This window comes from Bacillus sp. M13(2017) (genome assembly GCF_002218325.1).
Taxonomy (GTDB): Bacteria; Bacillota; Bacilli; order Bacillales; family Bacillaceae_G; genus Bacillus_A; species Bacillus_A thuringiensis_K.
Map to the genome: position 1 here is coordinate 57,672 of NZ_KZ268516.1, position 57,671 is coordinate 115,342.

The following is a 57,671-nucleotide window of genomic DNA, read 5'->3' on the forward strand; positions in this document are numbered from 1 at the left end:
TGTTTAAAAGTTATTAAATTGGAGCAAGTTGAATCACTTGGAACAGCTTTAACAGGTATTATTGGATTCTTATTCGTCCCATCAGGTATTTCAGTTATTAATTCTCTTGGTGTAATGGGGCAGTACTTTGTACAAATTTTAACTGTAATTGTTGTCGCAACAGTTATTTTACTCGCTGTAACAGGATTATTTGCACAATTCATTTTAGGAAAAGATGAGAAAGAAACAGAAGATACAAAAGAATTGAAAGTAGTAAATAAAGGACACAAGCACGGAAAGGTTGCGTAACCACTACATTTATATATTGTTAGGAGGTAATAAACATGGCAAGCACAATGACTCCATATTTCGGAATCGTCGTTTCATTAATCGCATACGGGATCGGAACATTATTATTCAAGCATTCAAAAGGATTCTTTTTATTTACACCATTATTCGTAGCGATGGTATTAGGGATTGTCTTTCTAAAGGTAGGTAACTTTACTTTTGAAGAATATAATACTGGCGGAAAAATGATTAGTTTCTTCTTAGAACCAGCAACAATTGCATTCGCTATCCCACTATATAAACAAGTAGATAAGTTAAAAAAATATTGGTGGCAAATCTTATCGGCTATCGTGGTTGGATCTATTTGCTCAGTAATTGTCGTGTTCATTGTTGCAAAAGCAATCGGTTTAGATACAGCAGTAATGAATTCAATGTTACCACAAGCAGCAACAACAGCAATTGCGTTACCAATTTCAGAAAGTATTGGTGGTATTCCAGCAATTACATCTTTTGCAGTTATTTTTAACGCAGTTATCGTATACGCATTAGGGGCATTATTCTTAAAAACATTTAGAGTGAAACATCCGATTGCAAAAGGTTTAGCACTTGGAACAGCGGGCCATGCATTAGGAGTTGCAGTAGGAATTGAAATGGGTGAGGTAGAGGCAGCGATGGCAAGTATTGCTGTAACGGTAGTTGGGGTTGTAACAGTAGTTGTCATCCCAATGTTTATGCCATTCATTGGATAGTAAAACTGACTTAAAAAATAAGAAAAGCAAGCTATTTGTAGGACAGATTTCTACTGATAGCTTGCTTTTTATGTTACAGTAGTGGTAAGACCTATTTAAAAAAATGGAAGTTTCCTTAAATCTTCATTAATACTATGTAGAATACGTTTTGAATTAGGGCATTGTATTGTAAAATAAGAAGTAAGCTACTTATATACCTGTTAAGGTAGGCATATAATGAGTTTATAAAAATCTTAATATGAATGAATAATTAAAAGTAGAAAAGAGAGAGAAATCTACTTATTAACGTTTTAGTTTATAGGACAGGAGAGAGTATTCGTCGATTATGCAAATAAAAAACCTGTTTCAAAGCAAAGGATTTCAGAGGTTACTCGTATTAGTAATACTTGCTCTCGTGTTATACGGGCTGCAAAGTATGTTGAATTTAATATTAATTACGTTTATTCTCACGTATTTAATGGATCGATTCCAAAAGTTTATTTCCCGCAAATTAGATCATTTCATGCCTATTAATCGAAAAATTATTATAGCATTTCTATATGTAATGTTAATTGGTGGAATTGCTATTACATTATTTAAATATTTACCAGTATTGACGATACAAATTTCACAACTGATTTACCAATTCAATGTATTTTTAAGAAACCCACCAGATAGTGAACTAATTAAGTATGCAGTTAATGCTGTCAATCATATGGAGCTTTCTAAATATGTAGGACAAGGCGTAGACATTTTGTATAAATCGATTACAAATGTTGGTAAATTCGGCCTTCAAGTTTTACTTTCTTTAATTTTGAGTTTGTTTTTCTTACTAGAAAAATCTCGTATTTTTGGTTTTACTGCAAAGTTTAAAGAAAGCAGGCTTGCAATTTTCTATACTGAAATTGAGTACTTCGGAAAGAAATTTGCACGTTCATTTGGAAAGGTAATCGAAGCACAATTTTTAATTGCTGTTGTTAACTGTGTTCTTTCAGTTATCGCATTATGGATATTAGGATTCCCGCAATTATTGGGTTTAGCGTTAATGATTTTCTTGCTTGGCTTAATTCCAGTAGCGGGGGTTATCATTTCGTTATTCCCACTTTGTATGATTGCTTACAATATTGGCGGTATTATGTACGTTGTTTATATTTTAGTTATCGTAACAGTGATTCATGCGCTTGAAAGTTACGTATTAAATCCGAAGTTTATGTCGCAAAAAACAAATTTACCGATTTTCTATACTTTTATGGTATTAATTTTCTCAGAGCACTTTTTAGGTGTATGGGGATTAATTATCGGTATTCCAATCTTCATTTTCTTACTAGATGTTTTAGACGTAACAAGTGATGAAATTGAGAAGGATGTTGGAACAAAATAAAGTGAAGTGAAGAAAAAGCATCGATGTTCGATGCTTTTTCTTTTATAACATTATGTTTCTTATGCCATACTGTAAGGAGAATATAGAATAGGGGTGAAGTAATGGCTTTAAATGAAAAGGTAGAATTAGCTACATTTGCTGGAGGGTGTTTCTGGTGTATGGTTTCTCCGTTTGAAGAGATGGAGGGAATTATACAGGTTGTTTCAGGGTATACAGGCGGTCATAAAGAGGACCCAACGTATAAAGAAGTGTGCTCGGAAACAACAGGACATTATGAAGCGGTACAAATTACATTTGATGCAAATAAAATGCCGTATGAGGAGTTATTAAATATATATTGGAGACAAATTGATCCGACTGATGTAGGTGGGCAATTCCACGACCGCGGACAGTCTTACGAAACAGTGATTTTTTATCATAATGAAGAACAACATAAAAAAGCAGAGGCCTCAAAAGAAGAGCTTGAGCAGAGTAGGCGCTTTTCAAAACCAATTGCGACAAAAATACTACCAGCAGCTACATTTTATCCAGCTGAAGAATATCACCAAGGATATCATAAGAAAAACACATTCCGCTATGAGTTATATCGTAAAGGCTCAGGACGAGATGCTTTTATTAAGCAACATTGGCCAAAGGATAATGCTCATTTAAAAGAAAAACTCAATGAGATGCAGTTTTATGTAACACAGGAAAATGGTACAGAACCACCATTTCGAAATGAGTATTGGAACCATAAAGAGGAAGGGCTTTATGTAGACATCGTTTCCGGTGAGCCGTTGTTTACTTCTCTAGATAAATTTGATAGTGGATGTGGATGGCCTAGTTTTACAAAACCAGTTATGTCAGCAAGTGTGAAAGAAAAGATGGATGTGAGTCATAATATGACACGTACAGAAGTGAGAAGTAAAGAGGGAGATTCACATCTTGGGCACGTATTTCCAGACGGTCCAGGACCAAATGGCCTTCGTTACTGTATTAATTCCGCAGCTCTTCGATTTATTCCAAAAGAGGAATTAGAGAAAGAAGGCTATGGCGATTTCCTAATCTTGTTTGGAAATAAAAAATAACCTCGCAGTTAGCGAGGTTATTTTTTTGTTATTTTGTTTTTTTCTTTTTAAATTTGCTTAATACTTCATAGACGATTGGAACAATAAGAAGTGTTAATAAAGTTGAACTTGTTAATCCACCAATTACCGTTACACCAAGTCCTTTAGAAATTAAGCCACTACCTTCAAATCCTAATGCAAGCGGGATAAGAGCACCGATTGTTGCAATTGCAGTCATTAAGATTGGTCGAAGGCGTGTTGCACCAGCTTCTAATAAAGCTTCACGTGTTGATAGACCTTCATTTTCTTTATGAATAACGCGGTCGATAAGCACGATTGCATTTGTTACAACGATACCGATTAACATAAGCGCACCAATCATTGCAGAGACACTTAATGTTTCACCAGAGATTAATAAGGCAACAAGAGCCCCGATGATTGTGAATGGTAGTGAGAATAAAATTGCGAATGGTGCAAGGGCACCGCCAAATGTAACGACAAGAACGAAGTATACAATGGCAATCGCAGCTAACATCGCTAGGCCAAGTTGCTTGAATGATTCTTCAATATCTTTAGTAACACCGCCCATGGAAACATCTACACCAGAAGGAAGATCCATTTTATCTACTTCTTTTTGTACTGCAGTAGATGCTTTTGAAACGTCATCAGATGTTAATTTGGCACTAACCTCTGCATAAACACGTCCATCTCGGTGTGTTACTGTATTCGATGTTTCACCTTCTTTTACAGTCATAACATCTTTCACAGCTACTTCATTACCAAGTGGTGTTGTAATTTTGCGATTTGTTAAGTCATCGATTGTTTCATAATTTTGTTTTTCAGCTTCTACATATACATTGATATCTTTACCGTCTTTTTTAATTGTTGTCAGAACAGGGCGATCATGTTGATTAGAAAGTCCCATTCCAATTTGAGCAGCCGTTAAGCCCATTTTACTTAGCTTTTCTTGATCTGCGACTAAAGTGTACTCTGCATATGTTTTTGCAATACTAGAATCTATATCTTTTAAGTCTTTATTTTTCTTCATGATATTTTGAATATCTTTTACGACAGGCTTAATGTCTTCTGAGCTATCTCCGTAAACGTATAGTTTAATTTCATTACTACCGCCACTTGCTCCGAAGTCTTGGTTTTTCCATTCGCCTTTGCCAGACATCTTCTGTAAATCTTTAACGACTTGTTCTTTCTCTTTTTCAAAGTTTTTCGTGTCGTTATCATATTGCACGAAGAACATTGCTTGGTTTGATTGACCAGGACTCATTGGATTCTCTCCACCTAATGAGAACTGAATTGTTTTGACGTCTTTATTATCTTGGAAGTGCTTCTCAGCTTTTGTTGCAATTTTTTCAACGTCTTCTAACGTTTGACCTGGTTCAGGGTTGTATGTTGCAATGATCATTTTTTCTTCTTCAGAAGGTAAGAAACTTACACCGATAACTGGTACAAGTGCAAGACTACCAACTAATAGAAGGACAGCGATACTTGATGTAATAATTTTGTGATTTAAAGCCCATGCAAGTATGCGTTTATAACCATTTGCTAATTTACTTGGTTTTTCTTCATGATGTACTTCTTTTTCCCTCATGCTCTCTTTCTTAAATAAGGAATGGGCTAGCATCGGTACGATTGTAACTGCTACTAGTAACGACGCTAATAAAGCGAAGACGATAGTTAAGGCGAATGGTAAGAACATTTCACCAATCATACCTTTTACAAGCCCTAGCGGTAAGAATACAGCGATTGTTACAATGGTAGAAGACATAATCGGGATAAACATTTCTTTCGTAGCTTCACGAATTAAATCTTTTCCGCGCAATTTCTCTTCTGATAACGACATACGTCGATAAATATTTTCAATAACAACAATTGAGTCATCGACAACGCGGCCTATAGCAACTGTCATTGCTCCAAGTGTCATAATGTTAAGCGTAATATCCATTTGCTTTATGACTAAAACAGCAATTAATAAAGAAAGTGGTATTGAAACGACAGAGATTAACGTTGTTCGAATATTTCGTAGGAACAGCATAATAATAACAATCGCAAAGATAGCACCGAAAATTGCTTTGCTCAGCATTGTTTCTACTGATTTTTCAATAGGTGCACCTTGGTCGAATGTTGAAATAATCTCTAAGTCTTTATACTTTTTCTCAAGTTCTTTTACTTTATCTTTTACTGCATTTACAACATCAACTGTATTTGCATCAGAGGCCTTCACAATTTGAATTCCAATTGCTTCTTTTCCATTTGTTCGAGAAATGGATTCTGCTTTCCCAACTTCTTTAATGTCAGCAATTTCGTCTAATGTAACTGTTGGAATCCCGTTCATAGCAGCTGGATTCATTTGCGGCGTTTGTGCACCAGCGCCAGCATTTTGACTACCTTGACCGTTAGGTGAGGAAGGTATAGCTGGGATTTTGAGTTCTTTTAATGTTTTAATCGTTGTAATATTGCCATCTACAACAACTGATTTTTCCGTGTCTTTAAATGTGTATAAGCCAAGTGGTAAAGATACATCCGATCCCTTAATTACATTTTTTACAGTATCTTCACTTAGTCCTAGTTCTTTCATTTTATCTTTCTTGAAGACGAGCTGTACTTCGTCTACTTGTTGACCAGCAATTTGAACAGATGCAACACCATCAAGTCCTTTTAATCCTGGTACAACATTTTTTTCTACATTTTCAGTTAAGGTAGCTAAAGATTCATTCTTGCTTGCTACGCTTAACGAAATAACAGGAAAAGCATTGAAGTTTACTCGTGAAACTTTAGGGTCTTTAACACCGTCTGGGAGCTTCACATTCGTAAGAGCTTCTTTAATTTCTGTTTCTGCTTTTTCCATATTTTTATCAAAATCGTATTCTACTTGAATAGAAGATGCGTTTTGAAAAGATGATGAGCTTACAACGTTAACACCGCTTAAATTTTGTAGTTGTTCTTCCATCGGCTTTGAAACTTTATCAGCTACTTCTTCTGGTGTAGCACCAGGATAGACCGTAGTCACTGTTACAATCGGTGTTGTAATATCAGGAATTGTTTCCAGCTTCATATTGAGTCCAGAGTAGATCCCGGCAATAGTAACAATAATGGTTAGTAGCCAAACTGCGAACTTATTTTTTAACGAGAAATTGATGATTTTGTTCATGTTTGCGCTCCCTTTTTATTATATTGACCAACTGGTCAGTCTAATACATAATATAACTGACCGCTCGGTCAATCGTCAATAAAAAGAGATGGTATAATACATTTATAATAAGATGCGAGATTAAATTTAGGAGAGAAGATATGAAAGAAAAAGAGCGTTTAATTATAGAATCGGCTATGAAGTTATTTGCTACTAAGGGTGTAAATGCGACATCAGTGCAGGAAATTGTGACAGCTAGTGGTATATCTAAGGGAGCTTTTTACTTATATTTTAAATCGAAAGATGAGCTTTTATTAGCGACACTTCGATATTATTATGACAAAATCCAAAAGAAAATGCTGGATATTGAACAAGAGTCTTTATTACCACGTGAAAAATTTGCAAAACAATTACATTGTCAGTTTAATGATATACAAAAGCATAAAGAATTTATTATTATGCATGCGAGAGAAAATGCAATTCCGTTTAATAAAGAAGTGGAAGAATTTATGATGCGGATGAAGTTAGAGTCTCATGCATTTTATCGGAATAGTTTATTGTCCATTTATGGTGAAAAGGTTATGCCATATTTATTGGATTTAGTAATTATGGTAGAAGGCATATGCCGTGGGTATTTAGAATTAATTATTTTACAAGCACCAGAAATCGATTTATCGTATGTCGCTGCTTTTATTTTAAAAAGAGTAGATCATTTAGTAGATGGCTTAGTAGAATCTTCGGAAGAACCTATTTTACATGAAGAAAAGCTTGGAGAATTTCTTTGTAAATCCGAGCTCATTAAGGAACAAGTTAAAGAGCATTTTTTAAAAGAAATTATTGTATTTAAGCGTAATTTAGCTGATCAATTAGAGGATGATGAGTTGTTAGTAACGTTAGATGTTTTAGAGGCTGAAATACGATTGCTTAATCCAAGAATTCCGGTAATTAGAGGTATGTTAGCAAACTTAGAGGCGTATCCGGAATTAAAAGAATTTCAATTACGCCTTATAGGATACTACAATATAAAAAATTCTTAATAAAAATAAGTAAAAAACTCCTTGTCTACACAAGGAGTTTTTTCTTAAAGACTACTTACTGTTTTGAGACCATTCTTCAACATCCCAAACTTTTGTGATCCAATCTTCATAGAAGTCCGGTTCGTGACATACAAGGAGAATTGTTCCTTTATATGCTTTCATAGCCTTCTTAAGTTCCGCTTTTGCTGTAACATCAAGATGGTTTGTCGGCTCATCAAATAATAGCCAGTTACTTTCCTCACCCATTAGCTTACATAAACGAACTTTTGCTTGTTCTCCACCACTTAATTGACTTAATGGGCGAGAAATATGTTCATTTTTTAATCCGCATTTTGCTAACATTGCACGAATTTGATGCTGGTCTAAACCAGGGAATGTATTCCATACATCATCAATTGGTGTTATATTATCAGCTTTAACTTCCTGTTCAAAGTATGCAGGCTCTAAGAAGTCACCAAGGCTTGTTTTACCGCTTAAAGGTTTAATTTTACCTAAGATTGTTTTTAGTAACGTTGATTTACCAACACCGTTACATCCAACAATAGCAATTTTTTCACCACGTTCAATCGTCATTGATAGCTTTGGTAGTAGAGGATGCGTATATCCGATTTCTACATTTTCACCTTCAAAGACGAAGCGGCTACTTGCGCGACTTTCTTTAAATGAGAATTCAGGTTTAATCGCTGTTTCTGGGCGATCAATAAGTTCCATGCGATCAAGTTGTTTTTGACGACTCTTTGCACGACCTGTCGTTGAATAACGAGCCTTGTTCTTTGCAATGAAGTCTTCTTGTTTTTTGATAAACTCACGCTGCTTTTCATAAGCGTTTATATGTTGATTTTTATTGATTTCTGCTAGTTCTAGGAATTTTTCATATGTCGCTGTATAGCGTGTCATTTTTGTGAATTCTAGATGGAAAATAACATCAACACATTTGTTCATAAATTCCGTATCATGAGAAATCAATAAGAATGCATGTGGGTATTCTTTTAAATAATTTGTTAACCAATGAATATGTTCAACGTCTAAATAGTTAGTAGGTTCATCAAGCAATAACACTTCTGGCTGTTCAAGTAATAGCTTTGCAAGCAATACCTTTGTACGTTGTCCACCACTTAGTGCTGAAACATCACGATCTAAACCAATTGCATCAATTCCAAGACCACGTGCAGCCTCTTCAATTTTCATATCTAGTAAGTAGAAACCACCTGCTTCAAGTGCATCTTGTATTTCTGCCATTTGCTCAAGAAGTTCTTCTAGTTCTTCTGGTGTAGCAGTTCCCATTTTTTCTGTAACTTCATTTAAAGCTTTTTCCTTTTCGAATAACGGTAAAAATGCATCCGCTAGTACGTCACGGATTGTACGCCCAGGTGTTAAAACAGTATGCTGATCTAAGTAGCCGTAATGTGTGCCCGGTGTCCATTCTACACGACCTTGGTCATGAATAAGCTGACCAGTAATGATATTCATGAATGTTGATTTACCAACACCGTTTGCACCAACTAATCCAACGTGCTCACCTGCTAATAATCGCATAGATACATCTTTAAATAATGTACGATCGCCAAATGTATGTCCTAATTTTTCAACTGTTAATAAGCTCATAGTATCCTCCGTCCAACTTGAAATAGTACCTTGAATCATGATACTAAATTCTTTCATATAATGCCATCATTTCAAAATGTATATTTTTTCAAAAGAAGTGTTTGTAAATGTTAGTATATAAAAAAGTTACTTCTACCTACAGAAGTAACTTTTTGGTTATGCCTTTTGTTTAACTTCACTAACTTTCTTTTCAGCTACAATAAAATGCGGTCTACGTTTTGTTTCATAATAAATACGACCGATATATTCACCAATAACACCGAGGAATATGAGTTGAATACCACCAATAAATAGTATAGCGGAAATGAGAGTAAAATAACCAGGAACTTCCACACCACCAAGGATGATTTGAACGAACGTAGTGATTACGTATAAAAGTCCTAAAATGGTTGTTAGTAATCCAAGATATATAGATAGACGTAACGGTTTATTATTGAATGAAATTACACCATCAATTCCGTAATTTAATAATTTTGAGAAGGTCCATTTACTTTCTCCTTCAGAACGTAATACATTTTCATATTCAATGATTAATTCGTTATAACCGATCCAAGAGAATAAACCCTTTGAAAATCTGTTGTATTCACTTAAAGACACTAAAGAATCCACTGCTCTTCGACTTAAAAGTCTAAAGTCACCAATACCATCTACTAATTCAATATCTACAAACTTATTCATTACCTTATAGTAAAGACGAGAGATGAAAGAGCGAACGGGTGAATCACCAGTTCTTGTCCTTTTTGCAATGACTTGGTCGTAGCCTTCGTTATATCCTTCTAACAGTTCTTTTATTAACGTAGGAGGGTGTTGTAAGTCAGCATCCATAATAACAATTGCATCGCCTGTAGCATATTTTAAACCTGCTAACATTGCTGCTTCTTTTCCGAAGTTTCGACTAAATGATATATAATGTACCGATGAATCTGAACTAGCTAAATCACGTAAAATATTTAATGTATCATCTTTACTACCATCATTAACAAAAACAAATTCATAATCGGTAGTTAATTTATGAATTTCAAGAGAAGTCTCTGAATAAAAGGCTCGAAGCACCTTTTCTTCATTGTAGCATGGTACAACGATTGAAAGAGTCATTTTTGACACTCCTTGTTTGTAGTGGGTTAAAACAATGTTATGCGTTTTTATATGAAGCTATCCAATTTGATAGCTTCATGATTCATTGATTGCTCATTATTGCTTTTTAAAAGAAAATTTCCGTCGTGTTTTTGGATTTGTGAAAATTAGTAAAGCTACACAAATAATTAGTGAGATGATTGATATAATCATACCTAATTTGAAGTAAGGTGTAACGTAAGTCATTTCGATTACATGTGAGCCTTTTGTAATGGGAACACCGATAAAGGCAGAATTTGCTTTCGTAAATTCTTTTTCTTTTCCATCAACTTTTATAGTCCAACCTTTACTATATGGAACAGATAAATATAGGAGCCCGTCTTTATTTGAGTTGATATCCCCTTTTAAATAATTGTTCTTATAATAAATATTTAAAAGCCTATTTTCAGTTAATTTTTTTGTTTCTTTTTGTACACTTTCATAGTTTACGATATTTGCTTGTAAGTCACCTAATTCATACTCACCTGCCATATCAATAGAGATAGTTAGGTTTTCTGGACGATCATTGCCTAAATTGTAAACAAATCTTTCTAACGGATACGAGTATGCACCAGCATCGTCACCTTTTCCTATTGTTTTTCCATTAACAGTTGCATTGAATGTACCTGTATTTTTCAATTTTAATTCTATCAGTAGATCACCAGGCGTATTAGGATAATTGATAGGTACAATCATATTTCCAAAGCCATGAACAATTAGTTTTTTTCCTTCTTTTTCCATGTTTTCGAATTTTGCTTTTTCCGTTTTAATAGATACTGCCTTTGATTTAAGGTCTTGTTTATTAAAATGATTTAATGAAAATTCTTTTGTATTATTAACGACAACAGCATGTAATAATAATTGATCACGCTGAGCGAAGTTTAATTTAGAAAACTCTTCTTCACTTATAGCCGAATCATATACATATCCTAACGGTAAGGAATAGTCATTTTTGTAAATATTATATGGTCCTACTTGCTGTAATAGTTTATATCCATAAGGTACATTCTTTGGATCTGTATCAGCACTTAATACGCGATATTTTATACCAAGCATATTTTCAAGTAGTAGTCGACTGTCAGTTTGATAAAACATTGAAGGTGTATCGTACATTTGGAATACGCCATATTTATTTTTCATAAAGTCATGGACATAATAATTAACCAAGCTTTGATACGTACTTACGCCATGATATCCTTGTAGCATTGGTGTGTTATATTCGCTATATGGATTAAGAATACGATAAAAGTCTTTATCATTTTCTTGTATGTAGCGAATTGCAGCAATTTCTTCGCTATTATCATAGCCTGGTTCGTGTAACTTTTCAGTTGAAATTTGACTCTGTCCGTAAACGGTGCTAAGTATATTATTCGCATACATATAATTCATAGAAATTGTGCTAACGAGTACGTTCAATACAACTAAAAATTGTATGAAGGGTTTAGAAATATAACGCCATAGACATACTGTAATAACAGAAAGAACGACAGTTCCGAGTAAAATGTTATCAACGTCTTGTAAAGGTTTATCAGTTACATTTATATTTATTTTTCTATAAAATGCATAAATGAATAATCCAATAGACACTAATAAACTTATTAAATAAGGTAATTTGTAGTCTTTCTTATGAATAATCATCCAATCTAGAATGTATGCAATTGTTTGGGAAATTACAAATACAAATAAATAAAACCATCTAGATTGCATTGCTGAAAAACCATTAAACACAGAATATGTATATGGAAGCATAAACAGAATAAACATGAATAACGTAAAGAATACTTTATTTTTAATGAGTTTATCACGTATAAACATTCCAAATACGATTAAGAATAAAATTAAAGCTGGTAAAGCTAATTGATGATTTTCAGCATTATACATGAAGAAAATATTTTCCATTAAATCTTTATAAAATTTATCTTCAAATAATAATGGTATCTCAAACTTTTTTGATAATCGATCAGCGCTAAATACGGCATTAACTGATGGGAGGAAGCAAACGGCGGCTAAACCGAGTGATAATGCATACAATAAACCGATTCTAATATAATAAGTTAGAAAAGAGACAATCGTTTTATTTTGTTGTGTCGCAAAGTATTGGAATAATGCATAAATGAATATGAAAATACTTGTGATAAAAGCAAAATAAAAGTTTGATGCTAACATTAAAGTAGCAGCAATTAGGAAAAGTCCGCGCTTCTTTTCGATAATATATTTATCAAGCCCCCATATTACTAATGGTAAAAATACAATAGCATCAGCCATGAAATCCCATAGTAAAGAGTGGCGGATGAAAGTAATACAGCCACCATATATAATAGCAGCAACAAAAGATGAGAATGCTGTTTTATTATGGTAACGTAAAGAACCATACATGAATACCATAGCTAAAAAGTTTTTTAAAATACTCATGTATAATTTCACGTCATATACTTGCTCAAGACTTAGTTTAGGTAGTAACAGTGTAATCCAGAAAAATGGTGATGTGCTGTAATAATAACTAAACTCTCCAAATAAATCTCCACCTAACCCATAATCAAAGGACCAAAAAAGGTTGCCATCTTTAAAGGCATGTTGTAGAAGAAACGTAAAGAAGCCAAATTGACGTAACGCATCCCCTGTACCAGAAAAGGCTTGATTAGATGTTAAAAAGAAATAATGAAAAGCAAAAGCGCACAATAATAATATTGGCATAATTATCATTGTTTTCTTGGAAAAGAATTTATTATTCGGCTTTATGCTCATAAAAATTGATAATCCTCCTTTGAAAGTCGTTACATGTAACAACTAGTTTTTAGGTAGCATATAAAAACACACCAATTTTTAAAGGTGTGTTCTTTAGTTTTAACATGAGAAAATATATATTTTTGTTGAAGCATATATATTTTTACAAGCGTTGGAGTTCATAGTTTACATGTAATTTAGTATAAGGCATTCTCAGAAAGTAAGTCAATTTGAGCTGGAATATATAGCATTTTTTTACTGAAGAAAAATGATAGTATATAAAAAAAGCAAAAAGCTTTTCCTATTTAAAAATGGAAAAGCTTTTTGCTTTTAAGTGTGTTTGCGAATGAACTTTTGTTTTATAAACCCTAAAACAAATCCACGTATTTGAGGGTCAATTACAATTCCGATCATACCGTATAGTATACCAGTAAGAGTTAAAGCAACTAATGGTGGTAAGTCGATTAATGCAATTCGGTATATACCGTAACTAATAATAAAGGCTAAGGAATTAAATATAATTCCTTTAACTAATAATTGCATGCCTTTACGAATAAAGAGGGTAAATCCGATTAATAGTGTAATTTCGGTAAGGATAGCTGCGGCAGCTGCCCCCATCATTCCATATTTACTACCTAATACAATATAACCTATGATGGCAACAACTAATCCAATAGTCATTGTTGTTGCACGTTTCCATTGCTGGCCAATCGTTGTTAAATTATCGGCTAGTGGATAGTTAATTGATTGTAAAATAACCATAAACGCTAGAATAGCAAGAGCGTTACCAGCGGGAGCGTATTCTTCTCCTAATAAACTAACAATCCAGAAACTTGGATCAGCAATAAAGGGGATAGAAATTCCCATTCCTAAAAAAGACATAAGTTTTAATTCAAAACTTGATAATTTTCTATGTTCTTCAATATTTTTCTCATTACCAAAAGCAAAAAGCCTTGGATAAAAGGCAGCTGCAATTACTCCAGGTATTTGATATAGTACAGCAGGTATTTTAGATGCAGCACCAAAGAATCCAACTTGATTATATGTTGAAACCTTTTCTAATATAATAGGGCCCAATTGTGGTAAGAGCATAATGATGATTCCGTTGATTGTGAAAATAAGTAATTGATCTAAAATGCCTTTATCCCAACCCTTATGAACTTGTGTATAACGTATTGTCATTATAAAGGCGATAACACCTGTTACAAGACTAGATACCCCGTACATAGCAGCAACCATCATAAGTGACCATTGGAAAGACATCCCTAGTAATAGGGCAGCAGCAGCTGTTACACCTTGTAGCACAGAAATAATAGCTGTAAATTGCATGCGTTCTGTTACTTGGAAGTAAGCCATTCCAACACCTTGTAAGGTTGCTCCGAACATTGTTGGTAGAACAACCCAATATACCATCGCACGTAAGTAAGCATCGGGATAGAAGAACTGGGCAAAAATAGCGAAAAGTACAGAAATTACGATAGCTAATATTAAACGAATACGTAAATAACTACTTATTAGCACGCTAATATTGGCATCGCTTCTCGTTCCTTCACGCATAAAGGTATGTGTCAAACCTGCATCTGTAAAGTAACAAATAACAGCTGAAACTGCTAACGCAGTTGTAAACATACCGTAATCACTTGGAGAAACATATCTTGCAAAGAAAATTGTTGCAATAGCCAGTACAAAACGTACAGTAATGTTTCCCACAAACAGGTAGGATGCGTTTTTTAGAATTTTATTTGTTTTCATGAGAAAAGACCTTTCTATTCTTTAGGACCCGGTTAGCTTGTCCTATTTGTAAATTTGATTTGTTCACAGAAAGAGAGAGTATCGTTATATTTTCAGTTTAAGAAAACAGAAATTTAATTCGTACAAACCAAAGCATTGCATATAGTTTTTTACTACGCTTTCCATTCTTTGAATAGATTTTACGGCAATATTTCCTTATATCTTTTTTGATTAATTGAACTTGTGATTTATCTAATCGAGAGTTTTCTTTAATATATATACAAGCGTTATTGATGACTGTATAAGGGAATAAATAAGTCTCAAGAATCTCAATCAGTGACTGAGGGTCTTTTGTAATGAAATCTTGAGATTTATTATGTACCCAATCTTTCATACGATTGAATACTTCCAACTCTTTTGTCGTTTTTAATTCATAATCTTTATACTTAGAAGAAAGATTTCCTTCTGATAAAATTCTATAATAAGTTAAGTATTCATCGATATAACATACATTTGTCACACTCATAAGTTTAAATAAAAACTCTAAATCTTCGCCCCAACTACATCCTGGTGTAAAACGAATGTTATGATCCATTACGATGGATCGTTTGAAAATCCAAGTACTTGTTTGAGCAACAACTTGATGTGTTAGGAATGCTTTTGCCATATCACCTTTAATAAAGTTTGTTGTATGTTCAACCTTCTCGCCTGTTTCTTCGTAGAAATTCATATAACCACAATAGCACGCGTCCATTTCGTTTTTATGCATACTTTTGACTTGCTTCTCAATTTTAGTTGGATGCCATAAGTCATCACTATCAAGGAAAGCGATATATTTTCCGCTAGCATTTTCGATACCTGTATTACGGGCTACCGAAACACCTTGGTTTTTTTGATGAACGTATTTTACTTGCCCTGGGTATTTTTCAGCAAGGTTTTTTACGATAGAAGGTGACTGATCTTTACTTCCATCATCTACAATTACAATTTCGATGTTTTTATATGTTTGATCTAGTATTGACTGTATCGTTTCTTCAATATATTTTTCCGTGTTATACAGGGGTATGACAACAGAAACAAGTTGCTTTTGTTCCATCATAGAATTTTTATCTCCTCAAGTTTTTTATGTCTTGCATCATATATACAAGCCTTTGGAAAGGAAGAAGATTACAAGAACATCTGTATAAGTTTAACGCATATAAACTTTGTAAATCAACTTTCTATTGTTGTACTTTGTATAAAAAGTATTTATTATAGAACGTATTGTGTTGTAAAAATATAGAAAAAAATTTTGAAGGTTATGTATCTGAAGGGAGAAGATGAGATGTTAGGGCGATTTACTCGCAAATCTAATATAGTCCTTTTAGGGATTATTATGATTGTCGGGTTTGCACTTCGTTTTGCAACTTTACAAACACATGGTGCAGATCTATCTATAGCTAGCGATGATATAGGTTATCAAAAAACGGCAAATATTTTATTGGAAACAGGGATGTTAACATACCATGAACCAGATAAACCAACGATTCATATTATGCCGGGTTTTCCAGCCTTATTAGCTGCTGTATTTTACTTTTTTGGAAATGGCAGTGAAGGTATTTTTATAGCCAAATTAATCATTATTCTATTAGGAGTACTTAGTATTTTGCTAACTTATAAGATTGGTACTTATTTATTGAATCCTGCTGCAGGATTAATAGGTGCTTTCTTATTAGCTGTGTATCCTCCAGAGATTGTTATGGAAAATTTAACTTTAACAGAAGGGCCGTTTCTACTCCTTTCATTAGGATTAGTATATTGGAGTTTAAAATTAGCTGATACTCATAAAACGAAACATCTTCTGATTGTATTAATTTTCTATTTTTTAGCACTGTACCTCCGCGTACAAATTGCCTTATATCCAATCTTATTATTTGGGTATCTTTTAATGAAACGCTATCCATTCCGGGTTATGATGAAGCAGGCGATTATAAGCATAGGAATAGGACTTATCGTACTTGGACCATGGTGGGCCCGCAATTACATTCAATTTGATAAATTTATCCCACTAACTGCAGGGGCAGGGAATCCGTTATTACTTGGAACGTATCAAGGGGAAGGTTACCCAGAAGGTAAGGATATGGGGGAACTTGAAATAGAATTACATGCAAAGTACCCTAATCTTGAAGCGCATGAATTTATGGAGTTAGAAGAAAAAATAGCCATTGATAAAATGAAAGAATGGTGGAAAACGAATAAGGGCTCTATGATAGAGAGTTATTTAGTCTTGAAACCAGAAATTCTTTGGAAAAAACCGTATTATTCTATAGAGCATAATATTGAAGTATTCAATGTTTCTGCAAAGGATATGAATGAAATATATAATTTTATTAAGACGACGTTTTTAATATGTACAGTACTTTCATTTATTTTCCTTTTAAAAAGGTGGAGAGAGACTACATTTTTATGGTTAATCCTTTTACTGCAAACAGCTTTAACGTGTTTTTATGTTGCATATGAACGATATGCATTACCGTTAATACCATTCTTATTTATTATAATTGGAGTAGGGACCGTGGCAACGATTATGAAAATTAATAAATTATTGATTAGAAAAAAATAATTTGCAATAAAAAACATCTTAATTTTTTTAAAAAATTAAGATGTTTTTTTGTATATATTAATATTTAAATAGAAAACTATTCGTTATCGGTTTCAGTTTGCGTTACTTTTAATTTTTGCTTTAATAACGCATAATCTTGCGTTAATGTTACAAGTTGATGATGTAATTTAGAAATTTTTCTTGTTAAGTCAAAAATTAAGATGAAACAGAATAATAGTCCAAATAAAAATAAAACAGATGGAGGATATTCTACGTGTAATAGTTGTCCAATCCAATTTATAATTTTTTCAGTAGAACTTAAAATTGCCATTGAAACACAAACAAAAATCCATAAAATGGCATATTTAGTTTCTAAAGCTCCACGACGAATGGAATTAATAATTAATAAAAATAATAATAGAATGAAGATAAATGAAAAGGTAATTATAGGCATTTATTATCAACCTTTCACAATTTTTTGCATCAATATAGCAAGGCTTACTTTAATCATGTAATATGCAGATTTAAGAGGTGTAATAGAAGATTGTCCCCCTTGGCGCTCTTGCATATTTACAGATATTTCATTAATGCGTAATTTTTTCTTTTTTAAATGAATAAGGACTTCTGGTTCTGGATAATCTTTTGGATAATTATGTGCAAAAATCTTAATTACTTCTCGATTGATAGCACGATACCCAGAAGTTGGATCCATAAAGGTTTGTTTTGTTAGTACTTTCAGTAGAGCAGTAAAATAAAAAATACCAACTCTTCTGGAAATACTACCTTTATAAGCTGTTTTCTCTGTAAAACGTGAACCTAGCACCATATCGCATTGGTCTTCAGCAATAGGTTTTATAATTTTGTACAAGTCATCAGGATTATGTTGCCCATCAGCATCGAACTGAATTGCAATATCATATCCATTTTCATAAGCGTATTTATAACCAGTTTGTACAGCTGAGCCAATACCTAGGTTATATGGTAAGTTCACAAGGTGAACAGGAAAATCATTTACGATTTGAGCTGTTTTATCATGTGATCCATCATTAATAACGCAAATGCTTAATTCTGTAAAATGCTGTTTTAGTTTTAATAGTCTTGTTAATGTATCTGCAATTGCTTCTTCCTCGTTATACGCAGGAATAATAATTAACGTTTTTGGTATTGAAATTGGTACCTCAATAGACATTATCGCACCATCCCTTATATACTTAATTATATTATAGTTATTTTTAAACGAACCTTATCTAATATACCATTAATAGTATAGCAAAATAAAGGAAAAACTGGTGGGTTATTTTAGGAGACAAACAGTAAATAAAAGATAAGAGCTGGAATTTTTTTATAATAAAAAATACATGCAAGGATGAAATAAACCTGTGCATGTATGAAGTGAGAGTAGCGTATTATATATTCCATGGCTTACTTAAAGTTAAAACTTCAGCCATCTCTTTACTTTTTAAACGTCCCTTTTTTCGGTTTTCCGCGCGTTCTAAACCGGTTGTGTGTAACCAATGTTCTTCCTGAGTTTCAGGGAGTACTTGTGGTACGGACGAAGGTTTTCCATCTTTTATTGCCACAAATGTAATAAAGCAAGTAGCGGCAATTCTACGCTCGCCTGCTAATAAATTTTCTGCGATTACTTTTACGAAAACTTCCATTGAAGATTTCCCTGTATAACATACAAATGCTTCATAACAAACAGAATCAGCTTGGTGAATTGGAGTTAAAAAATCAACTGAATCAATAGATGCTGTTACGCAATGTTTACGACTATGTCTTGCAGCCGCAATCGAAGCAATACTATCAATTTCTGCTAATAATTTCCCTCCAAAAAGTGTTTGGTGATTATTTAAATCGTTAGGAAAAACACGTGTTGTCTTAATTGCTTTAGATTCTCGCATGAATTTCTTTTCCATATATTCAGCCCCTATAGTCTGTTTTCAATCAGAATAATATGTGTAAGTGGATTACTCATATTAGATATTTAATGAAGTAAAGTGTATTCCAAAAGAGGATTATTTAAACTTCTGTATTTGTATTCATGTAACTGAAAGAAAATTTATTTTATCTAAAATGTAGTGTAAAAGAGGATTCGCTTACATTGCAAGTAAAAAGTAATGACTATGTATTTGTCATAGAAATTCTCTATCAGCCGTGTACCCATTCATGGTAGAATCGTTTTGTTATGAATGGAAATAGAGGTGCAATGGACATATGAATCATATACAAACAAATTTTTCATCTTTCTTCAATAAAATTATGATCGGTGCGATGCTCGCATTTTTTGTTTATAGTTGTTGGGCAGCATTTGAGACAAGTAAGCAATTTTTTGGAGGAAGTACAACAAGTGTAACAATCATATTGGCAATTTTCGTCATACTCATTTTGCTAGTGACATCAATTCTACAATATCGTTTTACAGATAAACAATTTCTTACTTTTCTTATAAGTATAACTATAGTTGTAAGGCTTAGTATGCTGTTATTTGTAGATGCTCCAATAATTGGTGATATGAAAGTGATGTATGAGTCTGCAAAGCAGATTGCAATTGGTAATAATATAGGGACTGTAACTCATTTACCTTTTATTATATATGAGTCAATAATTATTCGTATATTTGGTGATACATTATTCGCTTTACAACTATTTAATGTGTTATTTTGCGCAGGAACCTCATTTTTTATTTATCGTATTGCGGCAATGGTTTTTGGAGAAGAATGCGGTCGTATTGCTTCCGTATTTTATGCTCTGTATATTCCAAATATATTCATGAGTTCCGTATTAACTCCTGAGTCACTTGCAATATTTTTATTTTATTTTGCTTGTTACATACTTTTATATAAAGGATTAGATCATCCTTATATGTGGGTGTTTTCGGCAATTTTATTTGCATTTAGTAATATGATTTTCCCAATGGGATTATTTCTTCCTATTTTTATCACGGTATATGTATTATTAATCGAAGTATTTCAATCAGCAACGAAACAAAAGGTGTTACTAAAGATGATAGGGATACTTATTCTATTTTATAGTGCCCATTTTGGTGTGAATTATGGAATTAAAACAATGGGGATGTCACAATATACGATTGCAAATGAGACGTATGTTCAATCTGTTTTAATTGGAAAAACCCAACATGAGGAAAAAATATCAAAAAATCAAAGTGTAACAGAGCATATTGATCAAAAGTTAAAAGAGATTGAGGGAGAAAGATTTAAACTTTTAGAACCGATAATAAATCAGTTTTCAGATGAGGGGATAAATTCTATTCTTTTCAAATGTGAAAAACTGATATATATAGCAGTAATATTGTTTATGACTATAGCTCTATTACACTTCCTTATTAAGAAACAACAAAATGAGGGATATATGTTGTTCTTATTTTTCATTAGTGGCTACGTATTGTTAAAGCTCTTCCAAGTAGATATGGCATATTACAATGTAATTATGCCAGCATTGTTTATTTTGCAGAGCTTTGGTATTTATATGAGTTATGTGTATTGTCAAAAAATATTTTTCAGAAAATAAAAAGAATCCATTCTGGATTCTTTTTTGATGGGAGATGAAATTTAGTAGTCAGTGTAGATGAAAAGTATGCCTGACCTGAATTTTATCCCGCTATTTTCTAGGCAGTAAGACCCCCATCTCAAAATTCAGCGAAAGCAAAGAAATTAGGTGGGAACCCTGCTGCTCGTAAAAGCCTGATTGGTGAGGGCTAATAATCAGTGGGGAATGAACAAAACTCCCACTGATTAAAGTTTTACTTTATCTTATCGATTTAGTTCTAGTTGCAAATTATCGGCTGTTAGAGCCATTTGTGAGGAGTCATCTTGAATTCCTTTCATTACTTGTGAAATAGCTTGTAGTTCGTGTTCAATTTTCTTATTCTGTTCTTTTGAGTTAGACATATCTTGTACGATTTCTTGGAAGTATCGATCTGTTGCCGACATACTATCCGTTCCTTCCGATACGAGAGAGCTAATTTGTTTCACGGAAGACGAGACACGGGTAATTTGTTCATTTGTTTTTTCGACGAGCTTTGTAACGTTAAATATAGATTCTTTCGTTTGCTCTGATAATTTTCGGATTTCACCAGCAACAACAGAAAACCCCTTCCCAAATTCTCCAGCACGTGCAGACTCGATAGCAGCGTTTAGTGCGAGTAAATTTGTTTGCTCCGCAATTGATTTAACAATATCTATGATTTCATTAATTTTGTTAGAAATATTAAGAAGTTCATGAGTATCTGTAATAATCGTTTCCATATTCATTTGAATAGATCCCATTCGTTTATTCTGCTGGTTTAATTGTTCTTTCCCTTTATTCGCTTTTTCTTCAGATGTTGTAGCTAATGATGTACCTGTTTTAGCGATCTCTACAATAGTTTCAGATTTGGCGGTTAGTTTTTGAATAGAAGAGCTTGTTTTTTCAGATACAGCAGCTAGTTCTGTTGCGATATGCGTAATTGTCATAGCAGTTAGTTCTTTTTCTTTTTCATGCTCTTTTTGCATTCTTTCATATTCAGATTCATAAGCTGCAAGAACAAGTTCTTGTTCAAGAGTGAATAATTTATTTATGACATTTATAGAATAGGAAAAATCATCGATTGTCGTTATTTTTGTTTGCAAAATCTTCATGATAGAGCGGAATAATTCTTGATAAGCAGCAGTATACCATTTTCGATGTAAACCAATTTGTACATGTCTTTTGGCGATCCTAACACGTTGTTCAATAAAATCTTCATGCATATTGCCGCTGAATAATTCTTTAATATGTGTTTTTAAAGTTTGTTTTAGTTTTGGAATAGAGCTGTAACGTTCAATAATAGTAATTAAATTAGGTTGTTTTGTAATGTTGGCATAGAATTTTTCAGTAATCCAATCAATTTCTGCATAAATAAAAGGCTGTAGTACTTTTACAACTTGTAAATCTTCTTTTGAAATATGTAGCATATCCATTTGAATTTTCAATTCAGAATTAGTAGGGACATTAAAAGTTATTTGTTGGTCCTTACTTAATTCGATTATACTGGCATTTGTTTTATTAATACTTTTTTTGAAAACCCCAAGCATCATTCTTCCTCCCCTGTATATAAAGCGTTTTCAATTTTAAAACTAATATAGAGTAATTATATATGCTTATATACAATTACTCTATATTAGTTCGTTGAATAGTATATAAATTAAGAGAATTCTAGATAGAATTCTCTTAATGGCCTTTATTAATTTTAGCATGTGTTTTAAAGAAAACAGGGAAATGCACATTATATATTACAGTGACGACACGAATAACAAATGTTACTAATAAACAAACATAAAAAGCTAATACGTGCGCCCCCATAGCGTGTGTGATTAGGAAGCTAATTGCTCCTAAGATAGAAGCGATTGCGTAAATCTCTTTTCGGAATACGTAAGGGATATCTTGAGCGCAAATGTCACGCAAAATACCGCCTCCAATACCTGTAATGACTCCCATTGAAACAACTAGAAATGAGGCGTCAACATGATGTGACATTGCCGCATTTGCACCAATAGCTGTAAAAACGCCTAAGCCAACAGCATCAGAAAGCATAATAACGACTTGAAGTTTATTGATACGCTCAAAAAACATACAAGTAAATAATGCTGATAATACACTTACGAAAAAGTAAATGGGTTTTACAAATGCGACAGGGGGCAGGTTACCAATCATGATATCACGAATAATACCGCCGCCGAGCGCAGTAGCTACAGCTAAACAAAGGACACCAAATAAATCTAAATCTTTTTTTAAACCAACTAATGTACCAGAAATGGCAGCGGCGATAATGCCAAGAAACGTAAATATATCGATTAATAACATGGCCTTAATCCCTTCCTCTTAAAGATGTTCCAGAGAAAAAATATACACTAAAGTATTGGAAATAACAATTACTTTTCGCTACATGTAGAAAAACGGATAAAATACATAAAGAAAGCGTTTGAAAATGTTTGGAAAATAGACATAAAGTATTTTGAAAAAGGTATGAAAAGATTAACTTTACATTTTTTGATGTTACCTATTTGGTGAAATATTACAGTGATAGGCACTTTATTTATGCTTGTATAAATTGATAAATAAATATGTATATACTGACAAAAATAAGGGGATGGTTGTTAGATAGCTTTTGTAAAAATAGGGGATTATAGCTAAAGGACAGTAATTTCTATTATTGATTAATACTTGTCCTGGCTAGTTTTAGCTGGAAAAATAGTTCTCGATTTGAATATGAGTTATGTTATAATTGCTAGGTGTGTTTTAACGATAATAAATTATGATTAAAAGATAATGTTAAGATTTTGTATGGAGGTCTTGGAATGTTAGCAAATCAAGCTAGGGTTAGATTTGAGCATTTTTTGCTCTTTTTTATTATTTTACAGCCTGTTTTAGATTTATTAACGTCTCTTAGCATCACTTTATTAAAGTCAAATGCTACCGTTGGAATTTTAGTAAGATTCCTTATTATGGCTGTTGGTGGCATTTACATTTTAATTCAGGCAAAAGAGAAGGAAAATAGAAAGTTTTTAATTTATCTTATATTATTAGCCGGAGTTTTAGGAGTAGGATTTATTAATAACAAATTAGTTAAGGATCCTATTGTACTTAGTGAAGAAGTTAAATTCGTTGCGAAAGCATTATATATATATATCATGCTGGGATCATACATTTTAGCTTTAAAATCATTGAAAAAGACAGTTAATATTAGTGATAAGGTTCGAAATAGTATTGTATATTCTACATTAATCATTAACGCAATTATGGTTATTTCTATTTCAACATCTACTGACTTTGGTAGTTATGAATGGATGAAAGTGGGTTCTCGAGGTTGGTTCTATGCAGGGAATGAACTAGGTTCAATCTTAGCTATTATTTTCCCTATTGTAGTACTATATTCTATTCAAAAAACAAAGAGCTGGAAACACATTTTATATTGGATTCCATCACTTTTAATGATTTATTCGCTAATTCAAGTTGGTACAAAAGTAGGGATGGGCTCAATTGGTGCTACGTTAGCGGCAGCAATCGGGATTATTTTACTACAATTATTATTTGATAGAAAAAATCCGAACAAAAAATCCCTTGCGCTTAATGCAGTAATTGCTATTGTCCTATTAGCTGGTGTAGTTGGAACGTTTAAACAAACGCCATTAGCACAAAATATGGGTATTCACAATAATTATTTATCAGAGCAAAATGTGGCACAGCAAGGTCAAAAAGAAAAAGAAATTAAAGAGAAGCTGAAAAAAGAGCAAGAACTTAAAGCAAAAGAAGAAAATCATCATAAAGTTGAAAAGCCAGAAGAAAAGGCGAAGATAGAAGAGGAAGTTAAGAAAGAGCTTGAGAAAGAGCAAAAGAAAGAAAATCAAGAAAATCTTATTTTCAGTGGACGTCAAGTATATGAAGAAAGACATAAGCAGTTCTTTAAAGAAGCACCAGTGTCACAAAAGTTATTAGGCATGGGTTATGCAGGTAACTTTAAATACAATGAACAAAAGCAGCCAGATCCAAAACTAATTGAAATGGACTTCCATGATTGGTTTTATGATTTCGGGATTATTGGCTTTGTATTACTAATGATTCCATTTATTTATTACGGGCTAAGAATTCTACTAGCATTTGCTACGAGATTTAAGGACATATTTAATATAAAATATGGAATGATTTCAGCAAGCTTATTGTTAGCGTTAGGTATTGCTTATATTGCAGGACATATTTTAACAGCACCAGGAGTTGGGATTTACTTTGTAGTGGTGTTAGCTTATCTAATAGTAGACCTAGAAATTGAATGATAAAAATAAAAGCTAACTTTTGTTAGCTTTTATTTTTTAGTACAGTAAAATAAAAATAGATGGAAACGTAGCGAGGATTTAAAGGAGGAAAAAATATGAGAATATTGCATATGAATGCAGGAGCAGAAGATGGGGGAGGGAAAACACATATTATTTCACTTCTCGATCAGTTTCCAACTGGTGAAGTAGAATTAGCAGTATTTGAAGATGGAATTGTTGCGAAGGAAGCAAGGGAGTTAGGGATAAAAGTCCATGTGTTTTCACAAAAATCGCGCTATGATTTATCCATTTTAAAGAATATAAGTAAATTTATTAATAAAGAAAAATTTGATGTAGTTCATACGCATGGCCCTAGGGCTAATTTCTATGTTTCTTTAATGAAAAAGAGAATAAAGGCAAAATGGGTAACGACTATTCATAGTGATCCATTTCAAGACTTTACTAAACAGGGCTTAAAAGGTTGGATTTTTACGAAATTAAATTTGAAAGCCTTAAAAAATATAGACTTATTTTTCGTTGTAACAAATAGATTGAAAAAAAGCCTGGCAGCATTAGGTATTTCAAATGAAAAGATGCATGTTATTTATAATGGAATTGAATACGATAAGGAAAAAGCAGAAGGCTATAATAAAAAAGAAATATTCAATATTGATGAAGATGTATTTACGGCAATCCAAGTAGCACGATTACATCCTGTCAAAGGACATGAAGTTTTATTTGATGCGTTACAACAAACAAAATTAGAGAAAATTAAAGTATTATTAGTTGGTGATGGCCCATTAGAAGAAAATCTAAAGTCATTAGCTACTGAAAAAGGGATTAACGATAAAGTAGAGTTTTTAGGACATCGTCAAGATGTAAAACAATTATTTGCGTCGTCACATGTAAATTTATTAACTTCCCATAGTGAAGGGTTCCCACTAGTTTTATTAGAAGCGGCAAATCAACGCGTACCATCAATTGTGACTAGGGCTGGAGAAATTGAACCCTTAATCGTAGATGAAACTTACGGATGGATTGTACCGACAGGTGATGGAAAGGCATTGGCATTAGCTTTAGAAGAAGCGTATGATAAGTGGAAAACTGGAGAGTTAGCAGCAATGGGTAAACATATTTATGAGCATGCTACTATGAACTTCTCACTTCAAAAACTATATGAAGATACAAAGGAAACATATAAGCAATTAATAGCAAAAAACTTGTAATGATAGAGAGGATAGTTAACTATGGCAGTACAAACAGTTGATATTCTAGGCGTTCCTTTTTCTACAATGACAATGGATGAAACGGTCCAATATTTAAAAGAACAACTAGAATCGGAGCGAACTCATACGTTTCAGGTAGTAACAGCAAACCCTGAAATTGTTATGTGTGCAAAAAAGGATGAAAAGTTCTATCAAACATTATTGAATACAGATTTAATTACACCTGATGGTATTGGTGTTGTAAAAGCAAGCGGTATGCTTGGTACACCTTTAAAAGAACGTGTAGCAGGTTTTGATTTAATGTGTAATTTACTGGCGAAGTTATCAGAAGATAGCAAACCGGTATCTGTTTTCTTATTAGGTGCAAAGCCGCATGTTGTGCAAGCTGCAGCAGAGCATTTAACAAAGACATATTCAGCTGTATCCATTGCTGGTATACAAGATGGTTATTTTAAACAAGAAGACGAAGAGGATATTATTTCTCGCATTCAAGAAGCAAAACCAGATTTATTACTTGTTGCACTTGGTTTCCCGAGACAAGAAAACTTTATCCAAAACAATAAGCATCGTTTAGAAACGAAAATGGCTGTTGGAGTGGGTGGAAGTTTAGACGTATGGGCTGGAGAGGTAAAACGTGCACCAAAATGGATTCAAGCGATTCATTTAGAGTGGTTTTATAGATTATGCAGTAATCCAACACGCTGGCGTCGTCAGTTAGTATTAGCGGAATTTTTAAAAGAAGTAATGCGTTCGAAAAAGTAGCGAAATATCGCTGCTTTTTTTATTTGTTCATTTTTAATAAATTGAAACTTTAATCAGTGAGGCATCCCCACTGATTATTAGCCCGCACCAATCAGGATAGACGTTTTACTTTTTGGGAATGATGAAGGAGAATTTTTTACACAAAAGTATTTTACTTATACAATTCACACATGTAAAATGATGTGTAAAGACACCTGTGTAAGGAGGACTTCTAGTGGGCAAGGTAAAAGAAATTTCGAAGCGCAAACTACTTGGGATAGCTGGGCTTGGATGGCTATTTGATGCAATGGATGTTGGAATGCTTTCATTTGTAATGGTAGCCTTGCAAAAGGATTGGGGATTAACGAGCCAGGAAATGGGCTGGATAGGCAGTATTAACTCAATCGGTATGGCAGTAGGAGCGCTTATTTTTGGAATACTATCAGATAAAATAGGACGAAAATCAGTCTTTATTATTACATTATTATTATTTTCTATCGGTAGTGGTTTAACTGCATTAACAACGACACTCGCGATGTTTCTCGTTTTACGCTTTTTAATTGGCATGGGGCTTGGCGGAGAGCTTCCGGTTGCCTCTACACTAGTATCAGAGAGTGTTGAAGCGCATGAACGTGGGAAAATTGTTGTGTTATTAGAAAGTTTTTGGGCAGGTGGATGGCTAATTGCAGCTCTTATCTCGTATTTTGTTATTCCTAAATATGGTTGGGAAGTTGCGATGGTATTGAGTGCAGTTCCAGCACTATATGCTTTATATTTAAGATGGAATTTACCGGATTCCCCAAGGTTCCAAAAAGTTGAAAAAAGGCCATCTGTTATTGAAAATATAAAATCAGTTTGGTCTGGGGAATATCGTAAAGCAACAATTATGCTATGGATTCTATGGTTTTGTGTTGTCTTTTCCTATTATGGAATGTTCCTTTGGTTACCGAGTGTAATGGTGCTAAAAGGATTTAGTTTAATAAAAAGTTTCCAATATGTACTTATTATGACATTAGCTCAACTTCCAGGATATTTCACCGCTGCTTGGTTTATTGAACGTCTCGGTCGTAAATTTGTTTTGGTTACGTATTTAATCGGGACAGCTTGCAGTGCCTATTTGTTTGGGGTTGCGGATTCATTAACAGTATTAATCGTTGCAGGTATGTTACTATCCTTCTTTAATTTAGGTGCTTGGGGAGCATTATATGCCTATACACCTGAGCAGTATCCAACGGTTATTCGTGGTACAGGTGCAGGAATGGCAGCAGCATTTGGTCGTATTGGTGGTATTCTTGGACCATTATTAGTGGGGTATTTAGTTGCCTCAGAAGCTTCACTATCATTAATATTTACGATTTTCTGTGGATCAATTTTAATTGGGGTATTTGCTGTAATAATACTTGGTCAGGAAACGAAGCAAAGAGAATTAGTATAAAGTGAAATTTTAAACGTATCCCTGATCATTTATTACCCTACAATACTCAGCTCTTTATAGGTAGTTAGTGTAGGATAAAGGGAGAGAGGAAACCGAAGTGGTTTCCTTTTTTCTGTTTTTTTAGATAAATAATGGTATAGTAAGAAAAAGGGATTATTTCTTATAAAAGCGAATGTATACAGCAGGGCATATGGACAAAGAATTAGGTGGTTGAAGAAATGAAAATTTTACTGATCATGGAAGAGGCAGAAGAGAGAAGAGAGTTAGCTGAAAATTTCACTGAAAATATGAGAAATGTAGAATGTTTTGAAGCAAAGACAGGAACAGAATCTTTATTTATGATGAAAAAACATATACCAGACTTTGTTTTTTTAAGTTCCAAATTACTAGATGGTACTGGTTTTGAATATGCAAGTTTATTACGAGAAATAAATTGCTATACAAAATTTATTTTTGTAGGTGAAAACATAGAAGAATCTATTACAGCTTTTCGTTTCCAAGCATTTTATTATTTATTACGACCATTTCGTGAAGAAGATTTACAATTTCTTTTATATAAAATAGGTAAAGAACAAGGTGAGAAAGCAAAGAGTTATTTGCGTAAACTACCGATAGAAAGTCAAGAGGGTATACGATACATTCTTCCAGAAGATATCGTATATGTAAGTAAAAATAAAGAAAATAAAACTGTTTCAATTTACACAACGAATAATCAGTATATTTCAACATATACACTTCAGGAATTAGAAAATAAGCTAAATGTATATGATTTTTTACGTGTGCATAAAAGCTATTTAATTAATATGTCATATGTAAAAGAACTGAAACCTTATTACAATGGAACGTATAATTTGTATTTAGATAGGTATGATGAGCAACCGATTCCAGTCAGTCGTAATTATGTAAAACGCCTTCGAAATAACATTGAATTATAGTAGGTAATGAGAGTATTTTAACATGATAAACTGAAAATCCTTCATGATAGGGAGGATTCAAGTTAAATATTCAGAAAATTTAGTACAATCTCCACTAAGAAATAGTATTGGGGGAATTGTATGTGAAGACATTGAAATCAATCTTACTTTGGGGTGTTATTACAGCAGTAGGAGCAGGTGCTTTTGGGGTAATAGCTTTATCACAAGGTGAAACCATTAATGCTGTATGGCTCTTAGTAGCTGCCGTATGTGTATATGCAGTTGCTTATCGCTTTTATAGTAGATTTATAGCGAGAAAGGTTTTTAATTTAGATGATAATCGGCAAACACCAGCCCATACATTAAACGATGGGAAAGACTATGTTCCAACAAATAAGTGGGTATTGTTTGGACATCACTTTGCAGCGATTGCTGGGGCGGGACCTTTAGTGGGACCGATTTTAGCAGCACAAATGGGATATTTACCAGGGACCATTTGGATTATTGTTGGGGTAGTTGTTGCGGGAGCTGTCCAAGATTTTGTCATTTTATTTGCTTCGATGAGACGTAATGGTAAATCGTTAGGAGAAATGATTAAAGATGAGATTGGACCTGTTACAGGACTAATTGCAATGATAGGTATTTTAGGAATTATGATTATTTTATTAGCAGTATTAGCGTTAGTCGTAGTAAAGGCACTAATCGGAAGTCCTTGGGGAATGTTTACGATAGCAGCAACGATTCCTATCGCTATTTTAATGGGAGTTTATATGCGGTATATTAGGCCTGGTCGTGTTGGAGAAGGATCAGTAATTGGTATTATCCTACTTATTTTATCTCTTGTTGGAGGACAGTATGTAGCAGAAAATCCAACACTTGCAAGTATGTTCACATTTAGTGGTGAAACAATTGCTATTATGCTTATTGTATATGGATTTATTGCATCTGCATTACCAGTTTGGATGTTATTAGCACCACGTGATTATTTAAGTACATTTTTAAAAGTCGGAACAATTGTAGGTTTAGCAATCGGTATTTTAATTGTAGCACCAGATTTACAAATGCCAGCAGTTTCAAAATTTATTGATGGAACTGGTCCTGTGTTCTCTGGAAACTTATTCCCGTTCTTATTTATTACTATTGCTTGTGGTGCAGTGTCTGGATTCCATGCTCTTGTTTCATCAGGTACGACGCCGAAGATGATTGAGCAAGAGGGACACGCACAGCCAATCGGTTATGGAGCAATGTTAATGGAGTCGTTTGTAGCAGCGATGGCGATGATTGCAGCTTGTGTATTAACACCGGGAACGTATTTTGCAATTAATAGTCCCGCAGCACTTATCGGTACAGATGTCTCGCAGGCAGCTCAAGTTATTTCCTCATGGGGATTTGCTATTACACCAAATGAACTAAAAGATCTCGCTGTAAATGTTGGAGAGCAAACGATTTTATCACGTACAGGTGGTGCGCCAACATTAGCGATAGGTATGGCATATATTTTCTCACAAGTAATAGGTGGAACGGCCATGATGGCATTTTGGTATCATTTTGCGATTCTCTTTGAAGCTCTATTCATTTTAACAACAATTGATGCCGGAACGCGTGTCGGCCGATTTATGATTCAAGATATTTTAGGGCATGTATATAAGCCATTTGGGAAAACGGATTCTACATTAGCGAATGTAATCGCTACAACATTATGTGTATTAGGGTGGGGATATTTTTTATACCAAGGGGTAATAGATCCGCTCGGTGGAATTAATACATTATGGCCACTTTTCGGTATTGCAAATCAAATGCTAGCAGGTATTGCATTATTACTTGGAACGACAATTTTGTTCAAAATGGGAAAAAAGGCGTACGTTTGGGTAACACTTATTCCAACTGTCGGGTTGCTGATTGTAACGATGACGGCGGGGTATCAAAAGCTATTTCATGAAAATCCTAAAATTGGATTTCTATCGCATGCAAAGGTATTTCAGGGAGCATTATATGAGGGGAAAGTGTTAGCGCCAGCTAAAAATGTCGCTCAAATGAAGCAAATTATTTTCAATGATTATATCGATGCAGCGCTTTGCGGAATTTTTATGATAGTTGTAATTGCTGTGTTAATTTCAGCACTTCGAATTTGGATCCAAGTATTAAGAAATAAGCCAATGCCGTTAAAAGAGGCACCATATATTCCTAGAGATGAAAGTGAGTCGAGGAACTATGCTTAAAAAGTTGTGGCAAGTATGGAGTGAAAGAAAACGCTTTATTAGTTTGCTCGTTGGGGTACCAAGTTATGAAGTATACGTAGAGCATATGAAACAACATCATCCTGAAGAAGAGGTTTTATGTCAAAAGCAGTTTTTTGCTGAGGCACAAGAAGCAAGATTTAACGCAAAGGGTGGAAAAATATCACGCTGTTGTTAATGAAAAAAGGGCGAGTTTTCGCCCTTTTTATTTTTTGCTGTTTCACGTGGAACAGCAAAAAATAAACAAAAACTTTGGGAATTAAAGGTATTTCGTATACAATAAAGTGAGGAAGGGGATAGATGGAAAAGTAGGGAGATTATTTTATGTTAAGGGACTTATTTGTAAATACAACAATTATTCTTTCCTTTATTTTTATTGGAGGACAGCTTTTAAGGGATAAGCCGTTAAAAGAAGGATTCTCTTTTTGGCAGAAATGTGTAGTCGGTATTTTTACTGGAATATTAGGTATATTGCTAATGTATTTCGGTGTTCATGTTGGTACTATCCTATTAGATTTGCGCTACTTAGCTGTCATTTTAGCCGTTATAATTGGAGGACCAATAGCAAGTACTATAACTGTAGGTATGATTTTAGTAATTAGGCTATTATTTATGGATTATTCATTAGCTTCTCAAGTGGCTTTTTATACAATCATTGCGATAGGAATAGGTAGCATCTTTCTTTCGCGTATGAGGCTTTCCTTAGGGGAAAAGTGGGTATGGTTACACACATATATTTTATCTATTCTAATCCCAGCGCTATATATATGGTTAATTAAAGACATTCAAGTAGTAGGATTATATTTCATTTCTAGTATTACTACAGGTTACATAACATTCATAAGTGCAAACTATGTTTTACAATCTAACGAGTTATTTCAAACGATGAAGCAATACGCGACGATAGATGCATTGACAAGACTAGGAAACGTAAGGCAGTTTGATTTAGAGATGAATCGTCATATTAGTAATAAGAACATGAAAAATGATCCATTTTGTTTATTGCTTATAGATATTGATCACTTTAAGTATGTAAATGATATGTATGGGCATCCTGCAGGGGACGAAGTGTTAAAACAAGTAGGATGTATTTTACGAGAAACTTCACAATTTCCGGATTTGGCTTTTCGAAAGGGTGGAGAGGAGTTTGCGCTTTTGATACCAAATATGGGATTAGCTTACGGAGTTCGTGTGGGCGAGCAAATTCGTACAGCTGTTGAAAATCACCCATTTCAATTGTTAGATGGAAAGAAAATAAAAATTACGGTTTCGGTAGGAGTTTCAGAATATGAAGAATCACCGGAGCAATTTATTCAAGCGGCGGATGATGCGTTATACTACTCGAAACGAAATGGTAGAAATAAGGTCAGCTCTGCATCTTAAAGATAAGATGACCAGAAGACATAAAGCTTATAAAAAACACTCACAGAGGCAATGTATGAACTTTGTGAGTGTTTTTTATTTATATATTAGACAAGTTCTTTTGATACAACGAATTTACGATATGCACCATGGTGAGTTGGACCTACGTATTCGTTAATTTTGAATGAGTAACGAATAGCAGCTGTGATGAATTCTTTAGCAGTTTTTACTGCTTCTTTCACAGGTTTTCCTTTTGCAAGTTCTGCTGTAATTGCAGCAGAATATGTGCAACCTGCGCCGTGTGTATTTGTAGTATCAATTTTTTCTGATTCTAAAAGATCGAATGTTTCTCCATCATATAGGACGTCGATTGCAGTTTCCGTACCAAGTTTGCTTCCACCTTTAATTAGTACGTATTTGGCACCTAAAGCGTGGATTTTCTTCGCTGCTTCTTTCATGTCCTCAAGAGAATTAATTTTCACACCGCTTAATTGGTAAGCTTCAAATAAGTTTGGCGTTACAACTAATGCCTTTGGTACAAGAACGTCACGTAAGCAATCGTTCGTTTCAGGGTGTAATGCTTCATCTGCACCTTTACATACCATAACAGGGTCAACTACTACATTTTTGAAATTGTGCTTTTCGATTGTTTCTGCAACCATTTCAATAATTTCTACTGATCCAAGCATACCTGTTTTTAAAGCGTCTACGCCAACACCTTCAATTGTTGTTTCTAATTGTGGTTTTAATGTAGAAGCTGGGATTGGAAATACGTTATGTGCCCAACCGTTATGTGGATCCATCGTTACGATTGTTGTAAGAGATGTCATTCCGTATACGCCCAGTTCTTGGAATGTTTTTAAATCTGCTTGTATACCAGCACCGCCACTTGTGTCAGAACCAGCGATAGTAAGTGTTTTATTTAATGTCATTATGAAAGCCCCCTCGAGTGATATAATGAAAACTATGTTCTCACCATTATATCAATGTTACGAATAAGTACAAAGTGAAAAGTAGATGATTTATTTTAAGAGCTATTTAAAATCTTGTATGCAGGAGACTGAGTATGTTTCGAGATAATCGTACAAATGAATTAGTTATATTAAAGGAAATTGCAGAAACATTAAATACATCAAATGATACATATCATGTATTGCAAGCTGTCCTAGAGAAATTACTAAGTGTAACAGGCTTAACGACAGGATGGATTTTTCTTGCGGATGAAAATGGGAAGTATACGAAGTTGATTGATTACCAATTACCAGAGGCACTTACATATGAAAATAAACGCCCGATGTGCGAAGGTGAGTGTTGGTGTTTACGAGGTTTTGTAGATGGGAAATTAGAAAGAGCCGTTAATATTATTGAATGTAAAAGAATTAATAATGCAATTGAATATAATTGGGGAGATACGGAGGGCATTCTGCATCATGCTACTGTTCCTTTAAAAGCTGGAGGAGAAAAATTTGGGTTGTTAAATGTTGCAAGTCCGGGTAAAACACATTTTTCGGAAGAAGAATTAGTATTACTCCAATCGGTTGCTTTCCAAATTGGTACGGCTTTAAAGCGAACAAAATTATATGAAAATGAAAAAAGAAGAGCACATTATTATGTGAAATTAGAGCGTTTCATTCAAGATTTAAAAACGATTCATAAGTTTAATGTATTACCTGAAAAGGTGGTAAATCACGTAGGTGAAGTATTTCAATGGAATCAAGTGGCGCTTTTTATTAGGGAGGAAAAAGAATTATCTTTGCGAGCGTCTTACGTTCAGGAAGAATTACAAGAGGATGTAAAAGAGGCGGCCAAGAAGGCGTTAGAGCAAGATCAACCAGTTCTAATAAAACATCAAATAGGACATAATGTACATCTAAATCGAGCTGTTATTGCTACACCAATACATATTCAAAACCATATATTTGGTGTTTTATGTGTTAGCTTGAATAATGGAGGGTTTGATGCTAATACAATAGATGTAATTCAAGCGCTGTCGAACCATGTTTCATTAATAATAGAGAGTTTAAGGCTAAACGAACAGCGTCGTGAACTTGTAAGAATGGAAGAAAGAAATCGGCTAGCAAGAGATTTACATGATTCTGTTTCGCAAAAATTATTTTCATTAACCTTCATGACAAAAGGCGCCGAGGCAGTTTTAAAAGGTAAAAATGAAAAGGTAGATCAATCTTTGCATGAGATGCGTGAACTTGCGCAAGGAGCTTTGAAAGAAATGAGGACATTAATTTGGCAGCTTCGTCCGGCAGGATTAGAAAAAGGATTATTGCCAGCTCTAAAGAAGTACGGTCAAAATTTGGGACTGAAAATAAGGGAGCAAGTTACGGGTGTTCGTGATTTACCGCGTGTAGTAGAAGAAGCTTTGTGGCGCATAGGCCAAGAAGCACTGAACAATGTAAGTAAGCATGCAGGTGTAAAAGAAGCGACGATTTATTTTACAGTGAATGAGAAAAATGTATCATTAGAAATAGTTGATGAAGGAAAGGGCTTTGTGGAAAAGAATATAAAAGAAAAGAAATCACTAGGTATGACTACGATGCGCGAAAGAGTAGAATTAGTTGGTGGAACAATTAAAATTGTAAGTGATAAGAAAAGAACAAGTGTAAAAATAAACGTACCATTATGATGTGAAAATGAGGGAAGTTCGTGAAAATAAAAGTATTGTTAGTTGATGATCATACAGTTGTTTTAAAAGGATTAGCATTTTTCTTAAGTACACAGGAAGATTTAGAGTTAGTTGGAGAAGCGAATAATGGGAAAGAAGCGTTAGTGAAAGTAGGAGAAACAAATCCTGATGTTATATTAATGGATTTATATATGCCTGAAATGGATGGTGTTGAGGCGACGGCATATATTAAAAAAGAGTATCCAAATGTGAAAGTAATTGTATTGACTAGTTTTTCTGATCAGGCGCATGTGTTACCTGCATTAAGGGCTGGAGCAAGTGGGTATATTTTAAAAGATGTAGAACCGGATCAGCTTGTTGAGGCTATTCGAAGCGCATATAAAGGTAATATTCAATTACATCCGGATATAGCAAATGCTCTTCTCTCTCAAACATTACCTGTAGAAGAAAAGGAAGAAGAACCTTCTATAGTGGATGTGCTAACAGCGAGAGAAAATGAAGTATTGCAGCTATTAGCGAAAGGGATGAGCAATAAGGAAATTGCATCTGTTTTAGTTATTACAGAAAAGACAGTTAAGGCGCATGTAAGTAGCATTTTGAGTAAGTTGAATTTATCTGATCGTACGCAAGCGGCATTATATGCAGTGAAAAATGGAATTGTATAAGACGAAAGTCGTAAGACCTAGTTCGCCTTTAGAAGGTGGACTTTTTTTATGGAAAAATACGTCTATGTGAGGAAGAAATTGTCTTGATATAAAGATAAAATATGTTGGTAAGCAACAAGACAACAATTACAGGGGATACCTTTTTGAAAGCATATAACCACATAAGAGTGAGTACTAGGAGGAATAAATAATGGCAACAGTTTTATTCGTTAAAGCAAATAACCGTCCAGCGGAACAAGCAGTTAGTGTAAAATTATATGAGGCATTTTTAGCAAACTATAAAGAAGCACATCCAAATGATACAGTAGTAGAACTTGATTTATATAAAGAAGAATTACCATATGTAGGCGTAGACATGATCAATGGTACATTCAAGGTAGGTAAAGGATTTGATTTAACAGAAGAAGAGGCAAAAGCAGTAGAAGTTGCTGATAAGTATTTAAATCAATTTCTAGAAGCTGATAAAGTTGTTTTCGGCTTCCCATTATGGAACTTAACGATTCCAGCAGTATTGCACACATATATTGATTATTTAAACCGTGCTGGTAAAACATTCAAATATACGCCAGAGGGTCCAGTTGGCCTAATCGGAGATAAGAAGATTGCATTATTAAATGCACGAGGCGGCGTATATTCAGAAGGTCCAGCAGCTGAGGTAGAAATGGCTGTTAAATATGTAGCAAGTATGATGGGCTTCTTCGGCGCAACAAACATGGAAACAGTAATTATTGAAGGACATAACCAATTCCCAGATAAAGCAGAAGAAATTATTGCTGCAGGTCTTGAAGAAGCAGCTAAAGTAGCAAGTAAATTTTAATTAAAATTATAATCGTCACTCGAAAAAACAGCATTAATGTTTACATGTTAATGCTGTTTTTTTATATTTTTAGTTCATCAGCAAGTTTTTCTAATGTATTTCGATCTTGTATATAATATGTTCGGCCTTCTTTTCTTAAATAATTTTGTTGGCAAAACTGATTTAATACATATAGAAGATGACGGTAGCTGACATTTAAATATTCCGAGGCCTCGGTATGTTTTTCTGTATAACTGTTATTTTGTTCTGTTAATAGAATAAAAGCCGCTAAACGGTTTTCGAATGGATAACTATTATTTTTAGCATAACTTTCCGTTCGGGTAATTGTTTTTTCACCGATAAATTTGCATAGTTTCTGTAGAAAGGTAGCATCTTGTAACAAAAGATGCTGACAATCTTTAAGAGGAAGCGCTAAGCATATACAATCTTCGATTACTTCCACTGTTTTCGTGACGGATTCTACGCCAATTAATCCTAATTCCCCAATGAACGAAGGTGCTTGAATAAAGTTAATTAAGGAAACCTTTCCGTTTTTGTGATTCATATATATTTTTGCTTTCCCGGAAATTAAGTAATAGAGATAAGGGAGAGCATTTCCTTCGCTACATATCATCTCTTTCGTTTGAAAAGAATGCAGCTCTACATATGGCAAGACATGAAATGAAAATAGGGTATGGAATTGATGGATTCGCATGTATTGATAAATTTCTTCCTCATTTTTGCTGATTTTCATATTTTCACCCCCCATGTATAGTATGAGATATCTCCTATTATCTTTACAAGAAGGAATGATACGATTTATGTAAATTTGTTTTTGTAGAAAAGAGAGTGTGATGAATTTATGAAAAAATATAAAACATTGTTATTTGATGTAGATGATACATTACTAGATTTCCAAAGGGCTGAAAAAGTGGCTTTACGGGTGCTTTTTGAAGAGAAGGGAATCCCTTTAACAGACGAGATAGAGGCTCGTTATAAAAAAATAAATAAAGGTCTTTGGGATGCTTTTGAAAAAGGAGAACTATCACGCAATGAAGTTGTAAATACACGATTTTCTCTGTTGTTTAAAGAGTATGGAGAAGAAGTAGATGGAATATTATTCGAAAATAATTATCGTAACTACTTAGAAGAAGGAAATCAACTCATGCAAGGTGCGTTTGAATTTATAAATCAAATTCAAGGAGAGTATGAATTGTATATAGTGACAAATGGTGTTTCTAAGACGCAAGATAAACGTTTGCGTAATGCAGGGTTACATTCATTGTTTAAAGATGTTTTTGTTTCTGAAGATACAGGTTTTCAAAAGCCGATGAAAGAGTATTTTGATTATGTTTTTGAACGGATTCCTAACTTTGCACTTGAAGAAGGGCTGATTATTGGAGATTCATTAAGCGCTGATATTAAAGGTGGATATGTAGCGGGAATTGATACTTGTTGGTTTAATCCAGAAAGAAAATTAAATGATAGTGGGATTATACCGACATATGAAGTGCATAATTTTGAAGAATTATACGCTCTATTAAAACAGTTTGTTTAATGAAAATAGATGATTCGGGTTTATTTTACATGAATCATTTTTTTCTAAGGTATTTTTCGAGTTAGTATGGAATATAATTCTTTTGTTGCTTTATATGAAACTGTTAACATTTATTTTAGAACATTCAGAAAAACTGTTTGACATTAGGAAATTATTGCTATAAAATCAACGGTAATTGCATAGTCTTATCAAGAAAAGGTGGAGGGACAGGCCCGATGAAACCTTGGCAACAGCCGTATAACGGAATTGTGCCAAATCCTGCAGGTAGTAATCCTGAGAGATAAGAAAGAGCCTTTAGAGCGTGTTTTCAAACTGCTCCTTTCTTGTTTTCAGGAAAGGGGCAGTTTTTTATTTTGTATAAAAGAAAGGAGAATGAGAGATGGGAGAATCATGGGGAAAAGGAACGATTTGTGTGCAAGGTGGCTATACGCCAAAGAATGGTGAACCACGTGTTTTACCACTTTATCAAAGCACAACGTATAAATACGATACTTCGGATGATTTAGCAGCTCTATTTAACTTAGAGGCAGAAGGATATATTTATACGCGTATTGGAAACCCTACTCTAGCCGCATTTGAGCAGAAGTTATCAGATTTAGAAGGCGGTGTAGGAGCTGTTGCAACGGCTTCTGGGCAAGCAGCTATTATGCTCGCCGTTTTAAATATTTGTAGTAGTGGGGATCATTTACTTTGTTCTTCAACGGTTTACGGGGGAACGTTTAATTTATTTGGAGTGAGTTTGCGTAAACTGGGCATTGATGTTACGTTCTTTAATCCAAATTTAACGGCAGATGAAATTACGGCGCTTGCTAATGACAAGACGAAACTTATCTATGCAGAATCGTTAGGAAATCCAGCGATGAATGTTTTAAATTTTAAAGAATTTTCAGCTGCCGCTAAAGAATTAGAGGTACCTTTTATCGTTGATAATACATTAGCAACTCCTTATTTATGCCAGGCGTTTGAACATGGGGCCAATATTATTGTTCATTCTACGACTAAATATATCGATGGGCATGCGAGCTCCTTAGGCGGTATTGTAATTGACGGTGGAAACTTTGATTGGACAAATGGGAAGTATCCTGAACTTGTTGAACCAGATCCAAGTTATCATGGTGTAAGTTACGTTCAAAACTTTGGTGCAGCAGCGTATATTGTGAAAGCACGTGTTCAGCTATTAAGAGATTATGGAAATTGTATGAGCCCATTCAATGCATATATTAGCAATATTGGCTTAGAAACATTGCATTTACGAATGGAACGTCATAGTGAAAATGCTCTTGCAGTTGCTAATTGGCTTGCTAATCATGAACGTATTGAATGGGTGAATTATCCGGGCTTAGATAGTAATGAAAATTACTCATTAGCACAACAGTATTTGAAAAAAGGTGCTAGTGGTGTTTTAACTTTCGGTATTAAAGGCGGATTAGAAGCAGCAAAAGAATTTATCGCAAATGTAAAACTAGCAACTCTCGTAACGCACGTAGCTGATGCACGAACTTGCGTTATACATCCTGCTAGTACGACGCATAGACAATTAAATGCTGAAGATCAGCGTTTAGCTGGTGTTACATCTGATTTAATTCGTTTATCGGTTGGTATAGAAGATGTTTCTGATATTATTGCAGATTTAGAAGCAGCTCTAGTTGGAGGCAAAACACATGCCGATCATAATTGATAAAGATTTACCGGCTCGCAAAGTGTTGCAAAAAGAAAATATTTTTGTAATGACGAAGGAGCGGGCAGAAACACAAGATATACGTGCTTTGAAAATTGCTATATTAAATTTAATGCCAACGAAGCAAGATACAGAGGCGCAATTACTTCGCTTAATTGGAAACACACCGTTACAATTAGATGTTCATTTGCTTCATATGGAATCACATCTATCTCGTAATGTAACGCAAGAACATTTAACAAGCTTTTATAAAACGTTTCGTGATATTGAAAATGAAAAGTTTGATGGGCTTATTATTACAGGAGCGCCAGTGGAGACCCTTGCTTTTGAAGAGGTAGATTATTGGGAAGAGCTTAAACATATTATGGAGTATTCAAAAACGAATGTAACATCTACGCTTCATATTTGCTGGGGAGCACAGGCTGGTTTGTACTATCATTATGGCGTTCCAAAGTATCCTCTTAAGGAAAAAATGTTCGGTGTGTTTGAACATGAAGTTTGCGAGCAACATGTGAAACTGTTACAAGGGTTTGATGAATTGTTTTTTGCCCCGCATTCTCGTCATACAGAAGTACGAGAGAGTGATATTAGAGAGGTGACAGAATTAACACTGTTAGCAAACTCTGAGGAAGCAGGTGTTCACCTTGTTATTGGGCAAGGAGGAAGACAAGTGTTTGCGCTTGGGCATAGTGAATATAGTTGTGACACGTTAAAGCAAGAATACGACCGGGACCGCCAAAAAGGGTTAAATATTGATGTGCCGAAAAACTATTTTAAGCATAATAATCCAAATGAGAAGCCGCTTGTACGGTGGAGGAGCCATGGGAATCTATTATTCTCTAATTGGCTGAATTATTACGTGTATCAAGAAACCCCTTATATATTGTAAAGAAAGATTGTGTAACACGTGGTAACGTTTTCCTTGTAAAGATTAACCTTTATTTTTCCGAATGTTCAAAATACATTGTTTTTCAGGTTTTTTACTCATATAATTTCATCTAAACACAATTTTTGAGGGGTGGAAAGTACTATGAAAGAAATTCAAGTTGGGTTATTAGGTCTTGGGACGGTTGGCAGTGGTGTGGTTCGTATTATTACGGATCATCAAGAACGACTCATACACCAAGTAGGTTGTCCAGTGAAGGTAACGAAAGTATTAGTGCAAAACATTGAGAAAGAGAGAGAGGTAGAGGTACCTTCTACTCTATTAACACAAGATGCACATGAAATTTTAGATAATCCAAATATTGATGTTGTCATCGAAGTGATGGGTGGCATTGATGATGCAAAATCATATATTTTACAAGCTTTAAAAAGCGGAAAGCATGTTGTAACTGCAAATAAAGACTTAATGGCATTACATGGAGCTGAATTATTAGCGACAGCAAAAGATAATAAGGCTGATTTATTCTATGAGGCGAGTGTGGCAGGGGGAATTCCAATTTTACGCAGTATCGTAGAAGGACTTTCTTCAGATCTTATTACGAAAGTAATGGGAATTGTAAATGGAACGACTAATTTTATTTTGACGAAAATGTCAGACGAAGGGAGAGCATATAACGACGTGTTAAAAGAAGCCCAACAACTTGGATTTGCAGAAGCGGATCCAACATCAGATGTAGAAGGTTTAGATGCAGCAAGAAAAATGACAATTTTGGCTACCCTTGGTTTCTCTACAAATGTAGAGCTTGGAGATGTGAAGGTAAAAGGGATTACTTCTATTACAGAAGAAGATATTGAATACAGTAAGAGTTTAGGATACACGATTAAATTAATCGGTCTTGCGAAGCGAGATGGTGAAAAATTAGAGGTTACAGTTGAACCGACTTTACTTCCAAATACACATCCTCTTGCGGCCGTGCAAAACGAATATAACGCTGTATATGTGTATGGTGAAGCAGTTGGAGAAACAATGTTTTATGGACCAGGTGCAGGAAGTTTACCGACAGCAACGGCTGTTGTTTCCGACCTAGTAGCTGTAATGCAAAATATTAGATTAGGGGTAACAGGAAATAGTGCTGTAGTCCCGCAATATCAAAAGGTACTAAAAGAGCCAGACGAAATTGTTGTGAAGAAGTTTTTAAGACTTCATGTAAAAGATGAAATTGGTGTATTTGCAAAGATCACTTCATTATTCTCTGAGCGCGGAGTTAGCTTTGAAAAAATTATTCAAATGCCGCTTGAAGAGAAAGGAAAGGCTGAAATTGTAATTGTAACGCATCGTGCGTCTCTTGCTGATTATGATTATATTCTACATACGTTGCAAGGGTATGAAGAAATAGATTGTTTGAAAGCGAACTATCGAATTGAAGGGGATGCTAAGTAGTATCTCTTACCATAAAACAGAAAGAGCCTATTAAGCAGCTTGCTTAATAGGCTCTTTTCTATTTAAAATCTGCGTACCAACTTGAATAAATGCTTGGATAATCCAGCCTGTTGTAAAGGATAAGATGATTGTTCCAAAATAGATAGGTCCATCTAATAAAAAGCTTAGCGTTAAAAATAAAAAGGCTAATGAAATCTCTGTTCTTCTAAACGTCCATTTTTTCTTCTCAGCAACCGTTAAAACGAAAGCTTCTTGAGGTGCTGGGCAAAGGTTCGTAGAGACGTAAAGGCCAATTCCAGCTCCAACAAATAGATTTCCGCAAATAAGTGTTATATATTTTGGAAGAGAGCGGATAGCATCCATAATAGTTGTAGTGGAACCAATCCAATCAACAAAAAGAGAAATAAGAACCATCGTTACGATAGTACCAATTGTTATTTGTTTTTTATTCCAAAAGAGTACGATAAGTGTAAAAGCGAAGTTAATCATGAAAATCCAAAAACCTATACTTATCCCGAAATTTTGATATAGTGCAATAAAGAAGGAATCATAAGGGCTAAGTCCAAAGGAAGTAATGGTCGTCATCATATTAATACCGATGGCGAGAATGAGTAGACCGCCAATGAAAAATATATATTCTAATTTGAATCGAAACATAGTTGTATATCCTTTCAAAATGTATTTGCTAGGAAAGGATATATTGTGGAAAGCTTACCAGGTCAAGGGAGAATTTTTGTGAGAAGGGGAAAATGAGATGACAAATATAAGAAAGATTGCTGAACTTGCTGGGGTATCTATTTCAACTGTTTCACGTGTACTAAATAATCATCCTTATGTGAATGAACAGAAACGAAAAGAAATTTTAGCAATTATAGAAGAATTAAATTATACGCAAAATGTGAATGCAATTCATTTAGTGAAGGGAAAAACGAATGTAATTGGCGTTTTATTACCGCACGTAAATGATCAATATTATAGCGCTATTATTGAAGGAATATCGAAGGAAACAGCAAAGAATAATTATAATATGATGCTTTGCCAGACGAATTATAGCGAAGAAAGAGAACTAGAAATTTTAAATATGTTAAAAATGAAAAAGCTTGATGGGGTTATTATTTGTTCTCGGGCAAATAGTAAGGAGAAGCTTGAAGAATATACGAAATTCGGCCCGATTGTTATGTGTGAAGAAATAGATTCAAAATGCATTTCAAGTGTCCATATCGATTACTACAAAGTATTTTCACATGGGATGAAAAGCTTAATAGATACCGGTCATACACGTATTGGATATTGTATTGGAAGAAGTAATAGCGTTAATAGCCAAAGACGAAAGAAGGCGTATGAAGATTCGCTTCAACAGAGTACCGTAACACCGTTAGAGACCTGGAAATTTGAGGGTTGTTTTACAGTGGAAGATGGACGCAATGTAATTAGAGAATGGGCTCATATGTCAGTAAAACCGACGGCGTTCCTTGTATCTTGTAACCATATTGCAGCGGGGATGGTTACAGAAGCAAAAAAACAAGGAATTCGTATTCCGGGTGATATTACGATTATCGGGTGTGATGATCAAGAGGTGGCAGATATATTGGGTATAACGACGATTTCGCATTCTAGTAAAAACGTTGGAATGAGAGCGTTTGAATTATTATATGAAAAGATTAGTGAAGAGAAATTAGATGTGAAGCATATAGAGTTATTACCAGAGTTAGTAGATAGAGAAACGACATAATTGAGAAGGTGTGAGAATCGCTTTTCAAAATTTCGTTTGGTATAATTATGGACAATCTATGAGGGCTAAAAGGGGTTTTGATATGAGATCAAAAGTAGTAAAAGTAATTCTACTCATTACAATTGCATCTTTCTGTTTATTTGCATATGGCTTTGTTTCAGGTGTAAATGATGTATTAAATCCAAAAGCTTCAAATTTAATTAAAAAGACCGATGTAGTAGCAAAAGAGAAAAGGAAAACGGGAACATTACAAATCGTTAGTTTAGGTGATTCATTAACGCGTGGCGTTGGTGATAAAGAAGGAATTGGTTATGTTGGGCGAATGAAAGAGGATTTACAAAAAGATTATAAGCAAAAAATTGCATTAACAAATTTAGCAGTTAGTGGTGCAAAAATGCCCGATTTATTAAAACAAATTGAAAGTAATGGCGCTAAATATTCAATTAAGCAAGCAGATGTAATCGTGTTAACGATTGGTGGGAATGATTTGTTCCCGGGCTGGGAATCGCTTGGGAAAATAGATTTAGAGACGTATCGTCCTGACACAGAAACATTTCAAAATGAAGCAAAGAAAATTATAGAAGAAATTCGTAAATTAAATACAGATAGTCCGATTTTTTGGCTTGGTTTATACAATCCTTTTGAAGATGTAGAAGATTTAAAAGGGTCTTCAAACATTGTTGTGGACTGGAATGCATCTTTAGAGAAGTTAGCGCTAAACGATAAAAATGTGTATATTACACCGACATTTGATTTATTCCAAAACCGCGGGAAAGATTTATTATACTCTGATCATTTTCATCCGAACGAAGTAGGTTATACGTATATGGCAGAACGTTTAGTTCAAAACGTTGTAAGTAAATTAAAACTAGAACAAGGAGGGGTAAAATGACGACGATACTTTCTGTACGAGACTTGAAGAAGATAATTGGAAAGAAGACTCTTGTAGAGAATATTTCCTTTGATGTAAAGCAAGGAGAAGTGTTCGGGTTCTTAGGACCAAATGGTGCTGGAAAGACGACTACCATTCGAATGTTAGTCGGATTGATTAAGGCGACAGAAGGTACGATTTCTATCGGTGGTTATTCGATTAAGGAAAATTTCAGAGAAGCGATGCGTCAAATTGGGAGTATCGTTGAAAACCCAGAACTGTACACATATTTAACAGGATGGGAAAATTTAAAGCAATTTGCTCGTATGTTAGGTGATATATCAGATGAACGTATTATTGAAATTGCTGAAATGGTTCATTTAGATGAAAGAATTCATGACAAGGTAAAAACGTACTCACTTGGTATGAAACAACGCCTTGGAATTGCGCAGGCGCTCCTTGGGAATCCAAAATTGCTCATATTAGATGAGCCAACGAATGGTTTAGATCCAGCAGGGATTAGAGAACTTAGGGAATTTATACATAAGCTTGTAAAAGAAGAAAATATGAGCGTGTTTATTTCAAGTCACTTGCTAAGTGAAGTGCAAATGATATGCGATCGCGTTGCTATTATTCATAAAGGAAAGATGATAACAGTTGCCAAGGTTGAAGAATTAATTAAAACAGCAAGCGATCGTGTAGAATGGATTGTTACACCGATTTCTAAGGCGAAAGATATGCTAGAAGCGGCCGAGGAAATAAGAGAAGTGAGTGTAGAAGGCGAGCGATTACTATGCCGCATGGATATTGCATCTATAAGTAGTTGGAATAAACACTTTGTTGAAAATGAAATAGATGTACATAGCGTTAAGGAGCTCATATTTACGCTAGAAGATTTATTTATTGAACTCACAAGGGGTGAGCAGCATGCGTGAATTTGCGAATCTAGTTTTAAATGAATCAGAAAAGATTTACCGCAAGAAACGTATTTTTGTTGTCATGCTTATTTTAGCAATCTTGATCCCGCTTTTTGTGTACGCGCAGTATCGTGAAATAGAAACGACACAAAAAAGACTCGGTACAACTGATTGGAAGGTTTCATTACAACAGCAAATTGTTGATTCTCAAAATCGATTGAACAATTCTAGGTTGCCAGAAGAATGGCGTGATTGGTTAAAGGTAAGAGTTGAGCAACAACAATATTATTTAGATCATGATATTAACCCGATGGCACCGGGTGCACCGACTTTTGTCAGAGCATTTATTGAACAAGGAATTACGTTATTTATTCCGCTTCTCGTAATGATTGTCGCCATTGATATCGTTTCAGGAGAACGAAGTGATGGGACGATGAAGATGTTACTTACGCGGCCGATTCGGCGCTGGAAAATACTCCTTAGTAAATACGTGACGATGTTATTTTTCATTTCGCTCATACTGTTTCTTGTAGGTTTGTTTGCCTACATATTATCAGGGCTTGTATTTGGGTACTCGGGATGGAATTTACCTGTTTTAACAGGATTCGTCATTGATAAGGAAACGTTAAATACGAACTTTGTACATCTTATTCCGCAGTGGCAATACATCTTAATGGCGTATGGACTAGCCTGGTTTGTTGCTATCGTTGTTGGAACTATATCATTTATGGTCTCTGTTTTAATTCGTAATACACCAGCTGGTATGGGCGTTATGCTAGCTGCATTAATTGCAGGTGGTATTTTAAGCTCGTTCGCAACATCTTGGGAAGGCGCCAAGTATATTTTTAGTGTGAATTTATCATTAACGGATTATTTATCAGGAAAATTACCTGCATTACAAGGTTTATCGATGGGGTTTTCTTTGATGAATTTAACTGTTTGGGCAGTTGTTTCTCTTGTTATTTCGTTCGTAGTATTTACAAGACAGGATATGGTGAATTAATTAGACAGGAAGTGACAGTATGGAAAATGTTTTAAAGAATGATTGGGAGCCACTATTGGCACCAGAATTCGAGAAAGAGTACTATCTTACTCTATCCAGTTTTTTGACAGAAGAATACAGCATGCATGTTGTTTATCCGAAGGTAGAAGATATCTTTAACGCTCTTCAGTATACAAGTTATGAAAATACAAAGGTTGTTATTTTAGGACAAGATCCATATCATGGACCGAATCAAGCGCATGGTTTAAGCTTTTCTGTACAACCTGGTGTTAAAACACCACCATCATTGTTAAATATGTATAAAGAACTTCGAGATGAATATGGTTATGAAATCCCGAATAACGGTTATTTAGTAAAATGGGCGGAACAAGGAGTATTACTACTAAATACCGTATTAACAGTTCGTGAAGGCGAAGCAAATTCTCATAAGGGAAAAGGATGGGAGCACTTCACAGATCGTGTAATTGAACTGTTGAACGAACGTGAAAAGCCAGTTATTTTCATATTGTGGGGGCGCCATGCGCAGGCGAAGAAGAAGTTAATTACGAATCCGAATCATCATATTATCGAATCTGTACATCCAAGCCCATTATCGGCAAGACGTGGTTTCTTTGGTAGTAAGCCATATTCTAAAGTAAATACGATTTTAGCTAATATGGGCGAAAGAGAAATTGATTGGGAAATTCCAAATTTATAAATAGAAAAGGTAGTTAACAGTCGTTAACTACCTTTTTATTATCATTGTTGCTCGTTCTTTAATTTTGCATCTAGTACAAAAGTACCAAATGGTATAACTGATGAAACGAATGCTCCAAGTGCCCATAAAATTGATTTACGGTGTACGATTGTTACTTGAATTACTGCAAAGATGAATAGAATAAATAGAACACCATGAGCCATGCCTGTAATTTTAACAGCTGTTGCAAATCCTGCGAAATATTTTAATGGCATTGCTACAAATAATAGTAATAGGAAAGAAATACCCTCAACTAGTCCAATTGCTCTTAATCGTCCGATTGGTGTAGATAACATAAAGTAGCCTCCTTTAACGTATGCTTGTATATAGTAAATTTGTATTCTTTTTCAAAATAAAATAGTCTATTTTGTTTCATTATATACAAAAAGAAAGTTTACACTACGAGAATAGTGCAAAGTTCAAAATATAGTCACAAAAGCATGAGAATTTAAATAAAAACCTATTTGAAGTATTTGACTTCAAATAGGTTTTGTGAATGAAAATATTAAACAAGTACATCCGTTTTTAAAACGAATTTCTCTACAACTTTTGCAACACCATCGTTCATATTTGTATCTGTTACGTAGTTTGCAATTTCTTTAATATCATCAGGTGCATTGCCCATTGCAACACCAAGACCAGCAAATTCAATCATTGCTTGGTCGTTATAGCTATCGCCCATTGCGATAACTTCTTCACGCTTAATGCCAAGCTTTTGAATCAGTTTGTTTAAGCTCGTTCCTTTTGTAACACCGGCTTCTGTAAATTCTAAGAAGAATGGTTTCGAACGCATCACGCTTAATTGGCCTTCTAGTTGTTTTTGTAGTTTCTTTTCAACTTCAACAAGGCGTTCAGCCTCTTTATTCATTAATACTTTTACTACAGGCTCTTTAACTGCGGCTTTAAAGTCATCTACTACAACAATTGGCATACCAGTAATATCGCCCTCAATTTCAGTATAAGGATTATTTTCTTCCGTTACGATATCATCGCCCATATAAGTATGAATCCATACATCTTCAGTTTTACTAATTTCAAATAGGTTGTGAACGATTTCAGGAGATAGCGTACTACTAAAGATTTCTTCGTTTGTTTTACAGTTAATAATTTTTGCACCATTAAAAGATAAAATGAAACTGCCGTATTCTTCTAAACGAAGCTCTTTGGCTACATTGCGCATACCAAACGTTGGACGTCCAGAAGCAAGTACAACCTTTACCCCTTGCTCTTGTGCAGTCATTAACGCTTCTTTCGTACGAGGTGAAATAGTATGGTCATCACGTAATAAAGTATCATCTAAATCTAAAACAATCATTTTATAAGTCATATAGAAAATTCCTTTCTTTAATTGAAATCAAAATACATGTTCATGAAGATGTTGAGGAATAATAGTAAGACATCAAACCTCTTTGAAAAGAAGTAGATAAATTATTATGAGTGTGTTGCTCATAATATTGGTTAATAATCATTGGGGATGAATAAAACCCCAATGATTAAAGTTTGATTTTATCGTAACAACTCTAAAGGTAGAGTGCAATAATGGAAGTTTTCCAATTTACGATATTTGTTTTGCTGTGGAACGAGAAAATAGTATTTCTAGCAAGATTGCCATTACAGATCCAAGAACGAGACCATTACTTAAAAACGATGCTAGAAATGGTGGAAGTGTGGAATATGCTCCTGCTGGAACAAACATAACTCCGACTCCTGTAAAGATTGAAAGACCGGCTACTTTAAATAATCGTTCTTTATCCTGGACAGTTTCGTATTCTCGAAAGGCGAGGCCAATCATGCTTGCGAATACAGGATAAATAGCGGCATAACCAACTGCAACAGGGATTGCTGCAAAGAATGAAGTAATCTTTGGAAATATACTAACGACAATAATAAAGCTTGACCCTAATATAAACGGGAGACGTTTATAAATATTAGTCGTTGCAATAAAACCTGCTGATCCAGAAATAGCGACAGGCCCAATAGCTGAAAACAGGCCGCCTAGCAATTGGTTGATTCCTGTTATAATGCCAGCTTGTTTAAAACGATCTGATGCAGTATTTTCTTCATATTTAGAGACAACCTTTTGTACAACGCGAATACTTGCTAACATATTTGTTAGAAGTAAGAGTGTAACGAAAATGACTGTAATTACCATATTCCATTCAACACGAGGCATTCCGAAAACAAATAAGGACGGAAAACGGATTATGTCTGTCACTGGTGTTATTGGATTAGATAATCCGAAGCATGCGAATAATATCCAGCCGCATATGATACTGAAAAGAACGGAATATTGTCCAATAATAGGTAGCTTCATGATGAAAAAGGATAGTAAAATAACAATGAGTGAAAGAATAAATACGTTAGGTTGTACTTCTGTATGTTTTCCATCAAGGCCAAACATTCCCTTTAAGAAGGAGCCACTAAGCTGCGCGACAAGAAGAAATAAATACGTTCCAATGACTGTCGGTGTAAAATAGCGAACAAGTTTATCAATAAGTCCAAAAACGCTAAGAATAATACAAATAATACCGCTTAATAAGAAAGCATATTGAAGAACTTTAAGTGTCTCATTGCTGGATCCAAATAATACGACACCTAAACTTGCGTAAAGGGAGAAAATTCCCCACCAAAGGCCAGCAGGACCTTCTTGAATAGGAAGTTTATGCCCAAATATAGCTTGCAAGAGACCAGCAAAGCCTAGAACAAATAACGTTCTTTGTACGAATGCGATAGCTTCAGCGCCATCAAGACCATAACTAGTTGCGACACTAATTGGTACAATAAGGCTTCCAGCTAAAATAAATAGTGCCCATTGTAAGGCGGAAAGAAATGTCTTCATTATATCAACCTCTTTCATAGATTCCGTATCTAGTATATACGTATTTTATTTCCACTGGCAAAGATTGTAGATAGAGAAAAGAGTTGAAACAAGGTATGAATGCACGTAAGCAATTATGGATAGCAGTTATATGTATGACTTTTGTTGTAATTCTAGGAACGATAGGATTTATGACGATCGAAGAGATTAGTTTGTTTCAAGCATTTTGGATGACGATGATTACTGTATTGACTGTTGGATACGGGGATGCCGTTCCTGTAACGCAAGCGGGGAAAGTATTTGCGCTCCTTATTATTCCTGTTGGCGTAGGTATTGTTACGTATGCAATTGGGGTAGTGGCAGCTATGATTATTGAAGGGAATTTATTTCATGCAGTACGGAGGAAGAAGATGGATAAACAAATAGCGCAGTTGAAAAATCATATTATAGTATGTGGTTGCGGTAGAGTGGGGCTTCAAGTTGTACATGAATTGCAAGAAAAGAATATTCCATTTGTCGTTGTTGATAAAGATGAAAGTATATCGGGGCAGGAAAAGCTTTTATTTGTACATGGAGATGCAACGGAAGATCAAGTATTACATAATGCCGGAATTTTAGAAGCAGCTGGTTTAGTTGCTATTGTTGCAAATGATGCCGAAAATGTATTTATTACATTAACAGCCAGAGGATTAAACGATACGATTAAAATTGTGGCGAGATCTGAAAAGCCAGAAACTGAAGAGAAATTAAGGCGTGCTGGTGCAAATAAGGTTATTAATCCATCTAGTATGGCAGGTATTCATATCGCAAAAGGTATTGCCAATCCATTAACCGTTCATTATATTGATACAGTGTTGTATGGAGTGGAACAGTCATTTGTCATTGAAGAAATTCTAGTTGGAAAAGATTCAATATTAGTTGGTAAATCGTTACTAGAGAGTAATGTAAGGAATCAGTTTGATGTAACAATATTAGCGATTTTAAGAAATGGTAATATTATACATAATCCAGCGGGGCAGGAAAAATTGAAAGAACGTGATATGATAATAGTATTTGGTTCAGTAGAGAAACTGGGACAATTCGAGAAAGAATTACAAAGTACGAGGTGATAAGGAATGCAAATATCTAGCGACAAGATTTTAAATAAAATGGCGAATGAAATTGCGAAGGCAAAAAGTAGTGAAGGACAAAAGTCAAAAGAACATTTATTAGTTGTGCGCGCTTTATGTGACTTATTATTAGATGAACAAGTTGAAACATCTACATATAGAGAACCACAAATTCCATCGAAAGTAATTGGATCACAACCAGTAACAACTATGCAACCAATTGCACCTGTTTCTGGGGAGCCAGTATATATAAAAGAAAGTGATGCAAACGGTAATTCTTTATTTGATTTTTAGAAGATAAATCGTTTGGCTTATATGCAAAAATTGCTTATGATAAAGGTAAAAAAGGGGAATTAAGATGAAAATTTTCTTTTTACTAGGTTGTATTGCAGCGGGGCTATCTGTTGCGTTAGGGGCCTTTGGAGCACACGGTTTAGAAAATAAAATTTCTGCAAAAATGTTAGAAGTGTGGAAAACAGGCGTTACATATCAAATGTTTCATGCAGGTGGACTATTCGTAGTTGCTTTATTAATGGATAAGGTCCAATCATCACTTTTAACTACTGCTGGTTGGCTAATGGTAGCTGGGATTATTATGTTCTCAGGTAGTTTGTATGCATTAAGTACGACAGGAATTAAGTTCTTTGGCCCAATTACACCTCTTGGTGGTGTAGCATTTATTGTGGCATGGATTTTAGTCGGAACTGCAGTTGTAAAAGGATTATAAAAAAACAAAAGCTGGCATATGCCAGCTTTTTTTATGGTCTTGGAGCATAAGTTGCTTGTTGACTAGGTAAATACGTAATTTCCTCTGGAAATTCTACGTAATCTAAGTAAATCATTAGTAGTAAATAGCGTTTTCCTGATTGTGGTTCACTAATAACGATATGGTCACGGCCAGCCGCTTCAATAATACCTGTATAAGATTGTGTACCAAGGGAACTGCCACGTTCATAAGTCATTACAACCGTAGCTTGCTTACCTTTGTTTAAGCGAAGGATATTTTCAATATAGGATTGCTCTAGAGGTAACATGCCTTGAGAAATTGCATATTGAGCTTGTGCAGCTTGAGCTGATTGTTGTTGCATTGCTTGCTGTTGTTGTTGAGTCATTTGTTGCGGTTGTACATAAGTTCCAGATGGTTGATAAAAACCTGTTCCATAGTACGGATTTTGTTGCTGTGCCATTCAAAAATCCCTCCTCATTTTCATCTCTTAATATACGCTAGGACAGTCTTCGCCAGATGGTTGGAAGAAGCAGTGTTTTTTGAAGCGACCAGAGTTTTGTTGGTTATACCAAGTTGGCGGACATGCACCCTCAGGTCTAAAGAACCATAAGGCAAAATTGGCAGGCCAAAAACGTTGCCCTTGAATGGTCCGTCTCGCCAGGGCAATATCTTGTTCACGTGCCCGTTGATAAAAATATCCTTTTTGCGTTGCTTCAAAACCGCCGGGGTTTTGATAAACCATTTGACGTAAATTACGAATGCTTTTAAAGTCTAAACAATTTCCGCGGACACGATTTACCCCAACGTTTCCGACCATTAACATTCCTTGTTGCCCTTCTCCTTCGGCTTCAGCACGCATCAGTCTAGCTAACAACTTTACATCTGCTTCGTTATAAGCAATAACGCCCATTATGTGTCACCTCTCTTTTTGTAATACCTTTTGGAAAGAGGTTTATCTCTAGATGAAGTGTGTAACAATTACTAGTTCATACGTATGAGGAAAAGGACTCAGATATGACAACCAAACGAAGTTTTACATTGAGAGTGGAAAATAAAAAAGCTAGCGTGAGCCAGCTTTTTTATTAAAAAACTTTAGACCATAAGTTTGAGAAGAAATCACCAATAGAGCGCATTGTTAACACAAACCAATTTGCTTTTTCAACTTCCTCTGTCGTTTTTGCAGTAACTTTCATACTTTTACTACCGTCTAAGAAACCATATTTATCAGTTGATTCTAAAGTAATTGAGCCTACTTTGGCATCTTTCTTAGTAGGAGCAACTAAATGTCCATCTTCAGCAAGAGATTTATCTAATTCAGTCCCAATTTTATAAGGCTCTTTGCTACCTTTTTTCGCAATTACTGTTATTTCTTTTTCGGGTGCAACAGTTACTTGGTCTTCTTTCCCTTTTACTACAGAGATTGTATTGTTCTTATTAACTTTTAGTTTTTGTTTTTCAAAGTTATTAAATCCATATTCGATTAATTCACGAGATTCTGTGAAACGTTCATCCATTGATTTTGTTTTAATAATAACTGAGATAAGACGTACATCACCACGTTTAGCAGTAATAGTAAATCCGTATCCAGCTGTATCAGAACTTCCGGTTTTTAAACCATCAGTACCTTCATAAGCGAAAGCAGCTCCTGGTAACATCCAATTCCAGTTTTCCATACGAATTGGTTTTGGATGATTGTCTGGGAAGTTTCTAAATCTTTGTTTTGTATCCTCTAGCATTTCTGGATACTTTGTAATCATTGCTTTTGAAAGCATACCCATATCACGAGCTGACATAGAGTTTTCTGCATTTAGATCAGTTCCCTCAGGATGTTTTCCTTTTAAGTCAGCGTTATTTAAGCCAGTAGCGTTTACAAATTTATATTTCTTTAATCCTAGCTTTTTAGCATGTTCATTTGCAAGATTTAAGAAGTTTTTCTCACTTCCTGCAAGAAGTTCTGCTAAAGCGATACTAGATCCATTTGCAGAGAATATAACAATAGAATGATATAATTCTTTTACAGTATATTGACGTCCTTTTTCGAACGGTACATTAGAGAATTCATTATTACGAGAGACTTCATAAGCGTAATCAGAAATATTTACTTTCGTATCCCATGTGATTTTTCCTTCTTTAATTGCTTCTAAAACAGCATAAACAACAATTAATTTTGACATACTAGCAATAGCTAGCAATTCATCTGGATTTTGCTCGTGAAGTATTTTTCCTGTATCTGCATCAAATAAAAGTGCAGCCGCCGCCTCAATATGTATTTTTTCTTCCGCATGGGATGTTGTTACTCTTAAGGAAGAAATTGACAATACAAGCAATAGTAAAATAGACAAGATTTTTTTCATATAGATTATCACCTTCGCATCGTTATTTAGCATATAGCTCGTATCATTTTAGCATATCTTTACATATAAAAAGGTTACAATTTTACAATAAATTTGAAAAAATGTCGGTTTTTCTTCAAAAGTGCAGAAAAAAGGAGATTTTTGAGGATAAATATAGAGAAGAATAAAAAAAGGAACGAAATTCGTTCCTTTTCACCATTTATATGTGTAAAAATTTCTCTACTTTTTCGTCTGGTAAAATGTTTCCAACGAAGAATGTTCCAAATTCACCATAACGAGCACTTACTTCATCGAAGCGCATTTCATATATAAGTTTTTTAAATTGAAGAACATCGTCAGCGAATAATGTTACGCCCCATTCGAAATCGTCGAATCCAACAGATCCTGAAATCACTTGGCGTACTTTACCTGCATATTGACGACCAATTTTACTATGACTGTACATCATTTTTTTACGCTCTTCCATAGGAAGCATGTACCAGTTGTCATCACCTTGGCGACGCTTATCCATTGGATAGAAGCAAATATGATTTGCTTTCGGCAATTCAGGATATAAGCGAGCTAAAATTTGTGGGTTTTGGTATGGATCCTCATCAGCTGGAAGATAGTTGCTTAATTCAACAACAGATACGTAAGAATATGCAGGAACCATATATTCAGCTAAAGTTGTTTTATTCAATTCTGTCTCAATTTCATTTAACTCTTCCATTGTTGGACGTAAAATCATAAGCATAATATCAGCTTTTTGGCCAACAACTGTATACATTGCGTGACTACCTTTTTTCGCAGTAGCTACTTCGTTCCATTTTTCAACGACATTTAAAAATTCAGACACTGCTTGTCCGCGTTCGTCGCTAGATAATGTTTTCCATGCAGCCCAATCAATAGAACGTAAATCATGTAAACAATACCAGCCATCTAACGTTGTTGTTGCTTCACTCATTCTATTCACCTCAGTTAATGATAGTTTTACACGTTAACTATAGCATATATAGTTTTAAAATCATCTATATAAAACCTTGGCGCATAAAATTGTCACATTTAAGTGTTTAAGCAAGTTGAATTTAACGGCTGAATTTTATGAAAATATAATCATTTTTATTTTATCTATTTTTTGGGAGCTATAAGTTTAAAATATAGAAGAAAAGCAGTATTCTTAAAGATAGAGTATTTTTAACATATGTAGGAGGGTTTATTAGTGAGCAACTTATTTACAACAGTAAAAGAAAAAGTTCAAGGAAAAGGCATTTCTATCGTACTTCCTGAAGGAACTGATGAAAGAATTTTAGGCGCTGCAGAGCGTTTAGCAAAAGAAGAGTTAGTAAAACCAATCTTAGTTGGTAATAAGGAAGAAATTAGCGCAAAAGCTGCTAGCATGAATTTAACATTAGCAGGCGTTGATATTTACGACCCAGCTACATACGAAGAAATGGATGCAATGGTAGCATCTTTCGTTGAACGCCGTAAAGGTAAAGCAACTGAAGAAGACGCTCGCAAAATCCTTAAAGACGAAAACTACTTCGGTACAATGCTTGTATACATGGGAAAAGCACACGGTTTAGTAAGTGGTGCAGCTCACTCTACAGCTGATACAGTTCGTCCAGCACTTCAAATTATTAAAACAAAACCAGGCGTTACAAAAACTTCTGGCGTATTCATTATGGTACGTGAAGAAGAGAAATATGTATTCGCTGATTGCGCAATTAACATTGCACCAAACAGCCAAGATTTAGCTGAAATCGGTATCGAAAGTGCGAAAACTGCTGAGTTATTCGGCATTGATCCACGCGTTGCTATGTTAAGCTTCTCTACAAAAGGTTCTGCGAAATCTCCAGAAACAGAAAAAGTTGTAGAAGCAACTCGCATTGCAAAAGAAATGGCTCCTGAGTTAACTTTAGATGGAGAATTCCAATTCGATGCTGCATTCGTACCATCTGTAGCTGAGAAAAAAGCTCCAGGTTCTACAATTAAAGGTGATGCTAACGTATTCGTATTCCCAAGCTTAGAAGCTGGTAATATCGGCTACAAAATCGCTCAACGTTTAGGTAACTTCGAAGCAGTAGGACCAATCTTACAAGGCTTAAACATGCCTGTAAATGACCTATCTCGTGGATGTAACGAAGAAGAAGTGTACAAGTTAGCTTTAATTACAGCAGCTCAAGCACTTTAATTCTATAATGAATTGAAATAAAGACCGTCGCTATTATAGCGACGGTCTTTATTTTTCTAAGCCAAGTGCTTTATTATTACGATCAATAATACGTTGTAAATTCGTCTCATATAAAGGAATCTCATCTATTGTTAATTGAGATGGAGTTAACTTTGGAGCGAATTGCTGCAATGTTTTTAAAAGACGCATCATTAAATCTTGTACTGTAATGGTTTCGTCAAGTAATTCTGAGAGTGAGGCCATCGTACTTGGTACAATTTCAGGGTACGTAAAGCGTGTTTCTTCCCCTTGAATTGCTAGGTTGTAGAAATCACGAACGAGTGCGGCACGCTCAGAGCCACTTCCTGTAGCACAAAGATAAATTTGGACAGCGACACCGCCGCGAATACGACGTTGTGAAATACCAGCGAATTTTTGATCGCGAATACTTAAATCATAACTACCAGGACAGTAAGAGCCGACAATTTCTTTTGCTTCGATAGTAACGTCGTAATCCTTTAACATCTCCTT

53 protein-coding genes, 1 pseudogene and 1 riboswitch (2 of these 55 cut by a window edge) are annotated in these 57,671 nt (G+C 34.5%); of the genes and pseudogenes, 31 read left to right on the forward strand and 23 right to left on the reverse strand.

The annotated features are described in order from the left end of the window. The 4 genes from lrgA to msrB form a co-directional block, all read left to right on the forward strand. Positions 1-288: the 3' portion of an antiholin-like murein hydrolase modulator LrgA gene (gene lrgA / locus CGQ22_RS26715; RefSeq protein WP_089149571.1), read on the forward strand. 144 nt of this gene lie to the left of the window's left edge; the window shows 288 of its 432 coding nt (coding positions 145-432); its start codon lies off the left edge, out of view; its stop codon occupies positions 286-288. 35 nt (positions 289-323) lie between these two features. Then, a complete protein-coding gene (lrgB, locus tag CGQ22_RS26720) occupies positions 324-1,016 on the forward strand; it encodes an antiholin-like protein LrgB (RefSeq protein ID WP_000168869.1) in 693 nt (230 codons plus the stop codon). Between the two features lie 325 nt (positions 1,017-1,341). After that, complete coding sequence (locus CGQ22_RS26725; protein ID WP_001166007.1) at positions 1,342-2,376, forward strand: AI-2E family transporter; 1,035 nt, start codon at positions 1,342-1,344, stop codon at positions 2,374-2,376. Between the two features lie 101 nt (positions 2,377-2,477). After that, a complete protein-coding gene (gene msrB / locus CGQ22_RS26730) occupies positions 2,478-3,443 on the forward strand; it encodes a peptide-methionine (R)-S-oxide reductase MsrB (RefSeq protein ID WP_089149572.1) in 966 nt (321 codons plus the stop codon). A gap of 28 nt (positions 3,444-3,471) precedes the next feature. On the opposite strand, the gene CGQ22_RS26735 is transcribed toward msrB, so the two are convergent. Continuing rightward, on the reverse strand, positions 3,472-6,588 hold the full coding sequence (locus tag CGQ22_RS26735; protein ID WP_074593914.1) for an efflux RND transporter permease subunit: 3,117 nt from the start codon (positions 6,586-6,588) through the stop codon (positions 3,472-3,474). Between the two features lie 140 nt (positions 6,589-6,728). On the opposite strand from CGQ22_RS26735, the gene CGQ22_RS26740 reads away from it, so the two are divergent. After that, a complete protein-coding gene (locus tag CGQ22_RS26740) occupies positions 6,729-7,604 on the forward strand; it encodes a TetR/AcrR family transcriptional regulator (RefSeq protein ID WP_000659647.1) in 876 nt (291 codons plus the stop codon). 51 nt (positions 7,605-7,655) lie between these two features. On the opposite strand, the gene CGQ22_RS26745 is transcribed toward CGQ22_RS26740, so the two are convergent. The 5 genes from CGQ22_RS26745 to CGQ22_RS26765 all read right to left on the reverse strand — a co-directional run bounded on the left by CGQ22_RS26745 (position 7,656) and on the right by CGQ22_RS26765 (position 15,876). Continuing rightward, positions 7,656-9,209: an ABC-F family ATP-binding cassette domain-containing protein gene (locus tag CGQ22_RS26745; RefSeq protein WP_000055410.1), complete on the reverse strand. Its 1,554-nt coding sequence runs from the start codon at positions 9,207-9,209 to the stop codon at positions 7,656-7,658. A 156-nt stretch (positions 9,210-9,365) separates the two neighbouring features. Continuing rightward, positions 9,366-10,304 carry a glycosyltransferase family 2 protein gene (locus CGQ22_RS26750; protein WP_000175830.1) on the reverse strand — a complete coding sequence of 313 codons (939 nt, stop codon included), beginning with the start codon at positions 10,302-10,304 and terminating at the stop codon, positions 9,366-9,368. Positions 10,305-10,400: 96 nt separating this feature from the next. Then, positions 10,401-13,067 (reverse strand): YfhO family protein, encoded by a 2,667-nt coding sequence (locus CGQ22_RS26755; RefSeq protein WP_089149573.1) that lies wholly within the window; start codon positions 13,065-13,067, stop codon positions 10,401-10,403. A gap of 309 nt (positions 13,068-13,376) precedes the next feature. Continuing rightward, positions 13,377-14,798: an oligosaccharide flippase family protein gene (locus CGQ22_RS26760; protein WP_089149574.1), complete on the reverse strand. Its 1,422-nt coding sequence runs from the start codon at positions 14,796-14,798 to the stop codon at positions 13,377-13,379. A gap of 97 nt (positions 14,799-14,895) precedes the next feature. Continuing rightward, entirely contained in the window at positions 14,896-15,876 is a 981-nt protein-coding gene (locus CGQ22_RS26765) for a glycosyltransferase family 2 protein (RefSeq protein WP_089149575.1), read from the reverse strand. Positions 15,877-16,101: 225 nt separating this feature from the next. Between CGQ22_RS26765 and CGQ22_RS26770 the strand changes: the two genes are divergently transcribed. Next, a complete protein-coding gene (locus CGQ22_RS26770; RefSeq protein WP_061884813.1) occupies positions 16,102-17,379 on the forward strand; it encodes a glycosyltransferase family 39 protein in 1,278 nt (425 codons plus the stop codon). A gap of 76 nt (positions 17,380-17,455) precedes the next feature. Here the strand turns inward: CGQ22_RS26770 and CGQ22_RS26775 are convergent, their stop codons facing one another. From CGQ22_RS26775 to CGQ22_RS26785, 3 genes are all read right to left on the reverse strand, one after another. Further along, positions 17,456-17,812, reverse strand: a complete 357-nt coding sequence (locus CGQ22_RS26775) for a DUF2304 domain-containing protein (RefSeq protein ID WP_001121769.1) — start codon at positions 17,810-17,812, stop codon at positions 17,456-17,458. Positions 17,813-17,818: 6 nt separating this feature from the next. Further along, entirely contained in the window at positions 17,819-18,547 is a 729-nt protein-coding gene (locus tag CGQ22_RS26780; protein ID WP_000021478.1) for a glycosyltransferase family 2 protein, read from the reverse strand. A gap of 217 nt (positions 18,548-18,764) precedes the next feature. Next, positions 18,765-19,277 carry an acyl-CoA thioesterase gene (locus CGQ22_RS26785; protein ID WP_000412126.1) on the reverse strand — a complete coding sequence of 171 codons (513 nt, stop codon included), beginning with the start codon at positions 19,275-19,277 and terminating at the stop codon, positions 18,765-18,767. A 298-nt stretch (positions 19,278-19,575) separates the two neighbouring features. On the opposite strand from CGQ22_RS26785, the gene CGQ22_RS26790 reads away from it, so the two are divergent. Then, positions 19,576-20,889 carry an ArnT family glycosyltransferase gene (locus CGQ22_RS26790; RefSeq protein WP_089149576.1) on the forward strand — a complete coding sequence of 438 codons (1,314 nt, stop codon included), beginning with the start codon at positions 19,576-19,578 and terminating at the stop codon, positions 20,887-20,889. A gap of 242 nt (positions 20,890-21,131) precedes the next feature. Here CGQ22_RS26790 and CGQ22_RS33045 read toward each other — a convergent pair whose 3' ends face one another. From CGQ22_RS33045 to CGQ22_RS26800, 3 genes and pseudogenes are all read right to left on the reverse strand, one after another. Then, the gene (locus CGQ22_RS33045; protein WP_374266969.1) at positions 21,132-21,872 is read right to left on the reverse strand and encodes a methyl-accepting chemotaxis protein; all 741 of its coding nucleotides are present in this window, start codon (positions 21,870-21,872) and stop codon (positions 21,132-21,134) included. 63 nt (positions 21,873-21,935) lie between these two features. Beyond that, positions 21,936-22,436 (reverse strand): annotated as a pseudogene (locus tag CGQ22_RS33050) (protoglobin family protein); the annotation flags it as partial. Positions 22,437-22,569: 133 nt separating this feature from the next. After that, the gene (locus CGQ22_RS26800; protein WP_000924371.1) at positions 22,570-23,202 is read right to left on the reverse strand and encodes a trimeric intracellular cation channel family protein; all 633 of its coding nucleotides are present in this window, start codon (positions 23,200-23,202) and stop codon (positions 22,570-22,572) included. Positions 23,203-23,696: 494 nt separating this feature from the next. Between CGQ22_RS26800 and CGQ22_RS26805 the strand changes: the two genes are divergently transcribed. The 8 genes from CGQ22_RS26805 to CGQ22_RS26845 all read left to right on the forward strand — a co-directional run bounded on the left by CGQ22_RS26805 (position 23,697) and on the right by CGQ22_RS26845 (position 33,084). Further along, positions 23,697-25,169 (forward strand): O-antigen ligase family protein, encoded by a 1,473-nt coding sequence (locus CGQ22_RS26805; RefSeq protein ID WP_000880762.1) that lies wholly within the window; start codon positions 23,697-23,699, stop codon positions 25,167-25,169. A gap of 95 nt (positions 25,170-25,264) precedes the next feature. Further along, positions 25,265-26,374 (forward strand): glycosyltransferase family 4 protein, encoded by a 1,110-nt coding sequence (locus CGQ22_RS26810; protein WP_089149577.1) that lies wholly within the window; start codon positions 25,265-25,267, stop codon positions 26,372-26,374. Positions 26,375-26,395: 21 nt separating this feature from the next. After that, positions 26,396-27,136 (forward strand): WecB/TagA/CpsF family glycosyltransferase, encoded by a 741-nt coding sequence (locus CGQ22_RS26815; RefSeq protein ID WP_089149578.1) that lies wholly within the window; start codon positions 26,396-26,398, stop codon positions 27,134-27,136. Between the two features lie 214 nt (positions 27,137-27,350). After that, complete coding sequence (locus tag CGQ22_RS26825; protein WP_000521103.1) at positions 27,351-28,550, forward strand: MFS transporter; 1,200 nt, start codon at positions 27,351-27,353, stop codon at positions 28,548-28,550. Positions 28,551-28,768: 218 nt separating this feature from the next. After that, the gene (locus tag CGQ22_RS26830; RefSeq protein ID WP_000698257.1) at positions 28,769-29,485 is read left to right on the forward strand and encodes a LytR/AlgR family response regulator transcription factor; all 717 of its coding nucleotides are present in this window, start codon (positions 28,769-28,771) and stop codon (positions 29,483-29,485) included. Between the two features lie 122 nt (positions 29,486-29,607). Continuing rightward, on the forward strand, positions 29,608-31,683 hold the full coding sequence (gene cstA / locus CGQ22_RS26835) for a carbon starvation protein CstA (protein WP_089149579.1): 2,076 nt from the start codon (positions 29,608-29,610) through the stop codon (positions 31,681-31,683). Continuing rightward, on the forward strand, positions 31,676-31,879 hold the full coding sequence (locus tag CGQ22_RS26840) for a YbdD/YjiX family protein (protein WP_000914506.1): 204 nt from the start codon (positions 31,676-31,678) through the stop codon (positions 31,877-31,879). Before cstA ends, CGQ22_RS26840 begins: the two co-directional genes overlap by 8 nt. Positions 31,880-32,025: 146 nt before the next feature. Then, entirely contained in the window at positions 32,026-33,084 is a 1,059-nt protein-coding gene (locus CGQ22_RS26845; protein WP_000942903.1) for a GGDEF domain-containing protein, read from the forward strand. Between the two features lie 86 nt (positions 33,085-33,170). Here the strand turns inward: CGQ22_RS26845 and pdxK are convergent, their stop codons facing one another. Continuing rightward, the gene (pdxK, locus tag CGQ22_RS26850) at positions 33,171-33,995 is read right to left on the reverse strand and encodes a pyridoxine/pyridoxal/pyridoxamine kinase (protein WP_089149580.1); all 825 of its coding nucleotides are present in this window, start codon (positions 33,993-33,995) and stop codon (positions 33,171-33,173) included. 134 nt (positions 33,996-34,129) lie between these two features. On the opposite strand from pdxK, the gene CGQ22_RS26855 reads away from it, so the two are divergent. The 3 genes from CGQ22_RS26855 (at position 34,130) to CGQ22_RS26865 (ending at position 37,183) form a co-directional block, all read left to right on the forward strand. After that, positions 34,130-35,701, forward strand: coding sequence for a GAF domain-containing sensor histidine kinase (locus CGQ22_RS26855; RefSeq protein WP_089149581.1), 1,572 nt, complete (start codon positions 34,130-34,132; stop codon positions 35,699-35,701). A 20-nt stretch (positions 35,702-35,721) separates the two neighbouring features. Then, the gene (locus CGQ22_RS26860) at positions 35,722-36,366 is read left to right on the forward strand and encodes a response regulator (protein WP_000695800.1); all 645 of its coding nucleotides are present in this window, start codon (positions 35,722-35,724) and stop codon (positions 36,364-36,366) included. A gap of 190 nt (positions 36,367-36,556) precedes the next feature. Further along, positions 36,557-37,183, forward strand: coding sequence for an FMN-dependent NADH-azoreductase (locus tag CGQ22_RS26865; protein ID WP_000246736.1), 627 nt, complete (start codon positions 36,557-36,559; stop codon positions 37,181-37,183). 61 nt (positions 37,184-37,244) lie between these two features. On the opposite strand, the gene CGQ22_RS26870 is transcribed toward CGQ22_RS26865, so the two are convergent. Next, entirely contained in the window at positions 37,245-37,916 is a 672-nt protein-coding gene (locus CGQ22_RS26870; RefSeq protein ID WP_089149588.1) for a transcriptional regulator YeiL, read from the reverse strand. Positions 37,917-38,024: 108 nt separating this feature from the next. Here CGQ22_RS26870 and CGQ22_RS26875 point away from each other — a divergent pair, with 108 nt between their 5' ends. From CGQ22_RS26875 to CGQ22_RS26890, 4 genes are all read left to right on the forward strand, one after another. Further along, positions 38,025-38,720, forward strand: a complete 696-nt coding sequence (locus CGQ22_RS26875) for a YjjG family noncanonical pyrimidine nucleotidase (RefSeq protein ID WP_089149582.1) — start codon at positions 38,025-38,027, stop codon at positions 38,718-38,720. A gap of 182 nt (positions 38,721-38,902) precedes the next feature. Continuing rightward, positions 38,903-39,007, forward strand: a riboswitch (SAM riboswitch). 92 nt (positions 39,008-39,099) lie between these two features. Further along, positions 39,100-40,398 (forward strand): bifunctional O-acetylhomoserine aminocarboxypropyltransferase/cysteine synthase, encoded by a 1,299-nt coding sequence (locus tag CGQ22_RS26880; protein ID WP_000504782.1) that lies wholly within the window; start codon positions 39,100-39,102, stop codon positions 40,396-40,398. After that, the gene (gene metA / locus CGQ22_RS26885) at positions 40,382-41,287 is read left to right on the forward strand and encodes a homoserine O-acetyltransferase MetA (protein ID WP_001121539.1); all 906 of its coding nucleotides are present in this window, start codon (positions 40,382-40,384) and stop codon (positions 41,285-41,287) included. The genes CGQ22_RS26880 and metA overlap by 17 nt, the downstream gene beginning before the upstream one ends. Positions 41,288-41,428: 141 nt before the next feature. After that, positions 41,429-42,724 (forward strand): homoserine dehydrogenase, encoded by a 1,296-nt coding sequence (locus CGQ22_RS26890; protein WP_000659099.1) that lies wholly within the window; start codon positions 41,429-41,431, stop codon positions 42,722-42,724. 30 nt (positions 42,725-42,754) lie between these two features. Here the strand turns inward: CGQ22_RS26890 and CGQ22_RS26895 are convergent, their stop codons facing one another. Next, complete coding sequence (locus tag CGQ22_RS26895; protein ID WP_000488229.1) at positions 42,755-43,381, reverse strand: YczE/YyaS/YitT family protein; 627 nt, start codon at positions 43,379-43,381, stop codon at positions 42,755-42,757. A 97-nt stretch (positions 43,382-43,478) separates the two neighbouring features. Between CGQ22_RS26895 and CGQ22_RS26900 the strand changes: the two genes are divergently transcribed. Genes CGQ22_RS26900 through CGQ22_RS26920 form a run of 5 tightly spaced genes read left to right on the forward strand, consistent with a single transcriptional unit; the run spans position 43,479 to position 47,944 of the window. Beyond that, the gene (locus tag CGQ22_RS26900) at positions 43,479-44,456 is read left to right on the forward strand and encodes a LacI family DNA-binding transcriptional regulator (RefSeq protein ID WP_000181946.1); all 978 of its coding nucleotides are present in this window, start codon (positions 43,479-43,481) and stop codon (positions 44,454-44,456) included. 10 nt (positions 44,457-44,466) lie between these two features. Then, a complete protein-coding gene (locus CGQ22_RS26905) occupies positions 44,467-45,348 on the forward strand; it encodes an SGNH/GDSL hydrolase family protein (RefSeq protein WP_002164264.1) in 882 nt (293 codons plus the stop codon). Further along, positions 45,345-46,262: an ABC transporter ATP-binding protein gene (locus CGQ22_RS26910; RefSeq protein WP_000207704.1), complete on the forward strand. Its 918-nt coding sequence runs from the start codon at positions 45,345-45,347 to the stop codon at positions 46,260-46,262. Before CGQ22_RS26905 ends, CGQ22_RS26910 begins: the two co-directional genes overlap by 4 nt. Beyond that, positions 46,255-47,247, forward strand: a complete 993-nt coding sequence (locus tag CGQ22_RS26915) for an ABC transporter permease subunit (RefSeq protein ID WP_001206477.1) — start codon at positions 46,255-46,257, stop codon at positions 47,245-47,247. The genes CGQ22_RS26910 and CGQ22_RS26915 overlap by 8 nt, the downstream gene beginning before the upstream one ends. A 19-nt stretch (positions 47,248-47,266) precedes the next feature. Next, positions 47,267-47,944: a uracil-DNA glycosylase gene (locus CGQ22_RS26920; RefSeq protein ID WP_000432516.1), complete on the forward strand. Its 678-nt coding sequence runs from the start codon at positions 47,267-47,269 to the stop codon at positions 47,942-47,944. 41 nt (positions 47,945-47,985) lie between these two features. On the opposite strand, the gene CGQ22_RS26925 is transcribed toward CGQ22_RS26920, so the two are convergent. The 3 genes from CGQ22_RS26925 to CGQ22_RS26935 form a co-directional block, all read right to left on the reverse strand. Next, positions 47,986-48,279: a DUF3817 domain-containing protein gene (locus CGQ22_RS26925; RefSeq protein WP_000953396.1), complete on the reverse strand. Its 294-nt coding sequence runs from the start codon at positions 48,277-48,279 to the stop codon at positions 47,986-47,988. Between the two features lie 209 nt (positions 48,280-48,488). After that, positions 48,489-49,310, reverse strand: coding sequence for a Cof-type HAD-IIB family hydrolase (locus CGQ22_RS26930; RefSeq protein ID WP_000221382.1), 822 nt, complete (start codon positions 49,308-49,310; stop codon positions 48,489-48,491). Positions 49,311-49,538: 228 nt separating this feature from the next. After that, a complete protein-coding gene (locus CGQ22_RS26935; RefSeq protein ID WP_139032810.1) occupies positions 49,539-50,822 on the reverse strand; it encodes a purine/pyrimidine permease in 1,284 nt (427 codons plus the stop codon). A 95-nt stretch (positions 50,823-50,917) separates the two neighbouring features. On the opposite strand from CGQ22_RS26935, the gene CGQ22_RS26940 reads away from it, so the two are divergent. The 3 genes from CGQ22_RS26940 (at position 50,918) to CGQ22_RS26950 (ending at position 52,637) form a co-directional block, all read left to right on the forward strand. Further along, a complete protein-coding gene (locus CGQ22_RS26940; protein ID WP_002164263.1) occupies positions 50,918-51,910 on the forward strand; it encodes a potassium channel family protein in 993 nt (330 codons plus the stop codon). A gap of 6 nt (positions 51,911-51,916) precedes the next feature. After that, positions 51,917-52,204 carry a YwdI family protein gene (locus tag CGQ22_RS26945; RefSeq protein WP_001167350.1) on the forward strand — a complete coding sequence of 96 codons (288 nt, stop codon included), beginning with the start codon at positions 51,917-51,919 and terminating at the stop codon, positions 52,202-52,204. A gap of 64 nt (positions 52,205-52,268) precedes the next feature. After that, complete coding sequence (locus CGQ22_RS26950) at positions 52,269-52,637, forward strand: DUF423 domain-containing protein (protein WP_000688315.1); 369 nt, start codon at positions 52,269-52,271, stop codon at positions 52,635-52,637. 31 nt (positions 52,638-52,668) lie between these two features. Here the strand turns inward: CGQ22_RS26950 and gerQ are convergent, their stop codons facing one another. The 4 genes from gerQ to hemQ form a co-directional block, all read right to left on the reverse strand. Beyond that, positions 52,669-53,097, reverse strand: coding sequence for a spore coat protein GerQ (gene gerQ, locus CGQ22_RS26955; RefSeq protein WP_000068651.1), 429 nt, complete (start codon positions 53,095-53,097; stop codon positions 52,669-52,671). A gap of 27 nt (positions 53,098-53,124) precedes the next feature. Then, on the reverse strand, positions 53,125-53,547 hold the full coding sequence (gene cwlJ / locus CGQ22_RS26960) for a cell wall hydrolase CwlJ (protein ID WP_000538154.1): 423 nt from the start codon (positions 53,545-53,547) through the stop codon (positions 53,125-53,127). Positions 53,548-53,719: 172 nt separating this feature from the next. Beyond that, positions 53,720-54,991 (reverse strand): serine hydrolase, encoded by a 1,272-nt coding sequence (locus CGQ22_RS26965; RefSeq protein ID WP_000722878.1) that lies wholly within the window; start codon positions 54,989-54,991, stop codon positions 53,720-53,722. A 199-nt stretch (positions 54,992-55,190) separates the two neighbouring features. After that, on the reverse strand, positions 55,191-55,934 hold the full coding sequence (hemQ, locus tag CGQ22_RS26970; protein WP_001287595.1) for a hydrogen peroxide-dependent heme synthase: 744 nt from the start codon (positions 55,932-55,934) through the stop codon (positions 55,191-55,193). 255 nt (positions 55,935-56,189) lie between these two features. Here hemQ and pta point away from each other — a divergent pair, with 255 nt between their 5' ends. Continuing rightward, complete coding sequence (gene pta, locus CGQ22_RS26975; protein ID WP_000067215.1) at positions 56,190-57,161, forward strand: phosphate acetyltransferase; 972 nt, start codon at positions 56,190-56,192, stop codon at positions 57,159-57,161. Positions 57,162-57,209: 48 nt separating this feature from the next. Here the strand turns inward: pta and lipL are convergent, their stop codons facing one another. After that, on the reverse strand, positions 57,210-57,671 hold the 3' portion of the coding sequence (gene lipL, locus CGQ22_RS26980) for an octanoyl-[GcvH]:protein N-octanoyltransferase (protein WP_000071947.1). 384 nt of this gene lie beyond the right edge of the window; 462 of the gene's 846 nt are visible here — the last part of the coding sequence; its start codon lies off the right edge, out of view — the gene reads right to left on this strand; the stop codon is at positions 57,210-57,212.

Bases quoted from the DNA above. Each gene is read 5' to 3' on its own strand.
- CGQ22_RS26810 (WP_089149577.1), top strand. From the start codon at position 25,265: ATGAGAATATTGCATATGAATGCAGGAGCAGAAGATGGGGGAGGGAAA.
- msrB (WP_089149572.1), top strand. From the start codon at position 2,478: ATGGCTTTAAATGAAAAGGTAGAATTAGCTACATTTGCTGGAGGGTGT.
- CGQ22_RS33045 (WP_374266969.1), bottom strand. From the start codon at position 21,872: ATGCAAAAAGAGCATGAAAAAGAAAAAGAACTAACTGCTATGACAATT.
- metA (WP_001121539.1), top strand. From the start codon at position 40,382: ATGCCGATCATAATTGATAAAGATTTACCGGCTCGCAAAGTGTTGCAA.
- pdxK (WP_089149580.1), bottom strand. From the start codon at position 33,995: ATGACATTAAATAAAACACTTACTATCGCTGGTTCTGACACAAGTGGC.
- CGQ22_RS26725 (WP_001166007.1), top strand. From the start codon at position 1,342: ATGCAAATAAAAAACCTGTTTCAAAGCAAAGGATTTCAGAGGTTACTC.
- CGQ22_RS26950 (WP_000688315.1), top strand. From the start codon at position 52,269: ATGAAAATTTTCTTTTTACTAGGTTGTATTGCAGCGGGGCTATCTGTT.
- CGQ22_RS26740 (WP_000659647.1), top strand. From the start codon at position 6,729: ATGAAAGAAAAAGAGCGTTTAATTATAGAATCGGCTATGAAGTTATTT.
- CGQ22_RS26805 (WP_000880762.1), top strand. From the start codon at position 23,697: ATGTTAGCAAATCAAGCTAGGGTTAGATTTGAGCATTTTTTGCTCTTT.
- CGQ22_RS26915 (WP_001206477.1), top strand. From the start codon at position 46,255: ATGCGTGAATTTGCGAATCTAGTTTTAAATGAATCAGAAAAGATTTAC.
- CGQ22_RS26780 (WP_000021478.1), bottom strand. From the start codon at position 18,547: ATGTCTATTGAGGTACCAATTTCAATACCAAAAACGTTAATTATTATT.
- CGQ22_RS26865 (WP_000246736.1), top strand. From the start codon at position 36,557: ATGGCAACAGTTTTATTCGTTAAAGCAAATAACCGTCCAGCGGAACAA.
- CGQ22_RS26880 (WP_000504782.1), top strand. From the start codon at position 39,100: ATGGGAGAATCATGGGGAAAAGGAACGATTTGTGTGCAAGGTGGCTAT.
- CGQ22_RS26855 (WP_089149581.1), top strand. From the start codon at position 34,130: ATGTTTCGAGATAATCGTACAAATGAATTAGTTATATTAAAGGAAATT.
- CGQ22_RS26845 (WP_000942903.1), top strand. From the start codon at position 32,026: ATGTTAAGGGACTTATTTGTAAATACAACAATTATTCTTTCCTTTATT.
- CGQ22_RS26815 (WP_089149578.1), top strand. From the start codon at position 26,396: ATGGCAGTACAAACAGTTGATATTCTAGGCGTTCCTTTTTCTACAATG.
- CGQ22_RS26935 (WP_139032810.1), bottom strand. From the start codon at position 50,822: ATGAAGACATTTCTTTCCGCCTTACAATGGGCACTATTTATTTTAGCT.
- CGQ22_RS26900 (WP_000181946.1), top strand. From the start codon at position 43,479: ATGACAAATATAAGAAAGATTGCTGAACTTGCTGGGGTATCTATTTCA.
- CGQ22_RS26785 (WP_000412126.1), bottom strand. From the start codon at position 19,277: ATGGAAAAGAAATTCATGCGAGAATCTAAAGCAATTAAGACAACACGT.
- cwlJ (WP_000538154.1), bottom strand. From the start codon at position 53,547: ATGGGCGTTATTGCTTATAACGAAGCAGATGTAAAGTTGTTAGCTAGA.
- CGQ22_RS26920 (WP_000432516.1), top strand. From the start codon at position 47,267: ATGGAAAATGTTTTAAAGAATGATTGGGAGCCACTATTGGCACCAGAA.
- CGQ22_RS26895 (WP_000488229.1), bottom strand. From the start codon at position 43,381: ATGTTTCGATTCAAATTAGAATATATATTTTTCATTGGCGGTCTACTC.
- CGQ22_RS26965 (WP_000722878.1), bottom strand. From the start codon at position 54,991: ATGAAAAAAATCTTGTCTATTTTACTATTGCTTGTATTGTCAATTTCT.
- CGQ22_RS26940 (WP_002164263.1), top strand. From the start codon at position 50,918: ATGAATGCACGTAAGCAATTATGGATAGCAGTTATATGTATGACTTTT.
- CGQ22_RS26745 (WP_000055410.1), bottom strand. From the start codon at position 9,209: ATGAGCTTATTAACAGTTGAAAAATTAGGACATACATTTGGCGATCGT.
- CGQ22_RS26775 (WP_001121769.1), bottom strand. From the start codon at position 17,812: ATGCCTATAATTACCTTTTCATTTATCTTCATTCTATTATTATTTTTA.
- CGQ22_RS26925 (WP_000953396.1), bottom strand. From the start codon at position 48,279: ATGTTATCTACACCAATCGGACGATTAAGAGCAATTGGACTAGTTGAG.
- gerQ (WP_000068651.1), bottom strand. From the start codon at position 53,097: ATGGCACAGCAACAAAATCCGTACTATGGAACAGGTTTTTATCAACCA.
- CGQ22_RS26875 (WP_089149582.1), top strand. From the start codon at position 38,025: ATGAAAAAATATAAAACATTGTTATTTGATGTAGATGATACATTACTA.
- CGQ22_RS26910 (WP_000207704.1), top strand. From the start codon at position 45,345: ATGACGACGATACTTTCTGTACGAGACTTGAAGAAGATAATTGGAAAG.
- CGQ22_RS26770 (WP_061884813.1), top strand. From the start codon at position 16,102: ATGTTAGGGCGATTTACTCGCAAATCTAATATAGTCCTTTTAGGGATT.
- CGQ22_RS26735 (WP_074593914.1), bottom strand. From the start codon at position 6,588: ATGAACAAAATCATCAATTTCTCGTTAAAAAATAAGTTCGCAGTTTGG.
- CGQ22_RS26930 (WP_000221382.1), bottom strand. From the start codon at position 49,310: ATGACTTATAAAATGATTGTTTTAGATTTAGATGATACTTTATTACGT.
- CGQ22_RS26830 (WP_000698257.1), top strand. From the start codon at position 28,769: ATGAAAATTTTACTGATCATGGAAGAGGCAGAAGAGAGAAGAGAGTTA.
- CGQ22_RS26800 (WP_000924371.1), bottom strand. From the start codon at position 23,202: ATGTTATTAATCGATATATTTACGTTTCTTGGCATTATCGCCGCTGCC.
- CGQ22_RS26890 (WP_000659099.1), top strand. From the start codon at position 41,429: ATGAAAGAAATTCAAGTTGGGTTATTAGGTCTTGGGACGGTTGGCAGT.
- CGQ22_RS26760 (WP_089149574.1), bottom strand. From the start codon at position 14,798: ATGAAAACAAATAAAATTCTAAAAAACGCATCCTACCTGTTTGTGGGA.
- CGQ22_RS26765 (WP_089149575.1), bottom strand. From the start codon at position 15,876: ATGATGGAACAAAAGCAACTTGTTTCTGTTGTCATACCCCTGTATAAC.
- CGQ22_RS26840 (WP_000914506.1), top strand. From the start codon at position 31,676: ATGCTTAAAAAGTTGTGGCAAGTATGGAGTGAAAGAAAACGCTTTATT.
- CGQ22_RS26945 (WP_001167350.1), top strand. From the start codon at position 51,917: ATGCAAATATCTAGCGACAAGATTTTAAATAAAATGGCGAATGAAATT.
- CGQ22_RS26750 (WP_000175830.1), bottom strand. From the start codon at position 10,304: ATGACTCTTTCAATCGTTGTACCATGCTACAATGAAGAAAAGGTGCTT.
- CGQ22_RS26870 (WP_089149588.1), bottom strand. From the start codon at position 37,916: ATGAAAATCAGCAAAAATGAGGAAGAAATTTATCAATACATGCGAATC.
- CGQ22_RS26755 (WP_089149573.1), bottom strand. From the start codon at position 13,067: ATGAGCATAAAGCCGAATAATAAATTCTTTTCCAAGAAAACAATGATA.
- lrgB (WP_000168869.1), top strand. From the start codon at position 324: ATGGCAAGCACAATGACTCCATATTTCGGAATCGTCGTTTCATTAATC.
- hemQ (WP_001287595.1), bottom strand. From the start codon at position 55,934: ATGAGTGAAGCAACAACAACGTTAGATGGCTGGTATTGTTTACATGAT.
- CGQ22_RS26790 (WP_089149576.1), top strand. From the start codon at position 19,576: ATGAATCATATACAAACAAATTTTTCATCTTTCTTCAATAAAATTATG.